This is a genomic window from Gilliamella sp. wkB308 (assembly GCF_001690185.1).
Classification (GTDB): Bacteria; Pseudomonadota; Gammaproteobacteria; order Enterobacterales; family Orbaceae; genus Gilliamella; species Gilliamella apicola_I.
In genome coordinates this window covers 57,672-115,342 of record NZ_LZGN01000040.1, presented here as the reverse complement: position 1 = coordinate 115,342, position 57,671 = coordinate 57,672, and the positions used below count along the sequence as shown (strand labels likewise).

General features: G+C 35.8%; 44 protein-coding genes, 5 tRNA genes and 1 other RNA gene (2 of these 50 cut by a window edge). 29 read left to right on the top strand and 21 right to left on the bottom strand.

The window, feature by feature from the left end:
• From A9G10_RS10960 to recB, 4 genes are all read left to right on the top strand, one after another.
• Positions 1–1,739, top strand: partial view of a DEAD/DEAH family ATP-dependent RNA helicase gene (locus A9G10_RS10960; RefSeq protein ID WP_065559594.1) — the 3' portion only. Its footprint begins 28 nt before the window's first position; the window shows 1,739 of its 1,767 coding nt (coding positions 29–1,767); its start codon lies beyond the left edge, outside the window; the stop codon is at positions 1,737–1,739.
• A 454-nt stretch (positions 1,740–2,193) separates the two neighbouring features.
• Positions 2,194–2,490: a YfcZ/YiiS family protein gene (locus tag A9G10_RS10955; protein WP_065559593.1), complete on the top strand. Its 297-nt coding sequence runs from the start codon at positions 2,194–2,196 to the stop codon at positions 2,488–2,490.
• Positions 2,491–2,500: 10 nt separating this feature from the next.
• Positions 2,501–2,956 (top strand): phosphohistidine phosphatase SixA, encoded by a 456-nt coding sequence (gene sixA / locus A9G10_RS10950; protein ID WP_065559592.1) that lies wholly within the window; start codon positions 2,501–2,503, stop codon positions 2,954–2,956.
• Positions 2,935–6,396: an exodeoxyribonuclease V subunit beta gene (gene recB / locus A9G10_RS10945; RefSeq protein ID WP_065559591.1), complete on the top strand. Its 3,462-nt coding sequence runs from the start codon at positions 2,935–2,937 to the stop codon at positions 6,394–6,396. The genes sixA and recB overlap by 22 nt, the downstream gene beginning before the upstream one ends.
• 137 nt (positions 6,397–6,533) lie before the next feature.
• On the opposite strand, the gene A9G10_RS10940 is transcribed toward recB, so the two are convergent.
• Positions 6,534–9,623, bottom strand: a complete 3,090-nt coding sequence (locus tag A9G10_RS10940) for a beta-galactosidase (protein ID WP_065559590.1) — start codon at positions 9,621–9,623, stop codon at positions 6,534–6,536.
• Between the two features lie 428 nt (positions 9,624–10,051).
• On the opposite strand from A9G10_RS10940, the gene A9G10_RS10935 reads away from it, so the two are divergent.
• Entirely contained in the window at positions 10,052–11,764 is a 1,713-nt protein-coding gene (locus A9G10_RS10935; RefSeq protein WP_065559589.1) for a carbohydrate porin, read from the top strand.
• Between the two features lie 178 nt (positions 11,765–11,942).
• Here the strand turns inward: A9G10_RS10935 and A9G10_RS10930 are convergent, their stop codons facing one another.
• Genes A9G10_RS10930 through A9G10_RS10915 form a run of 4 tightly spaced genes read right to left on the bottom strand, consistent with a single transcriptional unit; the run spans position 11,943 to position 15,551 of the window.
• The gene (locus A9G10_RS10930; RefSeq protein ID WP_065559588.1) at positions 11,943–12,968 is read right to left on the bottom strand and encodes a BtrH N-terminal domain-containing protein; all 1,026 of its coding nucleotides are present in this window, start codon (positions 12,966–12,968) and stop codon (positions 11,943–11,945) included.
• Positions 12,969–13,000: 32 nt separating this feature from the next.
• On the bottom strand, positions 13,001–13,432 hold the full coding sequence (locus A9G10_RS10925) for a hypothetical protein (protein WP_065559587.1): 432 nt from the start codon (positions 13,430–13,432) through the stop codon (positions 13,001–13,003).
• Between the two features lie 5 nt (positions 13,433–13,437).
• A complete protein-coding gene (locus A9G10_RS10920) occupies positions 13,438–14,613 on the bottom strand; it encodes a beta-ketoacyl-ACP synthase III (protein ID WP_065559586.1) in 1,176 nt (391 codons plus the stop codon).
• 17 nt (positions 14,614–14,630) lie between these two features.
• A complete protein-coding gene (locus tag A9G10_RS10915; protein ID WP_065559585.1) occupies positions 14,631–15,551 on the bottom strand; it encodes a hypothetical protein in 921 nt (306 codons plus the stop codon).
• A 118-nt stretch (positions 15,552–15,669) separates the two neighbouring features.
• Here A9G10_RS10915 and A9G10_RS10910 point away from each other — a divergent pair, with 118 nt between their 5' ends.
• The 5 genes from A9G10_RS10910 to A9G10_RS10890 are packed head-to-tail and all read left to right on the top strand — an operon-like array spanning position 15,670 to position 19,980.
• On the top strand, positions 15,670–16,608 hold the full coding sequence (locus A9G10_RS10910) for an ABC transporter ATP-binding protein (RefSeq protein WP_065559584.1): 939 nt from the start codon (positions 15,670–15,672) through the stop codon (positions 16,606–16,608).
• Positions 16,589–17,800 carry an ABC transporter permease gene (locus tag A9G10_RS10905; protein WP_065559583.1) on the top strand — a complete coding sequence of 404 codons (1,212 nt, stop codon included), beginning with the start codon at positions 16,589–16,591 and terminating at the stop codon, positions 17,798–17,800. The genes A9G10_RS10910 and A9G10_RS10905 overlap by 20 nt, the downstream gene beginning before the upstream one ends.
• Before the next feature lie 35 nt (positions 17,801–17,835).
• Positions 17,836–18,102, top strand: a complete 267-nt coding sequence (locus A9G10_RS10900) for an acyl carrier protein (RefSeq protein ID WP_065559582.1) — start codon at positions 17,836–17,838, stop codon at positions 18,100–18,102.
• A 4-nt stretch (positions 18,103–18,106) separates the two neighbouring features.
• Positions 18,107–19,258, top strand: coding sequence for a beta-ketoacyl synthase N-terminal-like domain-containing protein (locus tag A9G10_RS10895; protein ID WP_065559581.1), 1,152 nt, complete (start codon positions 18,107–18,109; stop codon positions 19,256–19,258).
• Positions 19,258–19,980 carry a hypothetical protein gene (locus A9G10_RS10890; RefSeq protein WP_065559580.1) on the top strand — a complete coding sequence of 241 codons (723 nt, stop codon included), beginning with the start codon at positions 19,258–19,260 and terminating at the stop codon, positions 19,978–19,980. Before A9G10_RS10895 ends, A9G10_RS10890 begins: the two co-directional genes overlap by 1 nt.
• Before the next feature lie 93 nt (positions 19,981–20,073).
• On the opposite strand, the gene A9G10_RS10885 is transcribed toward A9G10_RS10890, so the two are convergent.
• Positions 20,074–21,078 carry a substrate-binding domain-containing protein gene (locus tag A9G10_RS10885; protein ID WP_065559579.1) on the bottom strand — a complete coding sequence of 335 codons (1,005 nt, stop codon included), beginning with the start codon at positions 21,076–21,078 and terminating at the stop codon, positions 20,074–20,076.
• Between the two features lie 427 nt (positions 21,079–21,505).
• Positions 21,506–23,623, bottom strand: a complete 2,118-nt coding sequence (locus A9G10_RS10880) for an alpha-galactosidase (protein ID WP_065559608.1) — start codon at positions 23,621–23,623, stop codon at positions 21,506–21,508.
• Positions 23,624–23,858: 235 nt separating this feature from the next.
• On the opposite strand from A9G10_RS10880, the gene A9G10_RS10875 reads away from it, so the two are divergent.
• The 7 genes from A9G10_RS10875 (at position 23,859) to A9G10_RS10845 (ending at position 26,249) form a co-directional block, all read left to right on the top strand.
• Positions 23,859–24,473, top strand: coding sequence for a TIGR04211 family SH3 domain-containing protein (locus tag A9G10_RS10875; RefSeq protein ID WP_065559578.1), 615 nt, complete (start codon positions 23,859–23,861; stop codon positions 24,471–24,473).
• Positions 24,474–25,592, top strand: coding sequence for a hypothetical protein (locus tag A9G10_RS10870; protein WP_065559577.1), 1,119 nt, complete (start codon positions 24,474–24,476; stop codon positions 25,590–25,592).
• Positions 25,593–25,688: 96 nt separating this feature from the next.
• A tRNA-Met gene (locus A9G10_RS10865) sits at positions 25,689–25,765 on the top strand.
• A 37-nt stretch (positions 25,766–25,802) separates the two neighbouring features.
• Positions 25,803–25,887 (top strand) — tRNA-Leu (locus A9G10_RS10860).
• A 25-nt stretch (positions 25,888–25,912) separates the two neighbouring features.
• A tRNA-Gln gene (locus A9G10_RS10855) sits at positions 25,913–25,987 on the top strand.
• A 75-nt stretch (positions 25,988–26,062) separates the two neighbouring features.
• Positions 26,063–26,148, top strand: a tRNA-Leu gene (locus A9G10_RS10850).
• A 26-nt stretch (positions 26,149–26,174) separates the two neighbouring features.
• Positions 26,175–26,249, top strand: a tRNA-Gln gene (locus A9G10_RS10845).
• A gap of 211 nt (positions 26,250–26,460) precedes the next feature.
• On the opposite strand, the gene A9G10_RS10840 is transcribed toward A9G10_RS10845, so the two are convergent.
• From A9G10_RS10840 to A9G10_RS10830, 3 genes are all read right to left on the bottom strand, one after another.
• Complete coding sequence (locus tag A9G10_RS10840) at positions 26,461–27,954, bottom strand: hypothetical protein (RefSeq protein ID WP_065559576.1); 1,494 nt, start codon at positions 27,952–27,954, stop codon at positions 26,461–26,463.
• Positions 27,955–28,185: 231 nt separating this feature from the next.
• Complete coding sequence (locus A9G10_RS10835; RefSeq protein ID WP_065559575.1) at positions 28,186–28,986, bottom strand: YdgH/BhsA/McbA-like domain containing protein; 801 nt, start codon at positions 28,984–28,986, stop codon at positions 28,186–28,188.
• Between the two features lie 326 nt (positions 28,987–29,312).
• The gene (locus A9G10_RS10830; RefSeq protein WP_081299196.1) at positions 29,313–29,924 is read right to left on the bottom strand and encodes an NUDIX hydrolase; all 612 of its coding nucleotides are present in this window, start codon (positions 29,922–29,924) and stop codon (positions 29,313–29,315) included.
• A gap of 111 nt (positions 29,925–30,035) precedes the next feature.
• Here A9G10_RS10830 and A9G10_RS10825 point away from each other — a divergent pair, with 111 nt between their 5' ends.
• From A9G10_RS10825 to rlmB, 12 genes are all read left to right on the top strand, one after another.
• On the top strand, positions 30,036–32,507 hold the full coding sequence (locus A9G10_RS10825; RefSeq protein WP_143426006.1) for a class I adenylate cyclase: 2,472 nt from the start codon (positions 30,036–30,038) through the stop codon (positions 32,505–32,507).
• Positions 32,508–32,724: 217 nt separating this feature from the next.
• Positions 32,725–33,297: an RNA polymerase sigma factor RpoE gene (rpoE, locus tag A9G10_RS10820; protein ID WP_065559573.1), complete on the top strand. Its 573-nt coding sequence runs from the start codon at positions 32,725–32,727 to the stop codon at positions 33,295–33,297.
• Between the two features lie 43 nt (positions 33,298–33,340).
• The gene (locus A9G10_RS10815; RefSeq protein WP_065559572.1) at positions 33,341–33,901 is read left to right on the top strand and encodes an RseA family anti-sigma factor; all 561 of its coding nucleotides are present in this window, start codon (positions 33,341–33,343) and stop codon (positions 33,899–33,901) included.
• Between the two features lie 6 nt (positions 33,902–33,907).
• On the top strand, positions 33,908–34,894 hold the full coding sequence (locus A9G10_RS10810) for a MucB/RseB C-terminal domain-containing protein (RefSeq protein ID WP_065559571.1): 987 nt from the start codon (positions 33,908–33,910) through the stop codon (positions 34,892–34,894).
• Positions 34,895–35,049: 155 nt separating this feature from the next.
• Complete coding sequence (gene lepA, locus A9G10_RS10805) at positions 35,050–36,846, top strand: translation elongation factor 4 (RefSeq protein ID WP_065559570.1); 1,797 nt, start codon at positions 35,050–35,052, stop codon at positions 36,844–36,846.
• Between the two features lie 20 nt (positions 36,847–36,866).
• Positions 36,867–37,868 (top strand): signal peptidase I, encoded by a 1,002-nt coding sequence (lepB, locus tag A9G10_RS10800; protein ID WP_065559569.1) that lies wholly within the window; start codon positions 36,867–36,869, stop codon positions 37,866–37,868.
• 5 nt (positions 37,869–37,873) lie between these two features.
• Positions 37,874–38,554, top strand: a complete 681-nt coding sequence (gene rnc / locus A9G10_RS10795; protein ID WP_065559568.1) for a ribonuclease III — start codon at positions 37,874–37,876, stop codon at positions 38,552–38,554.
• Positions 38,551–39,456: a GTPase Era gene (gene era / locus A9G10_RS10790; protein ID WP_065559567.1), complete on the top strand. Its 906-nt coding sequence runs from the start codon at positions 38,551–38,553 to the stop codon at positions 39,454–39,456. Before rnc ends, era begins: the two co-directional genes overlap by 4 nt.
• A 387-nt stretch (positions 39,457–39,843) precedes the next feature.
• On the top strand, positions 39,844–41,436 hold the full coding sequence (gene purH, locus A9G10_RS10785; protein ID WP_065559566.1) for a bifunctional phosphoribosylaminoimidazolecarboxamide formyltransferase/IMP cyclohydrolase: 1,593 nt from the start codon (positions 39,844–39,846) through the stop codon (positions 41,434–41,436).
• Between the two features lie 45 nt (positions 41,437–41,481).
• Positions 41,482–42,777, top strand: coding sequence for a phosphoribosylamine--glycine ligase (purD, locus tag A9G10_RS10780; protein ID WP_065559565.1), 1,296 nt, complete (start codon positions 41,482–41,484; stop codon positions 42,775–42,777).
• Positions 42,778–42,969: 192 nt separating this feature from the next.
• Complete coding sequence (gene rnr / locus A9G10_RS10775; RefSeq protein WP_065559564.1) at positions 42,970–45,399, top strand: ribonuclease R; 2,430 nt, start codon at positions 42,970–42,972, stop codon at positions 45,397–45,399.
• Positions 45,400–46,152 (top strand): 23S rRNA (guanosine(2251)-2'-O)-methyltransferase RlmB, encoded by a 753-nt coding sequence (gene rlmB / locus A9G10_RS10770; protein WP_065559563.1) that lies wholly within the window; start codon positions 45,400–45,402, stop codon positions 46,150–46,152. It abuts the gene before it with no gap.
• Between the two features lie 269 nt (positions 46,153–46,421).
• Here the strand turns inward: rlmB and A9G10_RS10765 are convergent, their stop codons facing one another.
• The 11 genes from A9G10_RS10765 to A9G10_RS10715 all read right to left on the bottom strand — a co-directional run.
• Positions 46,422–47,882, bottom strand: coding sequence for a catalase (locus tag A9G10_RS10765; RefSeq protein WP_065559562.1), 1,461 nt, complete (start codon positions 47,880–47,882; stop codon positions 46,422–46,424).
• A gap of 293 nt (positions 47,883–48,175) precedes the next feature.
• Positions 48,176–48,721 (bottom strand): 5-formyltetrahydrofolate cyclo-ligase, encoded by a 546-nt coding sequence (locus A9G10_RS10760; RefSeq protein WP_065559561.1) that lies wholly within the window; start codon positions 48,719–48,721, stop codon positions 48,176–48,178.
• 24 nt (positions 48,722–48,745) lie between these two features.
• Positions 48,746–48,928: non-coding RNA, 6S RNA (gene ssrS, locus A9G10_RS10755), on the bottom strand.
• A 56-nt stretch (positions 48,929–48,984) separates the two neighbouring features.
• Positions 48,985–49,278, bottom strand: coding sequence for a cell division protein ZapA (zapA, locus tag A9G10_RS10750; protein ID WP_065559560.1), 294 nt, complete (start codon positions 49,276–49,278; stop codon positions 48,985–48,987).
• 7 nt (positions 49,279–49,285) lie between these two features.
• Positions 49,286–51,142, bottom strand: a complete 1,857-nt coding sequence (dxs, locus tag A9G10_RS10745) for a 1-deoxy-D-xylulose-5-phosphate synthase (RefSeq protein WP_143426005.1) — start codon at positions 51,140–51,142, stop codon at positions 49,286–49,288.
• A 21-nt stretch (positions 51,143–51,163) separates the two neighbouring features.
• Positions 51,164–52,036 carry a (2E,6E)-farnesyl diphosphate synthase gene (gene ispA, locus A9G10_RS10740; protein ID WP_081299194.1) on the bottom strand — a complete coding sequence of 291 codons (873 nt, stop codon included), beginning with the start codon at positions 52,034–52,036 and terminating at the stop codon, positions 51,164–51,166.
• On the bottom strand, positions 52,026–52,271 hold the full coding sequence (gene xseB / locus A9G10_RS10735; RefSeq protein WP_065559557.1) for an exodeoxyribonuclease VII small subunit: 246 nt from the start codon (positions 52,269–52,271) through the stop codon (positions 52,026–52,028). The genes ispA and xseB overlap by 11 nt, the downstream gene beginning before the upstream one ends.
• A 130-nt stretch (positions 52,272–52,401) precedes the next feature.
• The gene (rmuC, locus tag A9G10_RS10730) at positions 52,402–53,769 is read right to left on the bottom strand and encodes a DNA recombination protein RmuC (RefSeq protein ID WP_065559556.1); all 1,368 of its coding nucleotides are present in this window, start codon (positions 53,767–53,769) and stop codon (positions 52,402–52,404) included.
• 2 nt (positions 53,770–53,771) lie between these two features.
• The gene (gene epmA / locus A9G10_RS10725) at positions 53,772–54,746 is read right to left on the bottom strand and encodes an elongation factor P--(R)-beta-lysine ligase (protein WP_218837401.1); all 975 of its coding nucleotides are present in this window, start codon (positions 54,744–54,746) and stop codon (positions 53,772–53,774) included.
• 61 nt (positions 54,747–54,807) lie between these two features.
• Positions 54,808–57,165: a glucans biosynthesis glucosyltransferase MdoH gene (gene mdoH / locus A9G10_RS10720; protein ID WP_065559554.1), complete on the bottom strand. Its 2,358-nt coding sequence runs from the start codon at positions 57,163–57,165 to the stop codon at positions 54,808–54,810.
• Between the two features lie 10 nt (positions 57,166–57,175).
• Positions 57,176–57,671 carry the end of a glucan biosynthesis protein G gene (locus tag A9G10_RS10715; RefSeq protein WP_065559553.1) on the bottom strand. It continues 1,067 nt past the right edge of the window, so the window shows 496 of its 1,563 coding nt (coding positions 1,068–1,563); its start codon lies beyond the right edge, outside the window; it ends in the stop codon at positions 57,176–57,178.

Below are 57,671 nucleotides of genomic sequence, written 5' to 3'. Positions count from 1 at the left end.
TTGGTTTATCCGAGGACATCCTTAACGCATTAAATGATCTTGGTTTTAGCAAACCATCCCCCATTCAAGCTGAATGTATTCCATTATTATTAGATGGAAAAGATGTGCTTGGTATGGCGCAAACCGGAAGTGGAAAAACAGCGGCTTTTTCCATTCCATTTTTAATGAACATTGATGCCAGCTTAAAAGCACCACAACTATTAGTGTTAGCACCAACACGTGAACTTGCAATACAAGTTGCTGATGCCTGTTCAGAATATTCAAAATATATGAAAGGGGTGAATGTATTAGCCCTATATGGTGGTCAGCGTTATGATGTGCAATTGCGAGCGTTAAAACAAGGACCGCAAATTGTAGTTGGCACGCCTGGACGGTTATTAGATCATTTAAATCGTAAAACATTAGATCTTTCAAATCTTAAAGGTTTAGTACTTGATGAAGCCGATGAAATGCTAAGAATGGGCTTTATTGATGATGTTGAAAATATTATGGCTGCCATTCCTGAAGATCATCAAACAGCGCTATTTTCAGCAACCATGCCTGCGCCAATTCGCCGTATCACCAAACGATTTATGCATAATCCAAAAGAAGTACAGATAAAAGGGACAAATCAAGCAGCGCCTGATATCGATCAAAGCTATTGGTTAGTGCGAGGAATGCGTAAAAATGAGGCAATAATACGTTTTCTTGAAGCAGAAGATTTTGATGCTGCAATTATATTTGTACGAACAAAAACAGCAACGCTTGATGTCGCTGAAGTGCTTGAAAAACACGGGTACAGTTGTGCTGCATTAAACGGAGATATGACACAGCAATTAAGAGAACAAACACTTGATCGATTACGTAATGGTCGTTTAGATATTTTAATTGCAACTGACGTGGCAGCACGCGGATTAGATGTTGAACGTATTAGTTTAGTTATCAACTATGATATTACCTTAGACTCAGAATCTTATGTTCACCGCATTGGGCGAACAGGTCGTGCAGGTCGTGCAGGTCGTGCAATTTTATTTGTTGATAGCCGAGAACGTCGTTTACTAAAAAATATCGAGCAAACAATTAAAAAACCGATTCCAGAAGTGGGGTTACCTTCTAAAGAATTATTAGAAAAACGCCGTTTAGTTAAGTTTAATCAGCAAGTACAGCAACAGCTTGAAAGTAATGATTTAGAACAATATCAAGCGATACTGAGCCAAATCCAAACAGAAAGTGGTGCAGACCTAGAAACGATTGCAACTGCTTTATTAAAACTTGCACAAGGTGAGCGCCCATTAATTTTACCGCCTGATCCAGTATTCAAACCATCTCGTGAAAATCGTGAGCGTGATAGTCGTGGTGGTGAGCGTCGACTACGAGGCGATAATCGAGAGTCGCCAAAACGTCGGGAACGTCGTGATGTGGGTGATATGGATATGTATCGTATTGAAATTGGTAAAGAGAACGGTATTGAAGTTCGACATATTGTTGGTGCTATTGCTAATGAAGCAGATATTAGTAGTCGTTATATTGGTAACATCAAACTTTATGAAACCCATTCAACGGTTGAGTTACCAAAAGGAATGCCAAAAGATATCCTTAAACATCTGGAAAAAGTACGGGTACTTAATCAACCAATGAAAATGAGCTTGGTCAGTGGTGCTCAGTCAGATGCTAAACGAGGACGTAAAAGTAACCGAACAGAATCAAACGATAAAAGTTTTGCAAAAAAACGAGGTCGTTCATCTGCACCTAAATTTTAATCAAATAACCTCTACCATTCGGTAGAGGTTTTTTTACTTTTTTTGTGTTCTAAATCTTTTTTTAAGATTACTCAAACATTAACTATCTCAATTAAATTCAATCGAAATAATCTACATTGAACGCCTTTTTGGTTAAACGGATTTGAATTCATAACAAAAGAATACCTTAACAAAACTGAAAATAAAGCATTAAGTTAACTCTAAACTCAATCGTTGATTTGCTGGTGAACGTTACTAACATATAGACAGGGTTTATTTTAATTTTCTCAATTTCAAAAAACTCATATTACAACTTAGATTTTTGATTCCGTTTAGTCAATAACAAGGTTGTTTTATCTTTTAAAAAAAGTTATCAAAGTAAAGCTATTCTAAATAAATTAGGATGAGAATTTTGCCCTTAGATAGGATTGAGAGTATACTACTGACAATTTAATCGGTAAAACAGAGGTATGGCATGACAGATTCTTTAAATAAATGTAAAGCAAATGATACTCCAGCGTGTTGCTGCGTAGATGTTGGCACAATCATAGATAATGAGGATTGCACCGCTGAGTATGAGCATGTCTTTACGACAGAGTCAGAAGCTCAAGCTAAATTAGCATCTTTAACTCAAGCAGCAAAAGATGTTGCAACAGAACCTTGCGAAATTAATAGCAGTATTGATAAAGTTGATGGTGGTTTTAAATTAACGGCAAAATTTACCTTTTGTTGTGGCGCTGAATGCTTGATTTTTCAATTAAAATTACGCTAATTGGAGAGTAATGAAAGTTTGTATTATGAGGCATGGTGAAGCAGGTTTTTCTGCTTCATCCGATTCAAGTCGATACCTTACGCCTTTAGGAATTCGACAAGCCATTCAAGCTGGGCAGTGGCTTAAACAACAAAATTTTCAATTTGATATTGGTTTAGTTAGCCCATATTTACGTGCTCAGCAAACATTAGCAGAGTTATCATCACAAGTTTCTGTTTCAACGGTAGAAACAGATAAACTGTTAGTACCTGGCGGTAATCCTGAATATATTGCCAATTTGTTATCGACATTTCCTTCTCAAGGTTTTGAGCAAGTGATTATTGTTTCGCATCTTCCTTTAGTTGGATATTTGGTGAATGAGCTTTGTCCTGATATCTCTCCGCCCATGTTTCCGACTGCATCAATTGCATGCATTGAGTTAACATCAACTATTGGTAAGCTTGAATGGTTTCATCAGGCGGAATAAAAAAACTCAATCTTTTTGATTTACCGTTAACAGGCCGAACACTGATTGAAGCATCGGCAGGTACGGGTAAAACCTATTCGCTTGCCTTTATATATTTAAGGTTACTGCTTGGCATTGGTGAAAATAGCTATCCTACACCGCTTGATGTTAGCCAAATCTTAGTGGTGACCTTTACCAAAGCGGCCACTCAAGAGTTACGTTCACGTATACGACAAAACATACAAGAGTTAAGACTGGCATTATTAAACGGTGAACATGATGATCCTATTTATCAGCAATTAATGACATTGATTGTTGATCGTCGACAAGCGATTCAACGACTTACTGAAGCACAACAATCAATGGATGATGCAGCAATTTACACGATTCATAGTTTCTGTCAAAGAATACTAACTAGTCACGCGTTTGAGTCTGGCGTGTTGTTCGAACAAAAATTAATTACTGACGAGTATCAATTGCAATTGCAAGTCGTGCAAGATTTCTGGCGATACTATTTTACACCTCTTGATAAATCGTATGCTTATTTAGTTCGAGATTGTTGGAAAGAGCCGGCGGAATTATTAACCGATATTACCCCTTATTTATCCAATACCTTTAATGAGAAAACTGAATTAAACCCCAATATTACTGAAGCAATAGCTGAGTTTTATCAGCAAAATTTTAAAAGAATTGAAACGGTCAAAAAAGCATGGTTAAAGTATGTTGATCAATTAGCGGATATTATTAATCAATCGGGTGTCAGTAAACAATCTTATAGTAGCCGATATCTGCCTAATTGGCTTTTAAAAGTTTCTCAATGGGCTAACAGTGAAACGCTCACGTTTGTGTTACCTAATGAGCTTGAGAAATTTTGTCAATCTGTTTTGGTGAGCAAAACAAAAGAAGGAAAAACCGTTCCAAGTCATATTGTTTTTACTGAAATTGATACGCTGTATGAGTGTAAACTGGATTTGCGAAGCCATATTTTAATGGATATTGTAACCATAATCCAAAAAGGTATTTATGATGAAAAAATTAAACGCACTGAGATAAGTTTTAATGACTTGCTTTGGCAGCTTAATCGGGCATTAGTAACACGAACAGGAAAACGATTAGCACAAAGTATTTCAACGAAATATCGGGTTGCGTTAATTGATGAATTTCAAGACACCGACCCAACTCAATACCAAATTTTTGATCGTATTTATGATAGCAAGCGATCTGATACAGGATTATTATTTATCGGTGATCCGAAACAAGCTATTTATAGTTTTCGTGGCGCCGATATTTTCACTTATCTTAAGGCGAAACGTTCAACCGGTGATAATTATTTTACTATGGATGTGAATCACCGTTCCTCATCAGCTATGGTAAATGCGGTAAATCAATTGTTCGCCTATCATGAAAATCCGTTTGTTTTTAATGATATTCCTTTTTTACCGATGAATTGCGCTGAAAAAAATAAGCAAAAATCATTGCTAATGAATGACCAAGAAAGCAATGCTTTAACCGCTTATTTATTGCCAGAAGAAGTAACAACCAAAGCGGACTATCAAGAGCAGATGGCAAATTGCTGTGCTAAGCAAATCGTAAAATGGTTATCGGACTCTTCAATTTTAATTAATGATAGTACGGGTTGCCGCCCAATAACGACGTCAGATATAGCAATTTTAGTACGAACAGGTAGAGAAGCAGAAATTATTCAGCAAAAATTAGCCGTTTGTGGCATTAAAAGTGTCTATTTATCCAATCGTAATAGCGTGTTTGAGTCAGATGAGGCTAAGGATGTGCTTTGCCTTCTGCAAGCGGTATTGATGCCAGAAAATGAAGCCGCTTTACGTTTGGCTATGATGACGGCGTTATTAGGACATACGATGTCTGAACTTGAACAAATCACTGATGATCAAGATAAATGGGAAAGCTTAGTAGAAGAATTTAAGCAGTATCAGGTTGTATGGCAATATTATGGCGTATTGGTAATGTTACGTCGAATGATGAAAAAACGTCACCTAGCAGAAAATATTCTTGCTCGACAAGACGGAGAGCGTATTTTAACTAACTTTATGCATTTAAGTGAGTTATTACAAGAAGCGGCAGATGATTTAGATAGTCCACATGCATTAATACGTTGGTTAACCAAACAAATTGTTAATCCAGATTTTAATCTCGAAAATCATGAACAGCGTCTTGAAAGTGATGAAAATCTAGTCAAGATTATCACTATCCATAAATCAAAAGGTTTAGAATTTCCAATCGTTTGGTTACCTTTTATTTGCCAATATCGTGTGTCTGATACACAATTTTATCACGATAAAAATAACGATTTTCAACAAACTTATGCATGGATGTTAACGGATGAAATAAAACAGCAAATTGAAGATGAACGCATGGCGGAAGACTTACGTTTATTGTATGTTGCTATGACACGATCCGTTTATCATTGTAGTATTGGTCTAGCTTCTATGAAGAAAGACCAATCAGCTATTCATTATCTGTTAAAAGGTGAGTTAAATAATATAGCGGCCATGGCGGATCTCATTAATGTGGAATTACCCCTTGAAAATGATAAGTACACTGCTCATTGTCAGCTAAATCAATCTTTAACGGCTAATGTATTTAAACGGAAACTTTGTCATCAGTGGCGTGTAACCAGTTATACGGAACTGCAAAAACATCACGCTGTTTTTACAATCAATCCAGAAATTATCAGCGATTGGGATGAACAGACGCCAGAATCCCAAGCCGCTTTGCAGACCGAATTAACCTATGATATTCACCATTTTCCCAAAGGGGCGTATGTGGGGACTTTGCTGCATAAGATAATGGAAAATGTTTCTGAGAAGAATATCGAAACCTTGTGTAGTGAAACAATAACAAAACTCAATTTAGATCAAACTTGGCAAGCTATTTTATTGGATTGGTTACAACAAGTGTTATCCACAACGCTTAATCAACAAGGTTTGGTGTTATCAGATGTATTAACAGGGCGATGTATCAATGAATTACAATTTTATTTTCCGATTCGTGAAGCAGTAAGTTGTGAACAACTTGATAGCATTTGTAAAACTTATGACAACTTATCTCATCAATGTCCAACACTTGATTTTGAAACAGTACAAGGCATGCTGAAAGGATTTATCGATTTGGTTTTTGAATATCAAGGGAAATATTATATTATTGATTATAAATCAAATTGGTTAGGTTATTCAGCTGAAGATTATGGACAAAAAGCATTAGAACAGGTGATGTGTGAGCATCGTTATGAGTTGCAATATCAACTTTATAGTCTTGCGTTACATCGTTTTTTGAAAAGCCGCATACCCAATTATCAATATCAAACCCATTTTGGGGGAGTTTATTATCTTTTTTTACGTGGTATGCCAGACCATGGTATCTTTTACCATCTTCCTGAACAAGCTTTTATCGAAGAGTTAGATAAGCTATTTGATGGTGTTAGTTAAATAGGTTGCTAGTTGTTGTACCTCAATCTCAGTTTTTGATATTTGAATCGATAGCTTTAACTGCTTGTTAAGCAAATTACGATAAAGCACAAATTTATTATGCCTTATCGTTGTTCATTTTTAGCATTCGTAACTTTTTAATTAACCTCGAAGGTTAATTGATAACGATAATGTTTTTTAGTTAATAAAAATTCAGAATGGACATTTGGCGTCCATGAATCATCACCACCAATCCCCATATGAAAGGCATCAATACTCACATAAGCACACGGCTCAGCCACTAAAAGGTGACGATGTGTGACCGCCATTAACTGTTGAGTACCATATTGATTGATGTTAAATTGAAATTGCTGACCTGTGATCGTCATTTCATTCAGTATTAATTTTTTTACATCACAACGTAAACCATTTTCACAAGGATAAATATAAGGTGTATAGAGTTCAGAAAAAGGTAATGACCATTTGCAAAAAATGGCAGAGTGTTTACGGTCTGGATAGTTTTCGTGTGGTCCTAAACCTAGCCATTTAACTTTTTCTGGGATTTCGTTAAGTTGAAATGTCAAACCAATACGCGCAGGCGCTGGCATATTGTTGGCAATATCAACATCAACCGTTAGCGTTAAATAGCCTTGCTGATCAAACTGATAAATCCATTTGCTTTGAATCACTCTTTGACCTTCATAAAAATAACCGTGCAACGCTTCAATAATGATAGTGTTGGATGATTGTGAAGCTTGTACACCAAGACACTTATGGGTTAAATCAAAATAACCTGCTGCTTTCCATTGTTCAACCCAGGCAAATGGATTGTTATTGCTATCATAGTCACCACTAATACCAATATCGTTATCAATTGGTGCTCGAATAAATTGGTCACAAAACGGTGAAGCCAATAATGGTTTATCCTCTTTAGTCCATTGATTAAGAAAACCAGTAGTTTTATCAAATAACCAATTTTGATTTTGATGAGAAATTAAATAATTATTTTTATTTTCCTTTAATGTCATCGGTGTTTTAAGCTTGCTAAGCTTAAGAGGCGGAATAAAGACATTCTCAAGTTGCCACTGTTCCCAAGCGACAAGATGGCCAACTGGTGACCATGGGGTTTCTTCTTTTTGAATAATAATGACAGAAAGATGAACATCTTCACAATTGATATAGTTAGGTAAGCTATCAAGTAACTTTATTTTGATTGTACTATCTGGTTGCATATCAAGGGTAATTTGACCACTTCGTTGTTTATTACCATCGATTAGGATCTCCCATTGTAATAGTTCATTATCAGTACGTCGAAATAAATATTCGTTGGTTATTTCGACAACTAAAGGTTTTTGACTAATGAGTTTAAATTGAAAAGGTTGCTGAACTTTTTTGGCTTCGATTAAGCTTGGATGCGGTTTTCGATCGGGAAAGACTAAGCCATCCAAGCAAAATTGCCTATCGTGATAAGCCTCGCCAAAATCGCCGCCATAAGCCCAATAACTTTCTCCTGTTGATGTATGGCAACGAAGACCGTGGTCTGCCCATTCCCAAATAAAACCACCTTGTAATCTTGGATATTGCCTAAATGCTTGCCAATATTTATAAAAAGCACCAAGACTATTTCCCATAGCATGGGCATATTCACATAAAATAAGTGGACGTTTTTCATCGGGCAGCGATATCCATTTTTTTATAGCCCATTTAGGTACTTTGGGATGAGGTTGATCTTGGTCTACTCGAGCGTACATAGGGCAAATAATATCGGTAGCAGCCGTATTTGCTCCTCCTCCTTCATATTGAACGGGGCGAGTTGGATCATTACTTTTGATCCAAGCATAGAGTGCATCATGTGATGAACCGTGCCCGGATTCATTACCGAGTGACCAGATAATAATAGACGGGTGATTGCGATCCCGTTGCACCATGCGTGTAACCCGTTCACTGTATGCGGCGAGCCAATAGGGATCATCTGATAAACGGGACATAGGGAACATGCCATGAGATTCAATATTTGCCTCATCGACCAAATAAAGTCCATACTGATCACACAGTTCGTACCAACGAGGATCATTGGGATAATGACTGCAACGTACTGCATTGAAATTGTGTTGTTTAATCAGTTTTATGTCATGAAGCATCGCTTCTTCAGTGATAGCATAGCCTTGATCCGGATAAAACTCATGGCGATTGGTACCTTTGATAAGTAAAGGTTGACCATTAATACAAAGCTGCCCATGTTTGATCTCAACCACTCGAAAACCAATATTATAAGCTTCGGATTCTATAAGCCCGATCTTTTTATGATATAAACTGATTACGACACGATAAAGATTAGGTGTTTCAGCGCTCCATAATTCAGGTGAAATAACCGGAGTATGACAAAACAGGCGATCATGATAGCCCCCTTTTTCATCAATGGATTCGGTACCAATCAGTTGAAATTGTCCAGAAATCAATTCACCATTTTTCCATAATTCAATGCCAATATTTAATTGATCCATATTGTCATTGTGTTTTACGTCAACTTGTATCGATAACGTAGCATTTCGATAACAGGCATCAAGTTCTGTCTTAATTTGAATATTTTTTAGATGGGATTTAGGTTTATTAAGTAGCGAAACATTTCGAAAAATACCGCTTAATCGCCACATATCTTGATCTTCAAGATAGCTTCCATCACACCATTTTAAAACTAAGACGGCTATTCTGTTTTGCCCAACTTTTAAGTAAGGGGTTAAGTCGAATTCCGCAGCGATTCGACTGTCTTGCGAATAACCCACCCATTGACCATTACACCAAAGATGAAAAGCAGAACTAACACCATCAAAAATAATTCTAGTTTCCCCTTTATCTAACCATGCTTGCGTAATATTGATATAACGAGAATAACAACCTGTTGGATTATCGTCAGGAACAAACGGGGGATTATAAGGAAATGGATAACGTATATTGGTGTAAATTGGTGCATCGTAACCGTGTAGTTGCCAATTAGATGGAACGGGAATGGTGTTGGTGTCTATCTCTCTTTCTAACCATAATTCCGGAACGTGTTTGGGATTATCAAAGTAGCTAAAAAACCAATCTCCATTTAAAGATAATATCGATTCTGAATCAACATTATTTTTAGCTTGTAATTTATCACGCCAACTGTGGAATTTAGAATGTGTCGGAAGCCTATTAATACTAAGAACTGATAAATTATTCCAATCATTTCTACTTATGATTGTATCTAAAGAGAGATTCATTTTTTCACCATTTTAATCTTAACAATTTAGTACTAAATGATTTACGTTAATCTAACCAATTTTTGAATGCGAATTATTATATCTAAATTAGGACATACAACAGTGAACAATATAACATTTGTCTAATCGGAATCATGTATAAAATTGTAAGTTTCTTAATTCTGTTTATTTTTTTTTGTTTACGGTTACATTTTTTATCTTTAAATAACTTTTAATTACTGTGACTTAAGTCACAACATCAGGATTTTATTTTTGAAACCATTTTTTTATTTGTTATATTGAAAACGCTAATTATTAGCTTTTGGATTGCTACCGATATTAAACGGGCAAAACCTAAAGAATAGTTGTTGTTACCTATTCTTTAGGTTTTTTTTTGTCTTAAATTTATAAGACTGATGAATAAACAATTAAATTATGAGTAGAGAAAAATGAAATATCTAACAAAATCATTAATAAAAGTAAAACCTAAGCGAATTGTTTTAATTACCATGCTCGGTTTATTTTATTTGCCTAATGCGATAGCTGCTACTCAAGATGAGTTAGAAGCAAGAATTAATTTATTAGAGCAAAAATTAATTGCGCTAAGTAATGAATCTATCGATTTGAAAAAACAGCTGATTGAATCAAACAAGCAAATTGCTCAGTTAAGTCTTAATTTAGAAAAGCAACAGTTAGTGATAAGCAATCAACAAAAAGAGATAAAAATACAAACCGCCGCACTTAAACAACAAAAATCAGATAATTTACAATCTGTTAGTATTACGCATCCTACTAACAATAACGCGATTGTGTTAGTCACTGATAGCCAAACTAATGAAGAAGAGAACAGTAATATTGCCGCTAAAAAATCGTTTACGTTAACAGAATTCAAAGATTATATTAAAGAAGAGATTGGATTTTCCTTTAATGGGTATTTTCGTGGTGGTTGGTCAACATCGACGAATGGTAAACCCAAAAATTATGCCGAAGGCGCTTTAGGGCGATTTGGGAACGAATATGGAGGATGGTACGATCTTGTCTTTAGACAAAAAGTGTATGATCAAGATGGTCGTCGAGTGGATGCTATTGTCATGATTGATGGTAATGTGGCAACCGATAAAGCGGCTGGATTGTTCAATACGCAAGATGACAATATTATGCAATTTTCTGATATCTACTTAGCCACTAAAGGATTTGTTCCTCTCTTTCCTGAAGCGACTTTGTGGGTAGGTAAACACTCTTTACCGTATAATGAAATTCAAATGCTAGATTGGAAAACCCAAAAATCGCCAGCTGGTGGGGGTGTCGGTATTGAAAATCTGGAAATAGGTGTTGGGACGCTAGATTTAGCATTGTTACGTGCTGATGTGAATGTTAAGGTCAATAAAAAAACAGCGGGAACAGAGATAACTAAAGTAAGGCGTGAAGATGTTGATATCAATGAAATCGAATTGCGTTACCGAGATATTCCTTTATGGCAAGATGCATTGTTTGCTATTAATGCCCGATACTCAGCGCCCAACAAATCGAAACTGCAAGATGATGTCACCGTTAAAAATGCTTGGTTAGGTAGCGTTGTTCTACGACAAAATAACTTTTTTGGTGGCTTTAATCAGTTAACACTACAAACTGCAACCAATTCCGTTGCATCCCATTTAGCCAATATCAACACCAATAACCCAGAATTTGCCGCTAATGCTAATAATGACTATATAGGTAAACACAATGGCGGTAAGGCTTATCGATTAGTTTCTGAAGGTGAGGCGTATTTATTTGATAATGTTATTGTGGCGCATGCGTTAGCTTTAACAACCGGTAAAGATGTTTATTCTTATGATTTAAACTTACCTCATACAGATTTTACCAGTTTTAAATCAGCAGTAAGACCAGCTTATATTTGGGATCAATATAACCAAAGTGGTGTTGAAATTGGTTACTTTAGACAAAAAAATAAAGTTAATGGTCGAACTTATAAAGAAGAAGGTTACAAAACAACCCTGTATCATTCATTTAAAGTAGGTGAAAGTATTTTATCCTCTCGCCCCGATATTCGTTTCTATCTATCGTATATTGAGTCATTGAATAATGATATTAGTAAATTTGAATTTAATGGCAAAAAACATCAAATTAGTTTTGGGGTGCAAACTGAAGTGTGGTTTTAATTTAATTGATGAAATAGAGACCTAAATGAGACGAATTTTGATATGAATAATAAAGTAATTTATTATTCATATCATTTGAATTCGTGATAATAGTCTCTATTTTTTCGACATTTAAATTTTTTTAAAAGCCTTTATCATTTGTTTTTGAACATCAAAATACCCCGTTATCATTAGCTGTTCAAGCTATTTTTTTGATACTTTGACTGAGTGATCGCCAACATTTTTTTTCACTATCGGCAACTTGATGTAATAACTCAGATACCTCATTAAATCCAGTTTCGTTCAAATTTCGGCATAATTTTACTGTACGACTAGCAAATTTACGCCACGCATCGCCAATATTAGTCATATTATCGGCAGCCTCAAGCAATAATGGTTTATGATTTGATGATAAATGATCTGCTGCCTCCTGAAGAAATGAAGCATACATGTAACGAAAACCGGCTCCACCTGTTCCGATTTCCTCCTGCATTCTAACAATATGACCTAGATAAAGTTTTTTATATTGATCACTTTTCATCGAATTTTTTAGTTTTTGAATTCGATTAGCTAAAAGATGAATCCCTTTAATACCAATGAAAGGTAAAGGGGCTTGCATTTGACGTGCATTTTTAAGGATTGCACTGCGAATCACTTGTGATAAATTTACAGGGTGATCCTGTTTTTGGGCATCTTCTAATGTATACATTAATCCTTTTCCTGCCAATGCACCTTTAGCAAAACGAGCCCGTTCTAAGTCTGATGCTGAGCATTGAACTGGTGATTCCATAACCGGATCGCTAATCAAATATTGTTCTGCTTTTTTCCCATAGACTAAAATATTATGCGCATTAAAATGAAAGCGTAAAGCATCGGGAATATAAGGTAACCAAAAAACAGAAGTTTGTAGCCCAACTAGTTGATTGTTGTCTAATGCTTGATCCAATTTTTGCATGCCTTGTGTCGAGGAGACAAATTTTTGCATGTTCAATTTAATGCCTAATCGTTTGCAAGAATTACGAATAATTGTTTTTGGTGGCATACGATAAGCGATGAGTGGCATACCCGAAAGTTTTATAATGGGCAAATAGGCAAATGTCAGTGCAGAAGATAAACCAAAGAGCATGGGTTCACTGTAATTAAAACCGTGGTGTTTAAGTAGCGTCGACATAACACCGCTTTCACAGTGTGCGGTGTGCTGATGTTGAAAATGATGAATTGTCATTCTGTTGCCTGATTATACAAAGTCTAATAAGTCTATTTAAATGGATAATTGTTTTGCGTTCGATTGTCTTCAGTCGGAAGCTGTTTTAGCTGTTCAATGGATAAATTAAAGACTTGTGCATAACGATTTAATTTTCTATCTGATAATTTTTTGAAAACCTGTGGTTTGAAATGCCGTTTGATTTGCCATCGAAAAAAACCACTTGTTTGAGCAAGGCTGGTGATATCATGACGATATAAAAACATATAGTAATAGAGTGATGAGCGTTGATCATTCTTTACTGCATGATAAGCCAACTGAGTTTGTTCAGCTAATGCATCTACCGCTTGTAATGTAACAAACTCTTCATCTTCCCAACCGCTGGTAGTTGCTTTTGTATAACTTCCATTTTTAACAGCATAAACCACTTTGGCATGACCGCCATAAGTTTTACTTTTATCTTGTGGAATTTGATTAATATCCATAAATTCTAATTCTCTTGGTTAGCATCAATGACTTCAAGTAACATAAAACAAGATGAGAATCGCCCACTTTCTGGGATATAGCATAATATTTTTTGCCCATGCTTGAGTGAGTGCGTGCGCAAAAATTCCTCAAGTATAATATAGATAGATGCTGAACCTGTATTACCTTTTGACGTAAGATTGGTAAACCATTTTTCATAAGGAATTTCAAAATCAATATTTATCAATCCTTGATAGAGTTTTTCACGAAAATATTGAGACGAGTAATGAGGTAAAAAATAATCGATATCATTTTTTTTCAAATCATGTTTTTTAATTGAGTTAGCAAGCATTTTTTCAACGGTATACTTAACAATATTCTCATTTAGCATTTTTACGTTCTGTTTAACACTCAACAAACTTTGATTTTGTTGATCAAGTTGAGTAAATTGCTTCCAACCTATGAACTGATCATGATCGTAGTCACCGCCTGCATACATGCATGCTGGCATCTCATTTGCGTAGGATAAAATATCAATCCAGTGAATTTTTAATGATAGTTGATGACTATTTGGCTTACTGCTCAATAGCATTGCCCCAGCGCCATCAGATAGCATCCAACGTAAAAAATCCTTTTCAAAGGCCAGTTCTGGTTGTGTCGACAACGCTTGCACTTTTTGTTCAATTTCTGCTTCAAAGTTCTCACTTCTCATTACAGCAGATGCGGTTTCAGATGCACAACTAACGGCGGTACAATGATCACCAACTTTCACAGCATTAAACGTGTGTTTCAGTGCTGACATACCTGCAACACAAACCCCCGAGCTGCTATGAACTTCGCAAGGATGTGTTTCATTAAGTTCGCCATGAACCATGACTCCATGACCAGGCATAATCTGATCGGGATACGAAGTACCACAGGCTAAAAAAGTCATTTCATTTATACTAAATTGATGGTTATCTTTGAACAATAACTTTATGGCTTGTGCCGCTAGATTGGCATTGCTATGTGTTGCCTGACGAGTGTGCGGGTCAATCGCATAATATCGCGTTTTTATCCCATTACTTTTTAAAATAATTGCTCTTGCTCTGGACGGTTTGTGACCAACTTGCCCAAGGACATTTTCCATTGATGAATTATCAACAGGATTATTTGGTAAAAATGCGGCAATTTTATTAATATAAACATTATGTGTTTTCATTGTTTTACTCTTATATTTTATTCGCCTGAAGGCCAACTAAATAAACGTTTTTGCTTACTGATTTTGTTTTTTAACCATGGGGATAGTAATGTTTTGATCAGTGCACTAATAGGCACAACGGTTAATATGATTACTACCAAGAAAATAATATAAAAATAAAGTAAACCTTGACGAAGTGGGCGAGCGATTTTCCCCGCTTTAATGATCAGTTTGCCCCATAAATAGAAGCTGCGATAACCAAATTTTTCACTAAGAATCAAACGTTCATTAACTTTGACAGCCCCCATGTTTTTTAACATTGGTTCGGTGATTTTAGGTTGTGTTAGCAATGCGGTTTTAATTTTTTCACCATATTTAGCACAATCACTAATGTCCTCATCAGATATGCCTGCTTTTGGTAGCCAACGTACAGGCTGTTTTTTACCCGTAAACATCCAAAGCGGTGTAGCAATAAAACTTGCTGGCCCGCCACAGCTATCTATGCGAACGACATTATCAACTAGATTAGCATTTGCTTCTTTTAAGTATCGTTTGACGGTTTCTTGTGCCATTAACCACATGTTGCGACATCCAATTAACGTGACAACAGGGGTATCGGCTAAGAGTTGTTGCGTGTTTTTATCTTGTAAAAATGCAGTGATAGGCTGAGAAGGGGATAAAAACCAAACAGTATAAGCTAGAATGATTAAATCATATTTTTGTTGTTTAAATTGTGGGGCAACAATGGGGGAAGGTATTAAATGAACCGTTTCCGGAAAAATATTAAAAAAGTGGTTAAAAGACCATGGAAAAGAATAGGCTTGTTGAGGTTCAATAGCAAGCGTTTCTAAATTAATATCATCATGATTCGCTAAAGGTGATACAAAATGTTTAGTAAGTTGTGTTAATTGACCCGTTTGTGAATAGTACACTAATAGAACGTTTTTTTTGTTACTCATTGTTATAATTGATTTATTAGATTATATCTTTAATTGTTTACCTAACATGCATTTTGTTATAATAGCATAATATGTTAACATTCTGTTTATAAAAATTAAAATTATTTTAAAGAATTGTATGTTAAAGCTTCAAAATGTATCTCATCGCTATAAAAATGCTAATAATTATGCGGTGTGTGATGTTAATTTAGAAATTGAATCCGGCACATGCTTTGGATTATTAGGGCCTAATGGCGCCGGCAAAACAACATTGATATCATTAATGTCGGGGTTACTATCATTACAATCAGGGCAAATTTATCTTAATAATCAGATCTTATCTCAGTTGTCTCGTCAACAATTGCAACGTATTTCTTTAATTCCTCAAGAATACGCTTTTTATCCTCAATTGACGGTTTTTGAGAATTTACAATTTTTTGCTTCGTTGTATAAAATTAAAGATCCTAATTTTCTAATTTCATTGATGAAAAAAGTCGATATTTTAGACTACAAAAATAAATTGTCAGCGAATTTGTCGGGTGGATTAAAACGTCGATTGAATTTTGCTATAGGGCTAATTAACTCGCCAACGCTAATTTTTATGGATGAAATTACGGTTGGTGTTGATCCTGCATCTCGCCAATTTATATTAGACAGTGTAAAGCAATTAACTAAAGAGGGGGTAACGGTTATTTACACGTCTCATTATCTACACGAAATAGAAAGTTTATGTCAAAAAATTGCCATTATGGAGAGCGGGAAAATTTTGTATTGCCACTCCATTGAACAGATATTGACACAACATGCTCAACAACAATGCATTATCACGTTAGCGCAGAGTGTGCCTTCACATGTGCTTGATCAATTTAATGCTACTTTAATTCGACATACTCCAATGCAAACAGTTGTCATTGATTCATCGCCTGAGCAAATCTCAACAATATTACAAGAATTTCAACAATACCAAATACAAAATATTCAGTATGGTCATGGTTCTTTAGAGTCATTTTATTTGGACTTCTTGAATAAATCTGTATTAAGGCAGGGAGGGCAAAGCAATGCTAGCTGCAATCGTTAAAGAATTTCGTCTGTTAAGTCGTGATTTGCATGGAATAGCTGTTCTTTTTATTATGCCTATGTTGTTTATGTTCATTATGTCTGTGGCATTAAGCCAACGTGATGATTTCAATCAAAATACTAAAATAGCATTAGTTGGTGAATCATCTAATTTATTGAACTCGCAGTTAATAGCGATTTTGGGCAATCAAGAAAATATGAATGTTGATTTTTTTGATATAGCTGATAAGGATCATGCAAAAGCTAAATTAATCGAGGGAAATTATGATTTTTTATTAATCAATCCCAATCAAAATACTGAAAATTTGAGTAATGAATCGCCTTTAGCATTATTAACCTTAGCGGGGATTGATCAACTAAGATTGATGAATTTACAAACAATTATCCAGAAAAGTTATTTACAGCTACGGCTTAAAGATATTTTTTCAACGCCAAACCATGATTCTTCTGTAATGGATGAAAATTCAATCGAATTAAAACGGCAACAACAACTAGATAACTATTTGTCAGGAAAAATAATCACTGAAGAGTTTATCAATGTAGAAGGCACCAACGTGGTTAAACCGAGTTCGGTACAACAAAGTGTTCCTGCTTGGTTAATCTTTGGTATGTTTTTTATCATGATACCTTTATCAAATGTCATGACTTGTGAAAAACAAACGAACACTATCATTCGGTTACGATTAGCAAAATCATCGGCATTTTCATTACTTATCGCAAAATTGTTACCTTATTTTTTGATTAATCAATTACAGTTTATAGGAATGATTTTGTTAGGTATTTATATTTTACCTTTAATCAATATTACAGGATTTGTTTTAGAAGGCGCTTATTGGAACTATGCATTGTTGTCGATAGCAATTAGTTTATCTGCTTTGGGATATGCACTGTTAGTTAGCGTACTTGCAAAATCGGCAGAACATGCCGTGGTATTAGGTGGTGGGGGAAATATTATTATGGCAGCCTTAGGCGGTATTATGGTACCAAGCTATATGATGCCAGAAACCATGCAAATAATTTGTTTAATTTCGCCGATGTCTTGGGCTTTGAAAGGCTTTCATAATCTTTTGCTTGATCAGTATGATTTTGTACAAATATTACCACAATGGTTGTCGTTAATAGGTTTTGCGCTAATTTTTCTATTGCTAGCTGGAATTATTTATTATCGACAGTTAAATAATAAACATTTATAAACTTTTAGTTAAATAATAAAAACAAGAGGTTAAATTTGGATAATTTAATTTTTAAATTAAAACAGTTAATTATTACCGAATCTGAAAAAGAAGATATATTAACTCCCGAGGAGCTAACAGATAATGAGCCGTTGTTTGGACCTTCCAGTCGATTAAATTTAGATTCTTTAGATGCATTACAAATTTCTGTAGCGTTAAAAGAGCAATTTGGCGTTCGTTTACAAGGTGATCGAGAAGTGAGAAAACATATGGTCACGGTTTCGAAACTCAATAAATACGTACTTGAGCAAATAAAAAAATAATATTATGGTAAATGTTTACATTAATGGTTTTTCTGCGGTGTGCGCACAAGGTGATAATTGCCATGAGATTATTAACAATATTCTTTTTCATCCAAGAAAACCTAAATTGATTCCTTTAAATACAGCAAGTGAATCACTATCTGTTAATTATTTTCCAGCCTTTGATAAAAAACGGCTAAGTTTAACTGAGATTGTTGATCGTATAGTATTTCAAATTCTGCAAACTTTACAGGCGTGTCAGTGGCAAGAATCAGAATTGGAACAAATCCCGATTTTTTTAGCATCCACTTCTTTTGCCATGTCCTCACATGAAATTACTTTCTTCAACAAAGATTTATCAGAATTAGACGAAGCATGTTATCACCAACCCTTTTCTTTAAATGAAATTGCAGAACAACTTAAATTAAAATGGAAAAATGTTAATGTGATCAATGTTGCGACGTCTTGTACTTCAAGTTCTAATGCATTACTTTATGCAAAAAATTATATTTTTCAAGGCATAATTGAACGGGCAATCATTGTGGGATTTGAATCATTTAATTCTATCACTTTAGAAGGATTTAATGCTTTAGGATTACTAACAAATAATTATCAACCACCATTTTTAAATCTTAGCCAAGGACTTATTTTAGGGGAGGGGATTGGTTGTATAGCATTAAGCAATCAATCACGATTAGCAAACAACAATCAATTTATCTTAAAAGGCGGTAAAACGATATGTGATACCTCTAATATTACCACAACAGATCCTAAAAATGTTAGCGCACTCATTAAAGACACGTTAACGCAATTCGATGTGACTGAAACCGATATTGTTGCCATTAAAACTCATGCGACAGGTAGTCCAATGAATGATAAAGTTGAACTTGATAGCTTAACAAATGCTTTTAATGAGCGAAAACCGTTAATATTTTTTAAACCTTATCTTGGTCATACATTAGGGGCATCCGGTGTACTTGAGATGATAATATTATTGTTGATATTTGAATCAAAACAGACGCCTAGTTATCCAAATTATCACATGGCGCAATCTGAACCTATTTATACAAATGATTTTACAGACATTTCAAAACCTTATCCTCAAGGTTATTATTTATTAAATTGTATTGGATTTGGCGGTAATAACGCTGTGTTGTTGTTGGAGATAACTGAATAATGCAACGTGTTTTTTTACTCAGTACATCCCAGTTTATCGTAGAGAGTCATAGTGAAGAAAGTAAATTAAAAAATTTGCTTAAACAGCAATTTAATATTAATAGTCGACGTACAAGTCGTTTAGCGTTGTTATCATTGTTAGGTGCGCTTTCCATAGAAAAAATTAATGCTAATTGTGGCGTGTATGTGACCTCGATTTTTAGTTCACCCAGTAATATGTATGAACTGGAAATAGATATTTTTCAACGTAAAACACCACGACCATTTAATTTTATTAATAGCATAAATAACGCGATTTCTTTTTATGTTGCTGATGCATTAAAAGTGAATGGACCTAATCTTTTTATTTCGACAGATATTTGTAATTGGTCACAGATTCTACTCCCAGCAATATCGGATTTACAACAAGGTGTGGTTGAGCAGGCATTGGTGGGATGGTGTTATGAATCACGTCGTTATGATGAATATTCTAAAGAAGGCAGTTTTTGGTTATTGTTGACTCGGCATCCTGATACTTCAGCTTTAGCCAGTTTAACCATTGCCAACAAACCTTGTCAGGGTGATGTCAGCAATCAACCAATAATAACCCATGCGAATTATTACTATGATTCGGTTTTAAAAACGTTTGATTTAAATAGCCAACCGCAAAGTGATGTAATTTCGGTTGATCTGATATTAAATAAATTATTAGTAATAAAAAAATTGCCTTTACATAAGCATTGATTGTTCAATACGATTATTTAATCGTGGCTTAACAATTTTCTTTATTGTTAAGCCGCTAATATTGAAACGCTTTATTAAATGTTTATTTCTACCTTAGCCTATGGAATTGACAGAATAACGTTTAGTTAATGTTGGGGTAAAAATATTAATTAAGTTATTTGAGAGAGCCTCTCCTTTAGCAAGGGATAAGGCAAGCTCAGCTGCTTGTTCTGCCATTGCTTGTAGAGGATACCGAACTGTTGTCAGTTTAGGATGTAAATAATTAGCCATTAATAAATCATCAAATCCAATAACAGAGATATCAGCTGGGATTTTTAAATCATTGTCATACAGGACTGACATGGCACCCGCAGCCATAGAATCATTATAACAGGCTATAGCGGTGATGTTTCGATTCCGTTCTAATAAGGATTTCATTGCTTCTTCTCCACCTATTTCATCAGGCGAAGAGTAGGTGATTAGATTCTGTTCTATCTCGATATTAAATTCACTCAACGCATCTTTATAACCATTTAGTCGATCTGAAGCGTCCGAAATTTCATGATTCGAACATAAATAACCTATTTTCGTATGTCCATTTTGAATTAAATGTTTAACCGCAATATACGAGCCATAACGATCATCAAGTGCAATACAACGTGATTCAAATCCTTTCACTATGCGATTGATGATAACCATGCCAGGCACTTGTTGCATCAATTTTATGAGTGTTTCATCGGAAAGTATTTTGGCATGAACAACTAATGATTCACAGCGGTGCTCAATAAGCTGAGTAATGGCGTTGTATTCTTGTTTTTCATTATGGTATCCATTGCCAATTAGCAAAAAATGACCAGTTCGATAAGCTACTTTTTCAACAGTGCTAACCATCGCCCCAAAAAAAGGGTCGGACACATCGGCGACCACAATGCCAATTGTATTAGAGTGTTGTTGAGATAATGCGCGAGCGTTAGCATCTGGATAATAGTTTAATGTCTCCATGGCTTTTTTTACGACTTCACGTGTATTTTTACTTACATTATTTGCATTATTGATAACTCGGGATACCGTTGCAACTGAAACTTCAGCTAAATATGCAACATCTTTTATTGTCGCCATAAAAAAACCTTTTTATTAAATTACTATCGCTAAAATAATTACTCAAACTAAATTTGTTTCATATAACTTTTATAATTTAAGATTGCCAATATAGAGCTATGTAGACTACCAACGAAATAAAAATGAAAAGGATTTGTAAAGCGGGAAGTAACCTGTACTAAAATATCTTTTACTTTACTTACATCTTAAAACATCTTTTAGTTGATCCAGTTTGTTTCTCTTAATAATTGACTATAACTATTTATTATTCCTAACTAATTATAATAAAGGAAAAAAAACTATTTGCCAATAATTCGATTAAATTCTGAATCATATAAACTTAATTTAAGACTAAGGGAAAATTGCATTATGCCTTTTCCCCCTTGTTATTTATAAAAAAATATTAATTTTTTGTAAATTTATTGTGTGCTTTGTAAGTCAAAAGTTTTTATTGAGCTACCACTCTAATTAACATTGCTGTTGCAGGATCTAAAACGGGTAAAGGCAGCCCAATTTGCATTAACCTGTCGCCTGATAATATCGTTTTATTGACCATCCAATATGGTAGAGCTTTCATCACATGTCCATTTATTTTCGGATCAATATTATCAGGTAGATCAAGTATTTCAATCAAATATTGTTTTTCGGGCAATAGACCTGTCAAGCGTAAGTTACCACTTAAAGCATAAGTTGGTAAGGTTAATTGAGCAATAATAAACGCAGCATCTTTTTTATCTTGGCTAACGACTCCATAACTTTGCATTGCATTGCTATCATCAACATCTAATCGATAATTATTACCACTATGCAATAAATTTCGTAATTGTTTATGCAGTCCAATATAATGTGCAAATGCTTGCTGTTCAACTTCTGATTCTTTTACGGGGTCAAGTTCAACGCCCATATGGCCAAATAAAGCAGTTAATCCCCGAAGATTCATGTTCAGTTCACGATAAGTTGTGTGGCATAAAGCGCCACCAATATGTGCGCCCATGACTTCTGGCGGGAAGAAATAACTCATTCCTCGTTGAATGATTTGCCTGTCTAATGCATCGTTAGAATCAGAAGTCCAGAATCGTTGTGTTCGTTTCAATATTTCATAATCTATCCGTCCACCCCCTGATGAACATGATTCGATTTCTACATTAGGAAATTTTTCTCGTAAAATATCGAGTAAACGATACAAGGCTTTTGTTTGTCCGACGATAGCCGGATTGCCATTGTGACCCGCTTGAACAATTTCTCGATTCATATCCCATTTGATATAATCAATATCATAACTACCCAGTAACCATGTTAATCTTTCAAGTAAATAATCAAAAACAGCAGGATTTTGCAAATCTAATAAATATTGATGACGTCCTTCAGGTTGTTGATAACCCGATAACTCAAGTAGCCAATCAGGGTGAGCACGATATAAATCCGAATTTTTGTTGATCATTTCAGGCTCAACCCAAATACCAAATTCCATGCCCAAATTTTTCACGTGCTCGATAACCGGTTCAAGTCCTTTGGGGTATTTTCGTTCATCAAGATACCAGTCTCCTAAACCTTGGTAATCGTCATCACGCTTGCCAAACCAACCGTCGTCGATAATAAAGCGCTCAACGCCCATTTGTGCCGCTTTACTTGCCATTTTCATAATATAATCTGGATTATGGTCAAAAAAGATGCCTTCCCAAGTATTGAGATGGACAGGACGTGCTTTGTTTTGTGGAAAGGTGATAATATTGTTACGCAGAAATTCATGAAAGTGGTGACTCATTTTATTTAAACCTTCATCACTGTAAGTGGCATATAACCAGGGTGTTGTAAGAGTTTCACCTTGGGCGAGTGATATTTCACCCGCGCAATATAATGCTTCGGCTTGAATAAAGCGTTTACCATTACTTTTAACCGCAACTTGAATACGATGATTACCACTCCAACCTAAATGAATTCCCCACACTTCGCCTGTTTGTTCTTTAAACCCTGTTGTACCAACAATCATACCAGGAAAATATTCATGTGAAGTTCTTCCTCGGCGATTTTCTTGTAAATAGCTACAATGTTCAATTTTTATTCTGTGAGGAAAAAATTCTTTAATCCAGCGTCCACTGAAAGCCATTAATTCTTGTGCACGTTCAGGAATAGGAATCGTTATTGATAATCGATTGACTGAATAAGGTTCCTCACTTAAGTTGGTCAGGCTATTTTGACATTGTAATACACCACAATCATCCAAAATAAACTGACTGGTTAAACGTAATTTTGCAATACTGTCTTCACTGATAATTGTTATTTGATTGTCTGATTTTTTTACATCTTTAGTAACAAATACGGGAGACCAATCTTTTCCATTCCTGTGTCCTTCTAATCCTGGGGTACTAAAATTACCTAATCCTTCTTCTGGACAGAGAGTAAAAGGGACGTGAACATCAATGCGTGAATTTGGCACTGCCGGAATAAATAAATCATAATTTTCAATGTGATTATCATGTAATCGTTTACCAAAATAACATAATTCTGCATAAGGTTTTGTTCGAAAAAGAATATCTAAATTTTTATTGCTAAGACGGCAGTTCATAATATCTCCCATTGTTAATTGCTTTTCTGAATATAAATTAGCGATTATTCTCTTTTATTAAAATAATAAATTTTTTAATCTGTGATTAAGATCGCATAAAAAATGTAATCGATTTCAATTGATGATTCAGATTAAGTATTGGATAATTAAGAAACATAAAATGTAAAATGATTGTGCGAAATATCCGATTTTTATGTTATTATGTAATTATTTATGGATGATTAGTTGAAATTTTATGAAGAAACAAAATATTTTTACCTTAATTTCTCTTATTGCAGTTGCTTTTAATGCGAATGCTGTTGATAAATATGTTATTGATGAGGTCGATGTTTACTTACGTCGTGGTCCTAGTCAACAACATGCCTTCACAAATACGATCAAAAGTGGTTCGAAAGTCAATGCGCTTGAAAGAAGTGCGGATGGTAAATACACTAAGCTACTGCTGAAAAGTGGCAATGTGGCATGGATCGAAACCAATAAATTAAGCGATACACCAAGCCTTAAAGAGCGTATTCCTTATTTGGAAGCTAAAATAGCCGAATACAAAGATAAAGTTGATAATGCAGATAAATATCAACAGAAATTAGTAACCGACTATGTGCAACAATTACGAACCTCAGAAGAATTAGTTCAGAACTTAAAAAATAAAAATATCGAATTGGAAAAACAAGTAAAAGAACAAGCAGCAATGTTAGACTCAATGTTAAATCAAGTAGATGATAAGCGACGTGACTTAATTGTGACTTGGTTTACTTATGGTGGTCTTGTTGCAGGTGGTGGACTTATCTTAGGTCTTATTTTACCTATTATTATGCCTCGCCGAAGTAAAAAAGACCGTTGGATGCGTTAGATGAGTGAAGTCTATCTTGTTGGTGGAGCAGTTCGGGATAGATTATTAGGTCTGCCTGTTTTCGATCGAGATTGGGTTGTCGTTGGTGCAACCTCTGAAGAACTTATTTCGTCAGGTTTTGAACAAGTCGGTCGAGACTTTCCGGTATTTTTACATCCAAAAACGAAAGAAGAATATGCTTTAGCACGTACCGAACGTAAATCAGGAAAAGGGTATTGCGGATTTATTTGTGATTTCAGTAAAGAAATTACCTTAGAACAAGATTTAATTCGTCGGGATCTCACCATCAATGCTATTGCTATGGATGAACAGGGTAATATTGTCGATCCTTACCATGGTGTAGATGATATTAATCAAAGATTGTTACGACATGTTTCGAGTGCTTTTCGTGAAGATCCCTTACGTGTTTTACGCGTAGCCCGTTTTGCTGCTCGGTATCATCATTTAGGATTTACAATCGCTCAAGAAACAATGGATCTTATGAAAGAGATGACATCCATTGGCGAAATAAGTTATCTCACTCCAGAAAGAGTGTGGAAAGAAACGGAAAAAGCATTAGCCAGCGAAAACCCACAAATTTATTTCCAAGTCCTTGAGCAATGCGGAGCACTTCAAATTTTATTTCCTGAATTAGTGTTAACGACCAATTTAATCTATGCTTTAACAAAATCGGTAAATCTTACTCATGAGTTAACTGTGCGTTTTGGCGTTTTATGTGGTGATTTAACCAGTAAAGATTCCGTTGAACGTTTATGTAAACAGATAAAAGCACCATCTTCATTTGCTAAAATTGCCAAAATAGTTCAACAATACAGAAAGGTTGTTAGTCATATAACGGTGCAAACCGCTTCACAAATTTTAGAATTATTAAATGGTATTGATGTTTGGCGTCAACCTCATCATTTAAAGCAATTGATTATTGCCAGTGAAGCTTTCAATGAAAGCGCAACTTATCCGCAAGCTCAGTATCTTGAACATGCTTATAATTTAGCCTATAGTGTGAATGTGCAAGAAATTATTGCTCAAGGATTTACTGGACAATCCATTAATCTTGAGTTGCAAAAAAGGCGAATTGAAGTGATATTAAACTGGATTCGCTTGCAACTTAATCAATCATAACTTTTTTTTAAAATATCTAAAAAAAAGGGTTGACGATTTGCCTCAACACAAGCATAATGCGCCTCGCAGTGTTGGTTATGACGTTGCGAATGAAATGGCTACGTAGCTCAGCTGGTTAGAGCACATCACTCATAATGATGGGGTCACAGGTTCGAATCCCGTCGTAGCCACCATTAAGATTAAGTTATACTTTGACTGGAAGTATATCATGCGGGTGTGGCGAAATTGGTAGACGCACCAGATTTAGGTTCTGGCGCCGCGAGGCGTGGGGGTTCAAGTCCCTTCACCCGCACCATTTTAATCTTAATGTTATCCTTTATTGGGGTATAGCCAAGCGGTAAGGCAGCGGGTTTTGATCCCGCCACGCCCAGGTTCGAATCCTGGTACCCCAGCCATTCCAATCTGCGTAGTTTGATATCTATTAGTTAATCTGTTTTATCTCTGTTTGTTACTTTCTTGAGTATTCCAATACGGGTATGGCGGAATTGGTAGACGCGCTAGATTCAGGTTCTAGTTCCGAAAAGGTGTGCGAGTTCAAATCTCACTACCCGTACCACTAGATATCTTTTTCCTGAATAATATTGGGGTATAGCCAAGCGGTAAGGCAGCGGGTTTTGATCCCGCCACGCCCAGGTTCGAATCCTGGTACCCCAGCCATTTATTCTTTTTTTCTTATCACAAATAATAAACTGCTTCTATTTTCCAGCAAGATCTTAATTTAACGTTCAATAAATTTTGTTCAAATTGACATTGTTTCAGTAAGCTTCAATATTTTATATTTAAAAAAATTAATTTATCACTTTTATTTTTTTTAATCATCAGTTCAAAAAGTGTATGATTACAGCAAAACCGTCGAACAGACGTATTATCATTTAAGCACACAAACAAAATTGATCGGTTCATCTTTCGCTAACCATTCAATTGCACCAATAGATGGCCCCACCGCATATTGATGATTTGTATCTCTTTCTTCCGATGTCCAATATAAAATATTTTTAGGAAAGTTATTACCCGGATAAGCATGGTAATACTGATTTTGTTCATTGGTGATATCGCCCCATTCAGCAAAAAGACTCTTTCCAACTTTTCGATAATAATGGTTACTATTGATTGCCAAACAATTGTTAGAGTTATTATCTGATTTACAAGCTCCAGAAGTGATGATTGTTTGATCACTATTGGTAAAGTCTTCAATTGTTGGTACAACATAATTGCCTTGGCAAGCTTGTGCACTTTGGTCATAACTGGTTGCATTTAAATCGGACGTAGCAAACCATTTATTAATTGTAAAAGTGTATATTTCGTTTCCATTGGACTTGATTGAAAAAGTAGGTTTGTCGGTCGCTTTTCCGGTTAAATGAAATTGCAAAGAAGTATTAACTAAGTAATCATCAATATCATTGTTTTTAAGAAGATTAGTTGTCAGATTTACACCATTTGAATTTGTCGATGTCGAAATGGTGGATAAATCAAACGGTACACCTGCAAAAGACAGGGTGAATTGAGCATGGTCAAACCCTGTGGTTGGAAAACCTTTTGAACGTACCTTGTTAACCAGACCAGAGTCATACGTATATTCATTATTTTCACCCCAAGTTAGTTTAGCCCATTCTCCTGTATAATCCCGACCTTCGAAAACAAATGAGTAAGCAATAGAAGGTTTGGCAGCGCATACGGTGGGTCTAATTGCATTATAAATAAAAAAGTCCCTTTTAGGCGATGCATAAACCCTAAAGTTTGGTTCACCAAATTCGGTCACTAAAACAACAGGGCCTGATATTCGAATATAGGGATTCCAACCTAATCGAGCCAATTCACAAAATGTTCTATTTCTATCTGATTCAAGCAACAAAAAAGATTGATTGATAGAGCGATAAAACCAATCGATATTTAATCCTGCATCCGGAGGATTTATTTTAATTGGAATATCACCTTCATCATCACCAACATTATTTCTATCATCGGCAATTAACATAGGGTTAAATGGGAGAATAGTGCCTTGTAACCCATAACTGGATTTTAACAGCGCTAACAATTGATTGGGTGTGGTTGTGTTAGGATCGACAGCGGAAAATCCAGATTGTTTTATCGCCATGTTGAGATCATTCATTCCCGAATATGTTGCACCTTTAAATTTAACACCAAAATAAATAAAATTTCCTTTATCGTAATCGCGAGCACCTTCAAACCCTACTTTGTCAGCTTGAGTAAAATAAGGCGCAGTGCCTTGAATAACTTGCGCTGTTTTAGCACTAAGTGCATCAGTTGTTGAACTAACAAAAATCATGACAAAAGAGCTGTGTTTTAATATTTTTTTCGTAACATTGATATATCGTTTAATCCTAACATTTTTTAATAACATACGCTTCCCAACCGTTTTAATGCAGTGATTGAAAATAAAAAAATCAGGTGTTTCTTAAAATTATGTTTTGTAATGAATTTAGATATATTTTTTAACAAATAAATTATTAAATAGATAAAGGTTGGCTCTTTAAACAGCATTATTTACTCTTTGAGTATAGTAAGATTTTACGTTTTCCACGGGTTAAAGTCATTGAGTTCTCTAACACGTGGAAAATGTAATTAAGCTATTTTATTTATATAAATTAACATAAACTGTTTGTGCCGTATTGGCTGGGTTAGTTGATACCTCTTTCACGTAATAAAATTGAGCGCCATTTGCAATTGCGTGTTTCTGTGCAGCAGCACTTATTTCAGTGGTGTTGTTAAATACACCATGGAAAACAATTGTGGTATAAGGTTTCATAGTTTTAAATGCATCACTACTGATTTCATAAGCATCTTCACCTTCAATTGCTTTGGTAACGATATAATCTCTTACCGGTGCATCTTTTTTATATAAAGCAACTTCAACATCTTGAGATTGGTTTTTTAGATTAGAAGGCTCGATAGAGCTAATATAAAATGCATAAGCATCTTTATCTGCTGCGATTTTGCTTGCTTCAGTGGTGATTTCAGACGTGTTGTTAAAACTTCCTTTAAATTTGACAACTTCAAATGGCAAATAATAAAGTGCTTTGTTACGTTCATAAGCAACAATACCATTATACGTTGTTTCTTCTTTATTTAATGCAATCGGTGCATTAGATTGATAAATATCAGCATAGACAATAGCAGAATCAGCTGAGTTTGATGTTTCTGCCGCTTCAAGTGCTTTAATATGATAATACTTGGCTCCAGCTTCATCGGCTGCTTTTGAAATATCATCTTCCGCATTTTGCGCCTGCAAATAATTACCTGTTACCGAAATCTCTTTCATTGGAATTAAATTACTACTTTCTTCATCGGTTAAAGGTAAGGCAGCGTAAACACTAACGAACGGTAACGATAATAATACAGCTAATGCGATAGATGATTTATTGAAACGTTTCATGATAATACCCTTATTTTTTAGATGATTGAAATTAATAATCAATGTTTAACAATTATTCATTGGGTAGAGATGAAATCTTTAAAAGAGAGTGTAGAATTATTAAGTAGCTCTCAGATGTTGTCTTTTTTTAACTTTTAAAAGTGTTCAGACGTAAAGTTGTTAATGAGAGATAATTAAACAACACTATCTATTTAAAATATTTACTGAGTGATTCTCAAGGATTTTTTGTTACATGGACATATTGTTTAGCATTAATTGCTAAAATTACTACAAAAAAACTTTAATAAAAAGGAATAATTAAAATGGGTTCGAACTCTCCATTTTAACTAACGACTAATTGTGTTGATAAAATTAGATAAAATTTGGGCAGTTAATCCCCAAATAATACGATTATTATAAGAATAATACAAGATATTATGCTCCGATCTTTTTTGCCAGTCAGAGCGGATATTTGGTAATAAATGAAAAGGAAAGTTATCTGAAGGTTTATGCCCAATTTGCATTACAGCTTGTTGCGGAGGATTTTCAATAAACCAATCAATCGGTACTGTAAATATTTGTTCGACTTCATCCCGATTAAGCCGTAAGTTATCAAGGGAATCAATTTTTGCAACAAACGGATAAATGACTAGCCCTAATGTGGCAATGAATTTAGGCATTTTCCCTAAAATAGTCATTTGATTCATTGGGATACCTAATTCTTCAAAGGTTTCTCTTTTTGCGGTATATTCTGGATCTAAGTCAGTTAATTCTACCCGACCGCCAGGAAAACAGATATCACCTGGTTGCCATTTGAGTTTGTTCGATCTGACCTGAAATAATAATTGAGGTTGTTTGCCATCGTTAATAATGGGTAATAGTACCGCAGCTTTGTTATCAATCGAACTCACGCTACTATTTGTTTTAAATTGATTCGTAATTTTTTCTATTGTTATCATAATAGTTCACTTAACAAATTTTTATATTTTTTATTCTATTTACCTTCTACTCATAAAATGTTAGATTGAGGCAGTCCGTTAGTAGTACACGTGTTTCATCCAGATAAAGTTATGCTATATTATATTAATAACATAAAAAAAGAACTTAAAGATCTTGTCCATCTAAAACATGAACGTGCTTTGACTGGGATGTCAACTGAGTTTCAACGTGTATTTTCTTTGCTACCCGCCATTTTTCATTTTCATCACCCTAAATTGCCAGGCTATCTTGCTGAAGATACTCCATCAGGAATCGCTTGTTATCAGACAACCGATGAGATTTGTTCGCAACTCAAAAACTGTTTTGAATTTGAGGCTATTTCAAATGTGAACAATCCCGAAATATCGGCACTTTACTCCATGGGGAGTACGTGTTCCATTGGACAATCAGTCGAATCCGATTTAGATATTTGGCTTTGTATTGAAAATAATTTATCCGAAAAAAGAAAGCAAGCCTTAATTGAAAAATGTCGTTTAGTCGAAAATTGGGCTAAAGAACAAAATGTAAAATTAACCTTATTTGTCGTTGATGTCGATCGCTTCATCAATAAACATCATGAATGTTTAATGGGGGAAAATTGCGGTTCTGCGCAACATATTTTATTACTTGAGGAATTTTATCGAACAGCCACACTATTAGCAGGTAAATATCTGTTATGGTTTGTTGTACCCTATAATTTTACCGTGAATAACGTTAGTTATTCGACTTATGAACAGTGTGTGAATGCTTTGATTGATTCAAAGCTGATTAAGCGGGAAGAGTGGATCGATTTTGGACCTTTAACAGGTCTTTCTGCTGAAGAGTATTTTGGTGCCAGTTTATGGCAACTCTACAAAAGTATTGATTCTCCTTTTAAAGCGGTGCTCAAAACGTTGCTACTAGAAGCTTATTCTTGGATATATCCTCAAAATAGACCCATAGCTTATGAAATGCGAGAATGTATCCAAAAATCGTCATCTCAAAAGGGAATAAATTTAGATTCTTACTATATGCTTTTAGATAGGATCACTCAATATTTAATCGAGATTAAAGATTTTGAGAGGCTGGATCTAATTAGAATCTGTTTTTATCTAAAAGTAAACGAAAAACTTTCTCAAACAAAAAAAGCTGTTTCATGGCGTCGGGACGTTTTAAATGATCTGGTAAAAGAGTGGGGCTGGACGTCACAGCGTTTAGCTAAATTGGATGCGAGTCATACCTGGAAGATAGAGCAAGTTCGAGAAATGCATGAAATATTACTGCAAACCATGATGACAGGATACCGGAATTTACTTAATTTTGGGCGCCGTAATAATTTGGATTCTCTCATTAGTCCACAAGATATGGCAATTTTAACTCGCAAACTTTATGCTTCTTTTGAAGTATTACCAGGAAAAATAACGACGTTAAAGTTAAATATTGCCAATAATTTGCAAGAACAAGCATTAACCTTCATTCACGTGAAAGAAGATAGAATTAATCGTGCCGGTTGGTATGTGTATAATCAAAAACCGGTATTAAACTCAATTTCAGGTCATCAATATTTAGAATATAGCAAATATTTGGTTAAGCTAGTCGGTTGGTGTTATTTTAATGGCTTAATCTCGGATAAAACTCAATTTTACTGTCATGACGGTGAAGAAAGAGATAACTCGAAAATCAATAAATTAATTGAAAACTTAAAAGAATATTTCCCTATAGAAATTCCAAAGGCGACGGAAGAACAGTTATATGGGCCGTGTGAAATTCGCCATTTAGCAATCATATTAAATCTTGAAGATGATCCAAGTACCAATCTGGATTTTGAATTTGAGTTTAGCAACAATGTTTTAAATTACGGAAAAAAAGAGTTAAGTTTAGTGGGATCGGTTGACCTGCTTTATCGAAATTCATGGAATGAAATACGTGTATTACATTTTAGCGGTGCATTATGTGTACTGGAAGCAATTAAAACGTTATTAAATCGCATGCACAAAGATGCGGATTTACCCAATCCTATGGAAATTTTTTGCTACAGTAAATATTTGGGTAATGAAATTAAGCAGCAAATGAAAACATTAATGGATGAGTGTATAGAATTACGATTAACCACGACACAAAATAATTCGACACAAGTTAAACCATTACGGATAGGTGGTTCTTCATGGTATCTCTTTTTTGAAAGATTAGGGGTCTCTTATCATCAATTTGATAATGCAATCGATTTTTATGGAGCAGTATCGAACAATAAAGTGCAAGGTCGTCCTTTAAATATTTTGGATCAAACAAATGAATTACCAAAAGAAATTGACAGTGTTGCCTATGAGGGAATCATTCAATTCTTTTTTGAAGATACCGATTCAGGATTCGATCTTTACATTTTGAATGAAAATAACCAAATAGAAATTTACCGTAATTGCAACGGCACAAAGGAGAGTATGGTTAAAGATATAAATGATTTTTATGTGCTATCCGATGATCGTTTTACCTTTAAAACGAGTAGTTCAGTCAATTTTAATCTACCTCAATTCTACCAAATCACCTATAATGATGCTGGTAAGCGTGAGATCTTTTTATTAAATTAGCATTATTGAAAATGTCATATACACAATAGTGATATGAAAAATAGCAAATTAAATCAATAAGTTTTGTTTTTTAAAAACTTTAATCTAATTATTAATAGATCCAAAATTAAAATTTCTATTAAAATAATGGAACTTTTTTTTAATTTAAGAATCTAACTGTGTGAGTGCAGCGTTTTGGCCGAGCAACAGTTATTAACATAATGAGGAATGGCCTTTAATGGGGGAGCAAGTAACAGACCAAGTTTTAGTTGACCGTGTATTAAACGGAGATAAAAATGCGTTCAATTTACTTGTGGTTCGTTATCAAAATAAATTGTCTCACTTGGTTTCTCGTTATGTACTTTCTTCTGAAGTGCCAGATGTTGTACAAGAAACCTTTATTAAAGCTTATCGTTCGTTAAGCTTATTTAAAGGGGAAAGTGTTTTTTACACATGGTTATACCGCATAGCGGTTAACACAGCAAAGAATTATTTAACGTCTCAAGGTCGAAGACCACCTTCATCGGATATTGATGCAAGCGAGGCGGAAAGTTATGAAGGAGCTGATTCGCTCAGGGATCTTGATAACCCCGAAAATTTAGCGCTTTCTGATGAAGTTAAAAAAGCCGTATTTGAAGCAATTGATGCGCTTCCTGATGATTTAAGAATAGCAATTACATTACGTGAAATTGATGGTTTAAGTTATGAGGAGATTGCAGAAATTATGGATACGCCGGTTGGAACAGTGAGATCACGCATTTTTAGAGCAAGAGATGCGATTGATGAAAAAATAAAACCATTAATTGGTTGAATACAAAATGATAATGAGTAGTCATAAATTTAAGGTATCTACTATGCGAATTGAACAGAAAGAGCAACTTTCATTGCTTATGGATGGCGAGTTTACAAGTGATTATTTCATTGATGAAATATCAAATGATGAAAGCCTTCAATCATGTTGGCATCGCTATCATATTGCTAGAGAAGCAATGCGTGGTGATTTGCATAGTAGCGCATTAACTTTGGATATTTCTAAACAAGTTGCAAAAGCCATTGCTAAAGAAGATATCTATAACAAATTAACCGATCAACCTAATCAGGATGAAATATCGCTACCAAATAAACAAAATCTTATTTGGATTCGTCTCAAAGACGTCATGGCAAAAGTCAGTCAAGTTGGTCTTGCTGCTTGCGTTACTTTAGCGATTATTGCGGGTGTACAATATCAACAACGTCAATCTGATAGTGATAGTAATATCCCAACTTTAAATACCATCCCTGTAGGTGTCAATGTTGCGCCTGTTGGAGGACTACAGCAACAAAATGATCAGCAACTTCTAGAAAAAAGACAATATGATAAAATCAGATTACTTGTACAAGATTATGAACTGCAAAAAAGGTTAAATGCTCAGTAATCCGAAATGAAATTAAAATTTTATTCAAATTTCCTAACAATGATAAAACAGAGTAGCTATTTATTTGCTAGTCTGTTTTTTCTGTTAATGTCCCTATCAATTCAAGCTAATGAAAATAATGATCCTGTCGCTTTGCTTAATAAAATGAGCAAGGCTGTGCAAACTCAAGATTATCAAATTCACTTCTTATCACAAGATAAAAATCAATACGTTACTACCTATGAATATACGCATTTAGGTGCGGAAAATAAAAAAGATGTTAAAGCGTTGTTACTTTATCTTGAAGGTGCTGCGAGAGAAATTATTTTGCATGAAAACGTCATTAGCTACTTTCAACCGGATAGCGAGTCTTTTTCGATAAGCAGTTCACGAATTGTTGAGGCTTTCCCTGATATCATATATAACGATTTTAATGAACTTACCAATATATATGATTTTACTTTATTAGGTAAAACACGGACAGCAAATCGTAGTGTACAATTGGTTAAAATGGTCGCAAAAGATAAAGATCGTTATAGCTATGTTATTTGGGTTGATGATGAAATTAACCTACCGATTCGTATAGATCTATTAGATCAACATAGCGAAATTATTAGCCAAGTTAAAGTGGTCGATCTCGACGTAAATTTTGATAAAAAAGCAGTAAAGGAATACATCGAAACTCGAAGCTACCCTATCTTATTATCTATTGAAAAACAAGAAAACGTACTTGATTCATGGCGATTAGCATGGCTACCTAAAGGATTTAAAGAAGTGGCAGCATATAATGTCAATTTTTATAATTCAGATATAGCCACAAAGCTTTTTTCAGATGGCGTATTTTCATTTACGGTCAATGTTTCTTCCGAAGAAGCAAATCAGGCTAATCAGTTTATCCAACAAGGTGGACGAACTATTTTTTCAACCAATATTGCTAAAAAGAATATTATCATTATTGGTAATCTACCGCGAACAACTATAGAACGTATTGCACAAAATATTATTGAGAAATAGTGGTTAACTTCTCGATAACGCTATGCTTAGCAGTGATAAATGTGTAAAATGCTACTCTTTCTAGCTTTATAATTATTATGAGATACTGTTTATCACTATTCGGTATTTAAATAGTTAATTGTTTACAACTAAAATACAAAATATAATTTATTGATATGAATAAAAATATCCGCAATTTTTCAATTATTGCTCATATTGACCATGGTAAATCTACACTTTCAGACCGCATCATACAAATTTGTGGAGGCCTGTCTGATCGTGAAATGGCAGCACAAGTTTTAGATTCAATGGATCTTGAACGTGAACGTGGTATAACAATTAAAGCACAAAGTGTTACTCTCGATTATCATGCAAAAAATGGTGAGACATATCAGCTTAATTTTATTGACACTCCCGGTCATGTTGACTTTTCTTACGAAGTATCACGATCGTTAGCGGCTTGTGAAGGGGCACTGTTAGTGGTTGATGCAGGTCAAGGCGTTGAAGCACAAACTTTAGCAAACTGTTATACCGCTTTAGATATGAATCTTGAAGTTGTCCCAGTACTTAATAAAATTGATTTGCCAGCAGCTGAGCCGGAACGTGTGGCAGAAGAAATCGAAGATATTGTCGGTATTGATGCCTCTAATGCTGTTCGCTGTTCTGCAAAAACAGGTGTGGGGGTTATTGATGTACTCGAACAATTGGTTAATGATATTCCGCCACCTGAAGGTGATTCAAATGCACCTTTGCAAGCATTGATAATTGACTCATGGTTTGATAATTATCTTGGTGTTGTGTCTTTAATTCGCATTAAAAATGGTGAACTAAAGAAAGGGGATAAAATCAAAGTGATGAGCACTGGAATGACTTACAATGTTGATCGCCTTGGAATATTTACCCCAAAACAAGTCGACAAAACCTGTTTACAATGTGGTGAAGTCGGTTGGGTTGTCTGTGCAATTAAAGATATTTTAGGGGCTCCTGTTGGTGATACATTAACTTCTGCTAAAACACCGGCAGAAAATCCTTTACCGGGGTTCAAAAAAGTAAAACCACAGGTTTATGCCGGGTTATTCCCGACCAGTTCGGATGATTATGAAGCTTTTCGTGATGCACTTGGAAAATTAAGCCTAAATGATGCATCGCTATTTTATGAGCCAGAAAACTCAGGTGCATTAGGGTTTGGTTTCCGTTGTGGTTTCCTTGGATTATTACACATGGAAATCATTCAAGAGCGATTAGAACGTGAATACAACTTAGATTTGATTACGACAGCGCCAACGGTAGTTTATGAAGTGCTGACAACCTCAAACGAGATAATCTATGTTGATAGCCCTGCTAAACTACCTGCTGTTAACAATATTCAAGAATTGCGTGAGCCTATTGCTGAGTGTAACATTTTGGTACCGCAGACTTATCTTGGCAATGTTATTACACTTTGTGTTGAAAAGCGTGGGGTACAAACGCACATGGTTTATCATGGAAATCAGGTGGCGTTAACCTATGAAATCCCTATGACTGAAGTGGTCTTAGATTTCTTTGATAAATTAAAGTCAACTTCTCGTGGTTATGCTTCATTGGATTATAGTTTCAAACGTTTCCAAGTTGCCGATATGGTTAGGTTAGATGTACTTATTAACGGAGAACGTGTCGATGCGTTAGCGTTAATCACTCATAAGGACAATGCACCTTACCGTGGTCGCGAATTAGTTGAAAAAATGAAAGATTTAATTCCACGTCAACAATTTGATATTGCTATTCAAGCAGCAATCGGAAATCATATCATTGCGCGTTCGACCGTTAAGCAATTACGTAAAAATGTATTAGCAAAATGTTATGGTGGTGATGTTAGTCGTAAGAAAAAACTTTTACAAAAACAAAAAGAGGGTAAAAAACGCATGAAACAAGTGGGTAATGTTGAATTACCACAAGAAGCGTTTTTAGCTATTTTACATGTCGGTAAAGATTAACCAGTAAAAGAGGAAAAAAAATGGCTAATACATTCGCCATCATATTAACAATAGCAACATTGATAACAGGTATCTTTTGGTTTTTAGAAAAATACCGCTGGAAGCCTGCAAGACAGCGTAAAGTTGAGGAAGTCCGTAAACAATGCAATGGTGAAATCGATGGAAAAGTGCTTGCTCAAGTCGGTAAACCAAAAGGCTGGGTAGAAAATTTAGCCTCATTTTTCCCTGTTCTTTTTGTTGTATTTTTCATCCGCTCGTTTCTATATGAACCGTTTCAGATTCCGTCTGGTTCGATGATGCAGACACTTTTGATTGGTGATTTTATTGCTGTTCAGAAATATTCTTATGGATTGCGTGATCCCATTACTAATACGGTCATTATATCGACAGGGCACCCTAAACGCGGAGATGTTGCCGTTTTTAAACACCCAGATGGTTCAAAAATTGATTTAATTAAGCGTGTAGTTGGATTGCCTGGTGATAAAATTGTTTACTCAGTTCAAGACAAAAAACTCTTTATTTATCCTGCTTGCCAAAGTAGTGATACCAACTGTGTAGGGCAAAAAACGCAACCACTGGATTTACATTACAGTGAACCAAAATTAAGTAATTGGAAACAAGTTTATCAGCAATTCAAATCAGGGCCTAATTTTTATACTTTAGAACAGTATAAAGAAAAAGGTATTGCTGATTCAAACTCTGTCGAATCATTAAATATAAACATACAGCAAGAAACACTAGGTGATGAACCACACGATATTTTAACAACGGAAAACATAATTGAAAAACCTGAATACTTCTTCCATCAAAATGGACTACCGCTTGCGACTTGGGTTGTACCGGAAGGCAATTACTTTATGATGGGTGATAATCGTGATAACAGTGGCGACAGCCGTTATTTTGGATTTGTGCCTGAATCAAACTTCGTTGGTAAAGCGACAGCAATATGGATTAGCTTTGAAAAACAACCCGATGAATGGCCTACGGGGATTCGCTTTAGCCGTATTGGAGGCATACACTAGTCGCCATGAGTATTAAAAATTTAAAATCATTGCAACAGTCGATTGGCTATCAGTTTCAAAACCTTTCGTTACTTGAATTAGCCTTAACTCATCGAAGTGCGAATAAACGACATAACGAACGCCTAGAGTTTCTAGGCGATTCTATTTTAAGCTTTGCCATTGCAGACGATCTTTTTCATCGATTTAAACAGCAAGATGAAGGTGATTTAAGTCAGATGCGAGCAAGCTTAGTTTGTGGCACAACATTGGCTGAAATAGGCAAAGCATTTAATTTAGGAAATTATCTGACCTTAGGACAAGGTGAATTAAAAAGCGGTGGTTTTCGTCGGGAATCAATTATCGCTGATGCAGTTGAAGCCATTATTGGTGCGATCTATTTAGATAGTAATATTGAAAATGTCAGGCGGTTAATATTGTCTTGGTATCAGAGCCGGTTAGTAGAAATTAAACCGGGTGTGAAACAAAAAGATGCGAAAACAAGACTTCAAGAATACTTGCAAGGGATACATCAAGAACGCCCTTGTTATTTGATCCTCGAAGTCACAGGTGATAAACACGAGCAAGAATTTTTGATTCAATGCAAACTTGAAAATGATGATCATCAATATTTAGGGCGAGGACTTAGTCGCCGTAAAGCCGAACAAGCTGCTGCTCAACAAGCACTCAATCAATTAGGTATAAAATGACAGAAACAACACAACATTGTGGATTCGTTGCCATCGTAGGTCGACCAAACGTCGGCAAATCAACTTTATTAAATCAATTATTAGGTCAAAAAGTTTCTATTACCTCGCGTAAAGCTCAAACAACACGTCATCGTATTGTGGGCATTGATACTCAAGGTAATGACCAAATAATTTATATCGATACACCAGGTCTTCATATTGAAGAAAAAAGAGCGATTAACCGCCTCATGAATCGAGCGGCAAGTAGCTCTATTGGTGATGTAGAGTTGGTGATTTTTGTCGTTGAAGGTACGCACTGGACCGATGATGACGAAATGGTTGCTAACAAATTGAAAGATTGTAAGTCGCCGGTCTTATTAGTGATCAATAAAATTGATAATGTTACCGATAAAACCCAATTGTTACCTCATATTCAAGAAATCAGTCAAAAAGTCAATTTTCTTGACGTCGTACCAATTAGCGCTGAAAAAGGTGAAGGTATTGATATCATCAAAGATATTGTGAAAAAACATTTACCGGTTGGGGAACACCATTTTCCAGAAGATTACATTACTGACCGATCGCAACGTTTCATGGCATCGGAAATCATTCGTGAAAAATTAATGCGTTTTTTAGGCGATGAATTGCCTTATTCGGTAACCGTTGAAATCGAACAATTTAAAGTTGATGAACGTACAGGCATGTATCGAATCAATGGGTTGATATTAGTCGAACGTGATGGTCAAAAGAAAATGGTCATTGGCAATAAAGGTGAAAAGATCAAAAAAATTGGGATTGAAGCTCGTAAAGATATGCAATCTTTTTTTGATACCAAAGTTCACCTAGAGTTATGGGTTAAAGTCAAAGCGGGTTGGGCTGATGACGAGCGTGCATTACGCAGTCTTGGCTATAGTGACGATTAAACCTCATTGCTTAGTTATTTGATGAGTTATCAATTTAGTTTAGGTTATACCGCTTCATTGATGACTCATTTTTTAACCAAATAAATTTTATTGCGATACTCACACATCAAAACCAGCTACCTATCAATTTATCAGCTACTACCAATCAAACAATTTTTTTTATTTTACAAAAAATCAGATCACTTTTATAACTAAAAAAGCTTGTTCTATTTTTTAAGGTGAAATTTTCAAATGCTCCATATGCTAGGCTTAAAATGTTAGATTCGCTTTGCAGGATATAATTAAATTTATCAGAATATAAACTAATCACTAAACATCGATGATGCTTTTCTATATAATACCGATTCAATTGATTTGGATTTAAAGTATTAACTTCGGAGCCCCATCATGCAGCAGTTTCGACCTATTCATCGCGCTTTACTTAGCGTATCTGACAAAACCGGTATTATCGAATTTGCCCAAGCTCTTCATCAACGAAACGTTGAACTTCTTTCTACGGGCGGTACCGCTAAATTGCTTATGAAACACAATATTCCCGTCATTGAGGTTTCAGACTATACCGGATTTCCTGAGATGATGGAGGGTAGAGTCAAAACACTTCATCCTAAAATTCATGGTGGAATTTTAGGGCGGCGAGGTTTAGATGATGATGTGATGCATCAACATCAAATTGCACCGATTGATATGGTCGTGGTTAACTTGTATCCCTTTGCTGACACCGTCGCTAAATCAGATTGCCGTTTAGAAGATGCCGTTGAAAATATTGATATTGGTGGCCCCACCATGGTACGTGCCGCGGCTAAAAATCATCAAGATGTCGCTATTGTTGTTGATTACAATGATTATGCGGCCATTATTGAATTGATGGATCAGCAACACAATTCCCTGAGCTACTCATATCGTTTCAATTTGGCGATTAAAGCTTTTGAACACACAGCAAAATATGATGGTATGATTGCCAACTATTTTGGGCAGTTTGTGCCACCTTATTATGGTGAAACCGATAAAGTGTCTGGACAATTTCCACGAACATTGAATCTTCAATTTATTAAAAAACAGGATATGCGTTATGGTGAAAATGCACATCAAAAAGCGGCTTTTTATATTGATGAAGATATAAATGAGGCATCGATAGCGACCGCTAAACAATTACAAGGTAAGGCACTTTCTTATAACAATATTGCGGATGCGGATGCCGCACTTGAATGCGTTAAATCCTTTGATGAGCCAGCGTGTGTGATTGTCAAACACGCTAATCCTTGCGGAGTGGCTGTAAGTGATACCCTTTTGAATGCTTACTTAAATGCGTTTAAAACCGATCCAACGTCTGCTTTTGGTGGGATTATTGCTTTTAATCGTCCTTTAGATGCAAAAACGGCAACCAGAATTGTAGAAAACCAATTTGTAGAAGTGATTATAGCACCGTCAATTAATGAAGATGCGCTTGCCATAATACAGACGAAAAAAAATGTACGGGTATTAGCTTGTGGTCAATGGTCGCAATCAGCGAATAGTCGTTTAGATTTTAAACGAGTAAATGGTGGACTGTTAGTTCAAGAACATGACAAAGGTATGGTCACCGAAAATCAATTAACAGTGGTGACCAAACGACAACCAACTAAAAAAGAACTATCTGATGCACTCTTTTGCTGGAAAGTGGCAAAGTTTGTTAAATCCAATGCTATTGTTTATGCCAAAGATAACATGACCATTGGCATTGGAGCAGGACAAATGAGTCGTGTTTATTCGGCTAAAATAGCCGGTATTAAAGCGCAAGATGAAAATTTAGAAGTAGCGGGCTGTGTGGTCGCATCTGATGCATTTTTTCCATTCAGAGACGGCATTGATGCTGCGGCTAAAGTAGGGGTAACTTGTGTCATTCAGCCAGGTGGTTCTATCCGTGATGATGAGGTTATTCAAGCTGCTAATGAACATAATATTGCAATGATTTTTACTAATATGCGTCATTTTAGACATTGATCGTATAATATAAATGTCAGTTAAGAACAAATTAAAGGAATGGGTATGAAAGTATTGGTTATTGGTAATGGTGGTCGTGAGCATGCTTTAGCATGGAAAGCGGCACAGTCACCTTTGGTTACAAAAGTTTTTGTCGCACCGGGTAATGCAGGTACAGCACTTGAGCCTAATTTAGAAAATATTAATATCAAAGCAAATGATATTAGTGGATTACTTAATTTTGCCCAGCAACAACAAATTGATTTAACCATAGTGGGGCCTGAAGTCCCATTAGTACTAGGTGTTGTTGATAGTTTTAAAAAAGCTGGATTAAACATTTTTGGACCAACTAAATCGGCAGCTCAGCTAGAAGGTTCTAAAGCTTTTACTAAAGATTTTTTAGCGCGTCATCAAATCCCCACTGCTGAATATCAAACTTTTACCGAAATTGATCCTGCCATTGCCTATATACGTGACAAAGGCGCCCCAATTGTGATTAAAGCCGACGGGTTAGCTGCCGGTAAAGGGGTTATTGTTGCCATGACTCTTGAAGAAGCTGAAAATGCTGTACGTGACATGCTAGCGGGTAATGCATTTGGTGATGCTGGTCATCGAGTGGTTATCGAAGAATTTTTAACCGGCGAAGAAGCCAGTTTTATTGTTATGGTTGACGGCAAGCATGTCGAGCCAATGGCAACAAGTCAAGATCATAAACGAGTTGGTGACGGTGATACGGGTTTAAATACGGGGGGAATGGGCGCTTACTCTCCAGCACCTGTTGTGACAGATGACGTGTTTACTAAAGTTATGGAACAAATTATCTATCCAACTGTAAATGGCATGGCTCAAGAAGGCAATGTTTATGTTGGCTTTTTGTATGCAGGCTTGATGATTGATAAACAGGGTAATCCTAAAGTGATTGAATTTAATTGTCGCTTTGGCGATCCCGAAACCCAACCCATTATGATGCGTATGCAATCAGACTTGATTGAGTTATGTTTGGCGGCGATAAATGGTCAATTAAGTACGGTTAAATCCAACTGGGATCGAAGACCTGCATTAGGTGTCGTTATGGCTGCTGGTGGTTATCCGGGTGAATATAATACCCAAGATACAATCATGGGTTTACCTACCGAATCAACATCTAATTGTAAAGTGTTCCATGCAGGTACCAGTTTTGAAAAAGGGCATGTGTTAACTAACGGTGGTCGTGTGCTTTGTGTCACCGCTTTAGGCGATTCAGTAATGGACGCTCAGCAACGTGCTTATCAACAAGTTGATAAAATCCATTGGCATGGCTGTTTTTACCGTCATGATATCGGTTATCGAGCTATTGAGCGTGAAAAAACACTAAATAGATGAGTAAAAGATTGAATTTATATCATTTATGGACTTAAAAATGCCGAATTAGATTCGGTTTTGATGTTAATAATTCAGTTTTGTTTGGCTATGTAAATTATATCGATAAAGATTAGTAGTAAAAAGGAATGTTTATTTTAAGTTACATAACTCTATGTTATGCTACCGATTAAATATGATCTCTGGATATTCCTTATGATAAACGATCCATTTTATGAACGAGAAGCACAAAAATATGATTCTCCGATAGCCAGTCGCGAATTAATATTAGATTACCTAACCAAAGAGGCGAAGCCTGCTAATTTAGAAAAAATTGCCCAAGCCGTTTCTATTAAAAATGAAGAACAAAAAGAAGCACTACATCGTCGCTTACGTGCAATGGAACGCGATGGTCAAGTCGTGTTTACACGCCGTAAATGTTATGCACTTCCTGAAAAGTTAGATATGGTTAAGGGGAAGGTGATTGCACATCGTGATGGTTTTGGATTTTTACGTGTTGAAGGAAATCCTGAAGATTACTTTTTGTCGCCAGAACAGATGAAAAAAGTCTTACAAGGTGATGTAATTTTAGCTCAACCACTAAGTAATCAATATCGCGGAAAAACAGAAGCACGTGTTGTGCGTATTTTAGAGCCTCGCAGTAATTTAATTGTTGGTCGCTACTTTATTGAACAAGGCGTTGGATTTGTAGTGCCTGATGATAGTCGCTTAAATTTTGATATTTTAATCACTGGTAAACCGAAACGAACTGTACGCATGGGAGCGGTCGTCGTTGTTGAGTTACAACAACGCCCTGAACGTCGTCAAAAAGCAGTCGGTGTCATTAAAGAAGTCCTTGGTGAAAACATGGGGACTAACTTAGCCATAGATATTGCCCTTCGTAATCATGAGATCCCATATGAATTTCCTAAAGCTGTTGAAAAAGAGGTAAGTAAATTCGGTGATGAAGTGCCCGAAAAAGCCAAAAAAGGGCGTAAAGATTTACGAGATCTACCTTTAGTCACCATTGATGGTGAAGATGCACGTGATTTTGATGATGCAGTGTATTGCCAAAAAAATCGTGGTGGAGGTTACCGGTTATGGGTGGCAATAGCCGATGTCAGTTATTACGTCAGACCCGATAAAGCACTTGATAAAGAAGCCTGCTTACGTGGTACATCGGTGTATTTTCCTTCTCGTGTCGTGCCGATGTTGCCAGAGGCGTTATCAAATGGACTTTGTTCGCTTAATCCACAGGTAGATAGACTATGTTTAGTTTGTGAAATGACCATATCAAACAAAGGTCGTTTGACTGGTTATCAATTTTACGACGCTGTGATGAATTCACATGCCAGATTGACTTACACGAAAGTGGCAAAAATTTTAGACGGTGATAAAGAGCTACGTCAACATTACCATGATTTAGTGCCACATTTAGAAAACCTATATGGCTTATACAAAGTATTGGATAAGTCACGAATTGCGCGTGGAGCGATTGGTTTTGAATCGGAAGAACCGAAATTTATTTTCAATGCCGATAAACGGATCGAAAGTATTGAGTTAGCACAACGTAATGATGCACATAAAATTATTGAAGAGTGTATGATTTTAGCTAATGTTGCAGCAGCAAAACTGGTGATTGAAGCGGACGTACCTGCTTTGTTTCGTGTTCATGATCGTCCTGATGAAGAGCGAATGAATAACTTGCGTAGCATCTTACAAGAACTAGGATTATCGTTAGGTGGCGGTGTTAATCCAAAATCAAAAGATATTGCTGAGTTGATGCTAGCGATTGAAGATCGTATTGATAGTGATATGTTACAGACAGTTATTTTACGTTCAATGAAACAAGCGATTTATGATCCAGAAAATCGAGGCCATTTTGGGCTTGCACTTGAAGAATATGGTCATTTTACCTCGCCAATTCGACGTTACCCAGATTTACTGTTACATCGAACCATTAAGTGGATATTAGCCAATGAACAGCATAAAACCAGTAAGACAGGCGGGCATCGTTATACCATTAACGAAATGCTCTATTTTGGCGAACATTGTTCACTGACTGAACGTCGAGCCGATGAGGCAGTGCGTGATGTGGTTGATTGGCTCAAGTGCGATTATATGCAAGATCATGTGGGTGAAGTCTTTAATGGTACCATATCAAGTGTTGTGAACTTCGGGTTTTTTGTCAGATTAGATGATCTGTTTATAGACGGTTTGGTACATGTTTCATCGCTTGAAAATGATTATTATATTTATGACGCATCTCGAAATCGTTTAATTGGTGAAAATACCCATTACAGTTACCGTTTAGGTGATAAAGTAAGTGTTAAAGTAGAAAATGTTAATCCTGAAGAAAGAAAAATTGATTTTGCCTTGGTCAGTAGTAATAATAAGCCTAAGCGGCAAGGCAAAACCGCAAAAACTAAGGCTAAACAGCTAAATGATAAAAATGCTAAGGATGTTGCGCCGACTAAAAAGCGTAAAAACAAAAAATCGGCAGTGAGTGGTAGCGTTAAAAAAAAGGTGAAAGCGACAAATAAAAATAAAGGAAAGCGTAAGAAGCTAGATAAAAATGCGACTAAAATCGCATCGACATCAACAAGTAAAACGGCTAAAAGTAAGAAAGTAAAGAGTAAAAAATAGATGAGTGAAACAGTTTATGGTATTCATGCTATCGAAGCACTATTAACACGTGCTCCTGAAAGAATTATTGAGGTTTATATCGCTAAAGGGCGAGAAGATAAACGTCTTAATAATCTTGTGCATGAAATAGAGCAACTTGGTTTAATCGTTAAAATAACCCACCGCCAGTGGTTAGATGACAAATCTAAAAATGGTGTACATCAAGGTATTTTAGCTGTAGTAAAACCTTGTCGTGGTTATCAGGAAAATGATATTCCATTATTGATGGAACAGCAACACAATCCCGTTATTTTGATTTTAGATGGCGTGACAGATCCGCATAATCTTGGTGCCTGCATCAGAACAGCAGACGCAGCAGGGGTTAATTTTATTATTGTTCCGAAAGATCGTTCGGCTCCGCTTAATTCGACGGCACAAAAAGTGGCTTGTGGAGCCGCTGAAAGTATCCCTGTTGTTCGGGTAACCAATTTAGCTCGTACCATGCGAATGTTACAAGATGAGTATCAAGTGTGGATTGTGGGCACGGCTGGAGAAGCCGAACGTACACTTTATCAAACCGACTTTTACAAATCATCAACAAGTATTCCATTGGCTCTGGTTATGGGCGCAGAAGGGGAAGGAATGCGACGTTTAACCAAAGAACATTGTGATGAATTGGTCAGTATTCCAATGGCGGGAATTGTGTCTTCGCTTAATGTCTCGGTAGCAACGGGCGTTTGCTTATTTGAGATAGTCAGACAAAAAAATAAATAATTAACTAGGATAAAAAGCTTGGTTTAGTTAAATCACTAACCAAGCTGTAAATTGAACAATATTTTGTTGTTTGCCTAAGAATCTCTTCAAACAGTCATCAAAACGGTTTTATATCTATCTATCAAAATATCAACAATGGATTTTAGTTCAGTCCGTCAGCCAAAATAAGCGTAAATACAAATAAATAGCCTATTTATTTAACTTAGCGCTAAATTTGTTAACCATACAGTGCCGATTAAGCAAAATCGGCACTGTGGTTATAAAGTGAACTAACTTTTGATAAGATCGATTTCAATTCCTAATCCATTGGCAATACCTGAACCATAATCAGGGTGGACTTTATAAAAGTGCTTAAGCTGTCTAATTTGGATATCACGATCAACGTTTTTCATTGAACCGACAATATTATCAATCAGTAGCTGTTTTTGATCGGGACGCATTAAATTGAATAATGCGCGTGGCTGTGAATAGTAATCATCGTCAACACGATGATCATGTCTATCCATTGTACCAGCAGGTACATGCATCGGTGGTTCAGCATATTGTGGTTGTTGTTTAGGTGCGCTGTCAACACTATTTGGCTCATAATTAGGCGCATTATCTGGTGTATAAAAGCGCATTGCTCCGTCACGTTGATAATTGTGTACCGGACATTTTGGGGCATTGATCGGTAATTGTTGGTAGTTTGTGCCTATACGATAACGATGTGCATCGGCATAAGCAAAAATTCGCCCCTGTAACATCTTATCTGGCGATAACCCCGTGCCAGGCACGACATTACTTGGTTCAAATGCGGCTTGTTCAACTTCAGCAAAATAGTTTTCCGGATTACGATTAAGTTCCATTACGCCCACTTCAATTAATGGATACTGTTTTTGTGACCACACTTTTGTCACATCAAAAGGGTTTTCGGGATGATGATTGGCTTGTTCTTCTGTCATTACCTGCATATAAAGACGCCATTTAGGATAGTCACCGCGTTCAATTGCATTAAATAAGTCTTCTTGTGCTGAGTCGGGATTGCTACCATCTAATTCGGCTGCTTTTTTAGGATGGATATTTTTAATACCTTGTTCCGTTCTAAAATGCCATTTAACCCAAGTCCGAACATTATCTTTATTAATAATACTGTAAGTATGACTACCAAAACCATGCATATGTCTAAAGCCGTCAGGAATACCACGGTCAGAAAACAAAATGGTAACTTGATGAAGTGACTCCGGTGACAAAGACCAAAAATCCCACATCATTTGCGGATCTTTTAAGTTGGTTTTAGGATCACGTTTTTGGGTGTGAATAAAATCTGGGAATTTGAGGGCATCACGTATAAAAAATACCGGTGTATTGTTACCTACAATATCCCAGTTTCCCTGATCGGTATAAAATTTTACAGAAAATCCTCTAGGATCACGGGCTGTATCGGATGAACCTCGTTCACCGCCAACAGTTGAAAATCGGACAAACACAGGAGTTTGTTTGCCTACTTTGGCAAAAATACTGGCATAAGTATATTGAGTGATATCATTAGTCACGGTAAATGTACCATGTGCACCCGAACCCTTAGCATGTACACGTCTTTCAGGAATGTTCTCACGATTAAATTGTGCAAGTTTCTCAATAAGCTGATAATCATCAATTAATACAGGGCCTCGAGGGCCAGCAGTACGGGAATTTTGATTATCGGCTATTGGAGCTCCATTGTTGGTGGTTAAGGCTTTTTTTTCTGACATTGCTACACTCCTTTTTATTATAAAAAAAAGTCTTAAGAAATAAAATTCCACCATGAGTTAGAATATTTATTCCCTAAGACTTGAGTATGAAACAATAATACAAAACAAAAAAGAACTAAAAGGATGAATAACATACTGTAAAAAGAAAGATTGTAATTTACAAATTATTACTTTTGAATAGCCATTGTTTAAAAAAACAAAGTTAAGAAATGAAGCGTAAATAAGTATACAACTATTCAATTTAAAATGATACAAATTTTAATCACTTTTTTTAATATAATTGTAAAGGTGAATCAGGCATAAATGATTTGAGGTAATTGGATATCCCAAGGTTGGTTGCTTAATTGCTGAATTTTTTGGCAGGCAAAACCTAAACCAATAGGTAAAATTTGGTCTGCTTTATAATTAGCTAGCAAACGATCATAAAATCCGCCCCCCATTCCCAGACGATAACCTCGATCATCGAATGCAACTAAAGGAGTGAAAACAATATCTAATTTTTGATGGGGAATGACATTTAATACATTTAAAGCGGGTTCTAAGATACCATACTTATTTTTGATTAATTGACTGTTAGGCGTGTATTGAATAAAAAGTAAGTGAGTGGACACAAAAGGATGAATTATCGGTAAATAGACAGATTTATTTTGCTGCCATAAATATTCAATAATAGGTTTAGTTTCAATTTCGCCATCAAAAGAGAGAAATATTGCGATATTCTTGGCTTGTCCAACTGCAGTATGATCAGCAATTTTTTGGTAAACTTGTTGCTGGGCAATTTGACGTTGATGAGGCGATAATTGACGCCTTTTTTGGCGAATAATCTGTCGGATGTTCATTAAGTTATCACTTATGAAGAAAAGGAAAACTCCAAGATGTCGTTAGGGTCGTAACCCTTGAACCCAAGGTTCAAGGTGAACAACGTGTTTTAATTTTTAGGTTTCCTTAACATTAAGGCATACACACCAATTAAAAGTCACATCATTCTAAAGTAAAGAATATCGGCTCAGGGGACTAACCCTTAATCGCGAACATCCCAGAGATGGGTAACATAATACAAAATTTGAAAAATCATACAATAGTATTTTTATTAAATTTACAATTAGAGTGATTCATTGTTCGAGTTTAAAGCCGAATCAAGTAACTGTTGTAATAATTTTAAACGACCACTAAACTGATCACTTTTTTCTTTTTCTTTAGTCAGTTCGTAAGAGATATTCAGTGCAGCCGTCATAATTAGTTGATCACTTCCAACTTGTGGTGATTTTTCACGTAAATTTGTCAAGCGTAGATCGAGATCTCTCGCAGCATTATTGAGGGCGTCCACTTCATCAACTGGACAATTAAATTTTAACGTTCGTCCAAAAATTTGAATAGTGACAGCTTGAGTTTCCATATTTTACCTATTGATTTATAAATTTATTGATTTTATCGATAATATGTTCTGAGTTTAATCCCATTTCAGCTCTAATTTCACTTTGTGATCCTTGTGGAATAAACCTGTCAGGTAATCCAATATTTAAAATATCACATTTTATTTTTTTCGATAACAGGAATTCATTGATGCTACTTCCTGCTCCGCCTTTAATACTATTTTCTTCTATTGTGACTAGTATATTATGGGTTTGGCTAATCTGCAAAAGTACTTTCTCATCTAATGGTTTTACAAAGCGCATATCAATAACTGTAGCATTAATTTGATCGGCAGCTTGTAAAACTTCAGGGAGTAATGTGCCAAAATTGAGTAAAGCTATTTTTTCGCCTTCTCGACATATCTTAGATTGACCTAATGGAATGGAATTTAAAGGTGCTAGCGGTGTTCCTGTGCCTTCTCCTCGAGGATAACGTACTGCGACAGGACCTTGATGAAGATAGCCAGTATATAGCATTTGACGGCACTCATTTTCATCACTTGGTGTCATGATGACTAGATTTGGTATACATCTTAAAAAACTTAAATCAAATGCTCCTTGATGGGTTTCTCCATCTGCACCCACGATACCCGCGCGATCTATCGCAAATAAAACAGGCAGATTTTGTATCGCAATATCATGAATAACTTGATCATAAGCACGTTGTAAAAAAGTAGAATAGATTGCCACAATCGGTTTAAAGTCACTAATAGCAAAACCTGCCGCTAATGTTACCGCATGTTGCTCTGCAATAGCCACATCATAAAACTGGTTGGGATAACGTTTAGCAAATTCAGTCATACCGGAACCTTCACTCATTGCGGGGGTAATAGCGATCAAGCGTTCGTCCTTTTCTGCCATTTCACACAGCCATTCACCAAAAACTTGCGAATAGGTCGGTGCAATTTTTTTATCTAATGGGAAAGTTCCATCAATAGGATCAAACTTTGGTACACCATGCCAAAGTGTCGGATTCTTTTCAGCTGGTTCGTAGCCTTTTCCTTTTTGTGTAATGACATGCAATAACTGAGGGCCTTTTAATTGTCGCACTCTTTGTAGTGTGGTGACTAAATTTTCAATATCATGTCCGTCAATGGGGCCAATGTAATTAAAACCCAGTTCTTCAAATAAAATGGCAGGGGTGATTAAACCTTTTAAATGTTCTTCTGTTTTTTTAACCAACTCTTTTAATGGCGGAATATTGGAAAGAACACGTTTGCCACTTTCTCGAAAAGAAGTATAGGCTTTACTGGATAAAATTTGCGTTAAATGTTGATTTAATGCTCCGGTATTTTCAGAAATGGACATATCATTATCATTTATAATCACTAACATATCGGGTTTGATATGACCTGCATGATTCATTGCTTCAAATGCCATGCCTGCTGTTAATGCACCGTCTCCGATAATGGCTGCAACTTTTTGGCCTGATTGTTTTTTTTGTTCACTAATGGCAATACCTAGTGCTGCACTGATTGAAGTTGAAGAATGTCCTGTTGTTAATACGTCATATTCGCTTTCTTCTCGATGTGGAAAAGAATGTATACCGTCTTTTTGGCGAATAGTCAGCATCTGATCACGGCGACCCGTTAAAATTTTATGCGGATAGGCTTGATGTCCAACATCCCAAATAATTTTATCGAATGGCGTATGATAGACGTAATGTAGGGCGACCGTTAATTCAACTACGCCAAGACCGGAAGCTAAATGTCCACTGGATTGACTAACACTAGTTAACAAAAATTGCCTAAGCTCACGACAAATCGCAGACAATTGCGAAAGCGGATAGCGCCTAAGATCGGTTGGAGAGTTAATTTGTTTTAATAGCGGATAATTATCTAAATTCATCTTTATTATTGAGTGAGTGTGTTAACTATTACGATTAATAATATAACTAGCAAGGTCTTGTAATGGCTTACTATTATAAGGTATTTGCTTCACACTATCGATAGCTTGTTGATAAAGTTGTTGCGTCAACTGTTGCGCATTTTTTAATCCCATTAAGGCAGGGTAAGTACTTTTTTCATGCGCAATATCTGATCCTTGTGGTTTTCCCATAATGGCTTGTTCGCCAATAATATCTAAAATGTCATCTTGAATTTGAAAAGCAAGTCCAATTGCCTTTGCATAATTATCTAAATTAGCATAATAAGGGATAGCTTGATTACCGCTCGCATAGGCGCCTAAGCGTATCGCAGCTTTTATCAAAGCGCCTGTTTTGTAACAGTGAATTTTTTGTAAATGCTCAAGTGATATCGATTGGTGTTCAGCTTGTAAATCAAGTGATTGTCCTAAACACATCCCATCTAAACCACTTGCTTGTGCCAACTCGGTTATCATCCTAATTTTGGCATGATTATCGATGAATTGGCTTTCAGCTAATAATGTAAATGCTAATGATTGTAATGCGTCTCCGGCTAAGATAGCCTGAGCTTCATTAAATTGAATATGACAAGTAGGCTTACCTCGCCGTAAATCATCATTATCCATAGCAGGTAGGTCATCATGAATAAGCGAATAGGTGTGGATTGATTCAATTGCGGCTGCCGGTTCGTCCAAATTAGCAAGTGGACAACCAAACATTTGACCTGTTAAATAGACCAAAATAGGGCGTATTCGCTTACCACCAGCAAGTAAACTGTAACGCATAGCTTGTTGCAAAGTCGATGCTGATTTTTCGGATAAATACGATGATAAAAAAGTATCAATACGATCTTGCAACGTTTTCAAGTTATTCATCATCATCCACTAAAAAATCTGACAATTCAGCATCACTATTTTCAGATAATAAAATTTGTATCCGTTGCTCTGCTTGCTTTAACTGTTTTTGACCGGCTCTGGCAAGCTTGACTCCTTTTTCAAATTCATTCAATGCTTCATCTAAGGGTAGGTCACCATTTTCTAAATGTGTGACGATAGTTTCAAGCTGTTTTAGTGTTTCTTCAAAACTCGGTTCTTTAGTCGTTTTTTTGGGCATAAGGTAATCCTCTTTTTACTCAGTGAGTATACACGTTATTTTAAGAATGGTGAATGACACTTTATCTGTATATTCTAGCATTTAGCGATTTTTAATGCCTGACGTTCTTCAAGATCAATACAATACCTATTTATCGTGTCTGATTTGAAATAGTTTCTTCTTTCTGCTCCAATTCATCTAGAGACACTAAAGCAAGATCAGGATCGATTGGTTTTTTAACCTCAACGCCTAATTCACGAAATTTTTCAATTTGACCAATGACGTTACCTCGACCTTTAGCCAATTTATTCATTGAATTTTGAAAAGTTTGTTGTGCTTTGTCTAAACAGTTACCCAAATTTTCCATATCCTCAACAAAACCACGGACTTTATCATAGAGTTTACTTGCTCTATCGGCAATTAATTCGGCATTGCGATTTTGATATTCAAATCGCCATAAATTATGAATAGTTCGCAGTGCCACTAAAAGCGTGGTTGGACTGACTATCATAATATTATTTTTTAATGCGTCATTGATTAATGAGGGATCCTGATCTATAGCACATAAAAAAGCGGGTTCGACAGGGATAAACATCAGAATATAATCTAACGAATTAATACCGATAAGTTTATGGTAGTCTTTTTGGCTAAGTTGTTTAAGATGATTACGGACAGCTATCAGGTGGTCTGACATGGCTTTAGCTTTGATGACGTCATCTTCGCCATTAAAATAGCGCTCATAAGCAACAAGGGTGACTTTTGAATCAATCACAACATCACCACCTTGAGGTAAATGCACAATGACATCAGGCTGTAATCGTCGATTATCGTCATTGGTTAGATTTACTTGTGTTTCATATTCATAACCTAAACGTAATCCAGAATTATCCAAAATTTGACTGAGGATAAATTCCCCCCAATTCCCTTGAGTTTTATTATTTCCTTTCAAGGCATTGGTAAGATTAATCGCCTCTTTAGTCATAAGTTCATTGAGTTGCTGCAAATTACGAATTTCGTGTGTCAGTGTATGACGCTCTTTCGCTTCTTGACCAAAACTATCTTGAACTTGTTTTTTAAAGCCTTCTAACTGGTCTTTCAGTGGTGACAATAAAAAATCTAAACTCTGTTTATTTTGTTGTTCAATTTTTTTACCACTGTGTTCAAATATACGATTAGCTAAGTTTTCAAATTGCGTTGTAAGGCGTTGCTCGCTTTGTTCAAGAATAGTTTGACGTTCATGCGCAGAATTAAGCGTTTCTTCTAAGCGAGTTTTCAGCTCGCTAATTTTCATATTTTGGGTAACGTGTTGTTGTCGATACGCATTAAGCTCATTTTCTAACTGCATGATTTGTTTAACGAGAGTCTGCAATTCCTCTTTTTTCTGTGATAATTGAATATCGAATAATTGTTTGAGATTATGGCTGGTTAATTGGTTCTTAAAAACAATTATCAATAAAATTAAGGATACACAACCAAAAACAATGGCAATCCAATCAATTAATCCCAACGCAGCAAGCATAATTAAGCCCTTTCAAAAGTAAATGACACCACATCCGCTAAGCTTTGTGACTCAAGCGCTAGCATGATTAGGCGATCTAATCCTACCGCAACGCCTGCACAATCGGGTAATCCTGCTTCCATTGCCGCTAATAATTCAACATCAATATTTTGTTGTGGTAAGTTTAATTTTGTGCGATCCAGATTATTTTGTTCAAATCGTAGCTTTTGTTCTTGCGCATTTGTCAGTTCTTTGAATCCATTGGCAAGTTCTACACCTTTATAATAAAACTCAAAACGACTTGCAACACGATGATCTTCGGAACTGATAGTGGCTAATGCTGCTTGAGAAGCAGGAAAATTAAAGACAGCAATGGGTCTATCTTTCCCGATATGCGGTTCAACGCCTAAGGTAAACAAGCACTGTAATAATGAATCTCGATCATAATCTTCAGTTTTTATACCCATATTGAGTTGATTTGCGGCAGTAATTAATGTTTGATGATCTGCTTCGAGCGGATCAATATTTAAATGACGTTGAAAAGCTTTTTGGTATGAAATCCTTTCAGCAGGCTCACAATCTAAGACGTATTGTAATAGATCGTCGACTTCGTTGATCATTTGCATCATATCAAATTGAATTCGATACCATTCAAGCATAGTAAACTCAGGATTGTGAATTCGACTCACTTCTTCATGATTACGAAAGGATTTACAGATTTGATAGATAGGGCCACTGCCCGCAGCCAGTAAGCGTTTCATATGGTATTCAGGACTGGTAATGAGCGTCATTTTTTGACCTTGAGATGGCTCAAATTCGCCTGGTTTATAAAAAGTGGTATCAAAGGAACTTAAATGCACATCCGTGACAGCATATTGGCTTAAAGTTGGAGTTTCAACTTCTAAAATACATCGGTCAGCAAAAAATTGTCTTACTTGAGAAACGATTTTTGCGCGCTTAAGAAGGTTATTGATAGATGCAGAAGGTTGCCAAGTCATAAAAAAATCCATGAGGGTTGATAATTTATAAAAAGAAATAGGGCTAAAGCCCTATAAATTACTATTGACGCTCATTTTGCCATAATTGGAACAAATTGTCGTATTTTTCTTGTTGCAGCCAAATATGGCGATGCAATTGAGAAAGGATGAAAGGATCTTCTAAAATTGCTAATTGTTGTTCTTTACTAATTTTTTCAAGATCTGTGTGTAAATAGTGATGAACTAATTCGTCACGTACTAATTGATTTTTCTCATTCGCTAAATGACGTGAAGTCGATAAGGCACATGCCAGCGCATTATAAACCGGATCAATAAGTGCCATAATAAAGCCATGTTGCACAAAAGCAGCCTCGGTTTGTTGTAAATAATCGTCTGTCAATGTGACGGCACGAGTTGGATGCGTTTCTTCAGGGGTTAAAAATAAGCCTGCTTTTTGAGCTTTGATTCCCACACTGGAAAGACCCGAAATGCGAATAACCAATGGAGAAATAGTTAACGGTATCAGGATTGCAATGTACCAATAGGTAAATTGTGGGTTGAGCCAAATTATTATCGCTAACCAAATAATGCCTAATATTGATAGTGGCCAGCAAAAATAGAATGACTCGCCCCATGTTAATGCGTCATCATTTCTGGAAGGGGATTTCCACTGGATTTTACTACCTAACCATGCTTTTACCACAAATTTACTATGAAATATCATGCGGATAGGGGCTAAAATCATCGACCATATCATTTCAATAAGGATAGATAAGGTTAATTTAACAATTCCACCCACGTCCTTTGCTCTGGTTTTGGCAATGATAATACCGTAGCTAAAAAATTTGGGTGCAAATAATAATACTAACGTTGTCGATAATAGTCTTATTGCTAACTGTTCATCCCATTTTGGCCAAGTAGGATAAAATTGATTGGATTGGTAAAAATATTGTGGTTCTGAAATATTAAATACCAATAATAGTAGTGTAGAAAAGATTAAAAAGACCAACCATAAAAGTGACGAAATATAAGCCATACCACTGGTCAAAAACATAATGCGATGGGTAAAGGTAATTCCACTTTTAAAGATTAATCTTAAATTGATTAAATTCCCCATACACCAGCGATTATCTCGTTTAAGATCTTCAATCATGTTGCCAGGAAGCTCTTCATAGCTACCATTAAGATTATAAGCAATCCAAACTCCATAACCAGCTCGTCGCATTAATGTCGCTTCTACAAGATCGTGTGACAATATATGAAGAGGCCCTTTACGTTTTTGTAAAGGTGATAAAATACAGTGTTCAATAAAGGGTTTTAAACGAATCATCGCATTATGTCCCCAATATTGTGCTTCACCCAATTGCCAAAAGTGAGTACCTGAACAAAATATATCACTATATATTTGATTAGCGAATTGTTGAATACGCCCATAGAGCGTTTTCATTCTGACTGACTTCGGAGGGGATTGCAAAATACCTGCATTAGGTGTCATTTCCATCATGGCAATCATTTTTAAAATACAGTCGCCAGTCATAATACTGTCTGCATCAAGAATCATCATATATTCATATAAATGACCCCAACGACGACAAAAATCATCAATGTTACCACTTTTACGTTTTACGCGGCGTTTGCGGTGACGATAAAAAATCTGACAGCCGTTATCGGCTTTTTTGGCGTTAAAATCAGCCCAAGCTTTCAGTTCATTGACATATAGATCGGGATCATTGGTATCACTCAAAATATAAAAGTCACAACATGCGGCTTGACCAGTTTCGACGAGTGATTGATAAGTCGCTTCTAATCCGGCAAAAACACGTGCCACATCTTCATTACAAATTGGCATAACTAAAGCAGTGCGATGCGTATTGTCAATATGAGATGCAGGATCGGTTGGAATCGGTATGGTGAATCGATCTTTACCTATGACCGCCAAAATTAATCCCATAATACTTGTCCAAAAACCAATTGAGATCCAACAAAACAAGATAGCAAACAGGACTATTATAATTCCTTGAATAATATAGGGAATCACGTTATAAATTGCCAGTTCAGGGTTTAGCTGCCAATTAGCCATAAAATTAATTTTGTCCCAACTTTGATAGGGTAGCAAAGAAGATAAATAATTTGTGCCTAAATAAGTTTGAATGGCAATCAACAAAAACATGATCAAACGCCGAATAGTGGCAATGAAGCTTTTATTTGGCTTGGATTTGGCTTTGAAAGGTTTATTCCAAATTTGAGGTTGGATTGCTACACGCTCAATGTCTGGATAGGTAGGTTGTTGCTTTCTGTCATCATTAAAATCACGAGTATCACTAATTTGATTCAAGCGATACTTCAAAAATGCCACATCATCAGAAGGCATTTCCTGTTCATTTGATTTCTGACGCCAGTTATCAGCGTCAGAAAGATGTGAAAAGTAATCATTTTTCATAGGATTATCACTATTGTGCAGGATATTGACCACTCCATGTTTCGGATAAAATTTCGTTAGTTTTCTCAGAAGCTAATTGAATACGAATATCAGTGGCTTTTTTGTTATCTTCAACATTAAACCTTACAATGACACGCCATCCTTTAGTGACCGAATTATATTGAGAGTCTGTGCTAACAATCGATCCATTGGTGATACTTGAAATCACCTTAACTGGTATTTTATTGGATAATTGAGGTCCTGCAAAATCAATGACGTAAGCATTAGAACCATCGAGTTTACGAATTAGATTTGCCTGTTTGATATCGCCTAGCGATAAACGCGTACTGACTGCTCTGGCAACATTACTTGGATAACGTTGCTGATCATTTAACGTGTAGTGTAATCGATAGCTAATATCAAGAACATCACCAGCATTGTACTGTTTTTTCGGAACCCAGAACGTTACGATATTGTCGTTAGTTTCATCGGCTGTCGGTATTTCAACGAGTTCCACACGACCTTTT

Excerpts from the sequence above, each read along its gene's own strand:
- A9G10_RS10955 (WP_065559593.1), top strand. The coding sequence starts at position 2,194 with ATGACAGATTCTTTAAATAAATGTAAAGCAAATGATACTCCAGCGTGT.
- sixA (WP_065559592.1), top strand. The coding sequence starts at position 2,501 with ATGAAAGTTTGTATTATGAGGCATGGTGAAGCAGGTTTTTCTGCTTCA.
- recB (WP_065559591.1), top strand. The coding sequence starts at position 2,935 with ATGGTTTCATCAGGCGGAATAAAAAAACTCAATCTTTTTGATTTACCG.
- A9G10_RS10940 (WP_065559590.1), bottom strand. The coding sequence starts at position 9,623 with ATGAATCTCTCTTTAGATACAATCATAAGTAGAAATGATTGGAATAAT.
- A9G10_RS10935 (WP_065559589.1), top strand. The coding sequence starts at position 10,052 with ATGAAATATCTAACAAAATCATTAATAAAAGTAAAACCTAAGCGAATT.
- A9G10_RS10930 (WP_065559588.1), bottom strand. The coding sequence starts at position 12,968 with ATGACAATTCATCATTTTCAACATCAGCACACCGCACACTGTGAAAGC.
- A9G10_RS10925 (WP_065559587.1), bottom strand. The coding sequence starts at position 13,432 with ATGGATATTAATCAAATTCCACAAGATAAAAGTAAAACTTATGGCGGT.
- A9G10_RS10920 (WP_065559586.1), bottom strand. The coding sequence starts at position 14,613 with ATGAAAACACATAATGTTTATATTAATAAAATTGCCGCATTTTTACCA.
- A9G10_RS10915 (WP_065559585.1), bottom strand. The coding sequence starts at position 15,551 with ATGAGTAACAAAAAAAACGTTCTATTAGTGTACTATTCACAAACGGGT.
- A9G10_RS10910 (WP_065559584.1), top strand. The coding sequence starts at position 15,670 with ATGTTAAAGCTTCAAAATGTATCTCATCGCTATAAAAATGCTAATAAT.
- A9G10_RS10905 (WP_065559583.1), top strand. The coding sequence starts at position 16,589 with ATGCTAGCTGCAATCGTTAAAGAATTTCGTCTGTTAAGTCGTGATTTG.
- A9G10_RS10895 (WP_065559581.1), top strand. The coding sequence starts at position 18,107 with ATGGTAAATGTTTACATTAATGGTTTTTCTGCGGTGTGCGCACAAGGT.
- A9G10_RS10890 (WP_065559580.1), top strand. The coding sequence starts at position 19,258 with ATGCAACGTGTTTTTTTACTCAGTACATCCCAGTTTATCGTAGAGAGT.
- A9G10_RS10885 (WP_065559579.1), bottom strand. The coding sequence starts at position 21,078 with ATGGCGACAATAAAAGATGTTGCATATTTAGCTGAAGTTTCAGTTGCA.
- A9G10_RS10880 (WP_065559608.1), bottom strand. The coding sequence starts at position 23,623 with ATGAACTGCCGTCTTAGCAATAAAAATTTAGATATTCTTTTTCGAACA.
- A9G10_RS10875 (WP_065559578.1), top strand. The coding sequence starts at position 23,859 with ATGAAGAAACAAAATATTTTTACCTTAATTTCTCTTATTGCAGTTGCT.
- A9G10_RS10870 (WP_065559577.1), top strand. The coding sequence starts at position 24,474 with ATGAGTGAAGTCTATCTTGTTGGTGGAGCAGTTCGGGATAGATTATTA.
- A9G10_RS10840 (WP_065559576.1), bottom strand. The coding sequence starts at position 27,954 with ATGTTATTAAAAAATGTTAGGATTAAACGATATATCAATGTTACGAAA.
- A9G10_RS10835 (WP_065559575.1), bottom strand. The coding sequence starts at position 28,986 with ATGAAACGTTTCAATAAATCATCTATCGCATTAGCTGTATTATTATCG.
- A9G10_RS10830 (WP_081299196.1), bottom strand. The coding sequence starts at position 29,924 with ATGATAACAATAGAAAAAATTACGAATCAATTTAAAACAAATAGTAGC.
- A9G10_RS10825 (WP_143426006.1), top strand. The coding sequence starts at position 30,036 with ATGCTATATTATATTAATAACATAAAAAAAGAACTTAAAGATCTTGTC.
- rpoE (WP_065559573.1), top strand. The coding sequence starts at position 32,725 with ATGGGGGAGCAAGTAACAGACCAAGTTTTAGTTGACCGTGTATTAAAC.
- A9G10_RS10815 (WP_065559572.1), top strand. The coding sequence starts at position 33,341 with ATGCGAATTGAACAGAAAGAGCAACTTTCATTGCTTATGGATGGCGAG.
- A9G10_RS10810 (WP_065559571.1), top strand. The coding sequence starts at position 33,908 with ATGAAATTAAAATTTTATTCAAATTTCCTAACAATGATAAAACAGAGT.
- lepA (WP_065559570.1), top strand. The coding sequence starts at position 35,050 with ATGAATAAAAATATCCGCAATTTTTCAATTATTGCTCATATTGACCAT.
- lepB (WP_065559569.1), top strand. The coding sequence starts at position 36,867 with ATGGCTAATACATTCGCCATCATATTAACAATAGCAACATTGATAACA.
- rnc (WP_065559568.1), top strand. The coding sequence starts at position 37,874 with ATGAGTATTAAAAATTTAAAATCATTGCAACAGTCGATTGGCTATCAG.
- era (WP_065559567.1), top strand. The coding sequence starts at position 38,551 with ATGACAGAAACAACACAACATTGTGGATTCGTTGCCATCGTAGGTCGA.
- purH (WP_065559566.1), top strand. The coding sequence starts at position 39,844 with ATGCAGCAGTTTCGACCTATTCATCGCGCTTTACTTAGCGTATCTGAC.
- purD (WP_065559565.1), top strand. The coding sequence starts at position 41,482 with ATGAAAGTATTGGTTATTGGTAATGGTGGTCGTGAGCATGCTTTAGCA.
- rnr (WP_065559564.1), top strand. The coding sequence starts at position 42,970 with ATGATAAACGATCCATTTTATGAACGAGAAGCACAAAAATATGATTCT.
- rlmB (WP_065559563.1), top strand. The coding sequence starts at position 45,400 with ATGAGTGAAACAGTTTATGGTATTCATGCTATCGAAGCACTATTAACA.
- A9G10_RS10765 (WP_065559562.1), bottom strand. The coding sequence starts at position 47,882 with ATGTCAGAAAAAAAAGCCTTAACCACCAACAATGGAGCTCCAATAGCC.
- A9G10_RS10760 (WP_065559561.1), bottom strand. The coding sequence starts at position 48,721 with ATGAACATCCGACAGATTATTCGCCAAAAAAGGCGTCAATTATCGCCT.
- zapA (WP_065559560.1), bottom strand. The coding sequence starts at position 49,278 with ATGGAAACTCAAGCTGTCACTATTCAAATTTTTGGACGAACGTTAAAA.
- dxs (WP_143426005.1), bottom strand. The coding sequence starts at position 51,142 with ATGAATTTAGATAATTATCCGCTATTAAAACAAATTAACTCTCCAACC.
- ispA (WP_081299194.1), bottom strand. The coding sequence starts at position 52,036 with ATGATGAATAACTTGAAAACGTTGCAAGATCGTATTGATACTTTTTTA.
- xseB (WP_065559557.1), bottom strand. The coding sequence starts at position 52,271 with ATGCCCAAAAAAACGACTAAAGAACCGAGTTTTGAAGAAACACTAAAA.
- rmuC (WP_065559556.1), bottom strand. The coding sequence starts at position 53,769 with ATGCTTGCTGCGTTGGGATTAATTGATTGGATTGCCATTGTTTTTGGT.
- epmA (WP_218837401.1), bottom strand. The coding sequence starts at position 54,746 with ATGACTTGGCAACCTTCTGCATCTATCAATAACCTTCTTAAGCGCGCA.
- mdoH (WP_065559554.1), bottom strand. The coding sequence starts at position 57,165 with ATGAAAAATGATTACTTTTCACATCTTTCTGACGCTGATAACTGGCGT.